48 protein-coding genes (1 of these 48 running past the window's edge) are annotated in these 57,671 nt (G+C 43.4%); 13 read left to right on the plus strand and 35 right to left on the minus strand.

Annotated elements, in window-relative coordinates:
* Positions 1-162: 162 nt before the first annotated feature.
* The 22 genes from HMPREF9446_RS18975 to HMPREF9446_RS10710 form a co-directional block, all read right to left on the minus strand.
* Positions 163-315, minus strand: coding sequence for a type II toxin-antitoxin system RelE/ParE family toxin (locus HMPREF9446_RS18975; protein ID WP_009125644.1), 153 nt, complete (start codon positions 313-315; stop codon positions 163-165).
* A gap of 17 nt (positions 316-332) precedes the next feature.
* Positions 333-536, minus strand: coding sequence for a hypothetical protein (locus HMPREF9446_RS10605; RefSeq protein WP_009125645.1), 204 nt, complete (start codon positions 534-536; stop codon positions 333-335).
* A gap of 51 nt (positions 537-587) precedes the next feature.
* On the minus strand, positions 588-1,670 hold the full coding sequence (gmd, locus tag HMPREF9446_RS10610) for a GDP-mannose 4,6-dehydratase (RefSeq protein WP_009125646.1): 1,083 nt from the start codon (positions 1,668-1,670) through the stop codon (positions 588-590).
* 4 nt (positions 1,671-1,674) lie between these two features.
* Positions 1,675-2,439, minus strand: coding sequence for a glycosyltransferase family 2 protein (locus tag HMPREF9446_RS10615; RefSeq protein ID WP_009125647.1), 765 nt, complete (start codon positions 2,437-2,439; stop codon positions 1,675-1,677).
* Position 2,440: 1 nt separating this feature from the next.
* Positions 2,441-3,403: an NAD-dependent epimerase/dehydratase family protein gene (locus HMPREF9446_RS10620; RefSeq protein WP_009125648.1), complete on the minus strand. Its 963-nt coding sequence runs from the start codon at positions 3,401-3,403 to the stop codon at positions 2,441-2,443.
* 4 nt (positions 3,404-3,407) lie between these two features.
* Positions 3,408-4,511 carry a glycosyltransferase gene (locus tag HMPREF9446_RS10625; protein WP_009125649.1) on the minus strand — a complete coding sequence of 368 codons (1,104 nt, stop codon included), beginning with the start codon at positions 4,509-4,511 and terminating at the stop codon, positions 3,408-3,410.
* Between the two features lie 4 nt (positions 4,512-4,515).
* Positions 4,516-5,913, minus strand: coding sequence for an O-antigen polymerase (locus tag HMPREF9446_RS10630; RefSeq protein ID WP_039969102.1), 1,398 nt, complete (start codon positions 5,911-5,913; stop codon positions 4,516-4,518).
* Positions 5,910-6,872, minus strand: a complete 963-nt coding sequence (locus HMPREF9446_RS10635; RefSeq protein WP_009125651.1) for a glycosyltransferase family 2 protein — start codon at positions 6,870-6,872, stop codon at positions 5,910-5,912. The genes HMPREF9446_RS10630 and HMPREF9446_RS10635 overlap by 4 nt, the downstream gene beginning before the upstream one ends.
* Before the next feature lie 42 nt (positions 6,873-6,914).
* Positions 6,915-7,883, minus strand: a complete 969-nt coding sequence (locus HMPREF9446_RS17910) for a glycosyltransferase family 2 protein (protein WP_009125652.1) — start codon at positions 7,881-7,883, stop codon at positions 6,915-6,917.
* Positions 7,870-9,150: a nucleotide sugar dehydrogenase gene (locus HMPREF9446_RS10645; RefSeq protein ID WP_009125653.1), complete on the minus strand. Its 1,281-nt coding sequence runs from the start codon at positions 9,148-9,150 to the stop codon at positions 7,870-7,872. Before HMPREF9446_RS10645 ends, HMPREF9446_RS17910 begins: the two co-directional genes overlap by 14 nt.
* 84 nt (positions 9,151-9,234) lie before the next feature.
* Positions 9,235-10,509, minus strand: coding sequence for a glycosyltransferase family protein (locus HMPREF9446_RS10650; RefSeq protein WP_009125654.1), 1,275 nt, complete (start codon positions 10,507-10,509; stop codon positions 9,235-9,237).
* Between the two features lie 7 nt (positions 10,510-10,516).
* A complete protein-coding gene (locus HMPREF9446_RS10655; RefSeq protein ID WP_009125655.1) occupies positions 10,517-11,065 on the minus strand; it encodes an acyltransferase in 549 nt (182 codons plus the stop codon).
* 21 nt (positions 11,066-11,086) lie between these two features.
* Complete coding sequence (locus HMPREF9446_RS10660; RefSeq protein ID WP_009125656.1) at positions 11,087-12,481, minus strand: lipopolysaccharide biosynthesis protein; 1,395 nt, start codon at positions 12,479-12,481, stop codon at positions 11,087-11,089.
* A 156-nt stretch (positions 12,482-12,637) separates the two neighbouring features.
* Positions 12,638-13,384 carry an IS66 family transposase gene (locus tag HMPREF9446_RS19135; protein WP_245532271.1) on the minus strand — a complete coding sequence of 249 codons (747 nt, stop codon included), beginning with the start codon at positions 13,382-13,384 and terminating at the stop codon, positions 12,638-12,640.
* Positions 13,385-14,063: 679 nt separating this feature from the next.
* Positions 14,064-14,693: a hypothetical protein gene (locus HMPREF9446_RS10675; protein ID WP_009125661.1), complete on the minus strand. Its 630-nt coding sequence runs from the start codon at positions 14,691-14,693 to the stop codon at positions 14,064-14,066.
* Positions 14,675-15,259 (minus strand): YdcF family protein, encoded by a 585-nt coding sequence (locus HMPREF9446_RS10680; protein WP_009125662.1) that lies wholly within the window; start codon positions 15,257-15,259, stop codon positions 14,675-14,677. The genes HMPREF9446_RS10675 and HMPREF9446_RS10680 overlap by 19 nt, the downstream gene beginning before the upstream one ends.
* Complete coding sequence (locus tag HMPREF9446_RS10685) at positions 15,259-16,320, minus strand: N-acetylneuraminate synthase family protein (RefSeq protein ID WP_009125663.1); 1,062 nt, start codon at positions 16,318-16,320, stop codon at positions 15,259-15,261. The genes HMPREF9446_RS10680 and HMPREF9446_RS10685 overlap by 1 nt, the downstream gene beginning before the upstream one ends.
* A 6-nt stretch (positions 16,321-16,326) precedes the next feature.
* Positions 16,327-17,505: a DegT/DnrJ/EryC1/StrS family aminotransferase gene (locus HMPREF9446_RS10690; protein ID WP_009125664.1), complete on the minus strand. Its 1,179-nt coding sequence runs from the start codon at positions 17,503-17,505 to the stop codon at positions 16,327-16,329.
* Between the two features lie 2 nt (positions 17,506-17,507).
* Positions 17,508-18,248, minus strand: coding sequence for a cytidylyltransferase domain-containing protein (locus HMPREF9446_RS10695; protein WP_009125665.1), 741 nt, complete (start codon positions 18,246-18,248; stop codon positions 17,508-17,510).
* Entirely contained in the window at positions 18,245-19,267 is a 1,023-nt protein-coding gene (gene pseB, locus HMPREF9446_RS10700) for a UDP-N-acetylglucosamine 4,6-dehydratase (inverting) (RefSeq protein ID WP_009125666.1), read from the minus strand. The genes HMPREF9446_RS10695 and pseB overlap by 4 nt, the downstream gene beginning before the upstream one ends.
* Before the next feature lie 14 nt (positions 19,268-19,281).
* Entirely contained in the window at positions 19,282-19,776 is a 495-nt protein-coding gene (locus HMPREF9446_RS10705) for a UpxZ family transcription anti-terminator antagonist (RefSeq protein WP_009125667.1), read from the minus strand.
* Between the two features lie 83 nt (positions 19,777-19,859).
* The gene (locus tag HMPREF9446_RS10710) at positions 19,860-20,396 is read right to left on the minus strand and encodes a UpxY family transcription antiterminator (RefSeq protein ID WP_009125668.1); all 537 of its coding nucleotides are present in this window, start codon (positions 20,394-20,396) and stop codon (positions 19,860-19,862) included.
* A gap of 721 nt (positions 20,397-21,117) precedes the next feature.
* Between HMPREF9446_RS10710 and HMPREF9446_RS10715 the strand changes: the two genes are divergently transcribed.
* From HMPREF9446_RS10715 to HMPREF9446_RS10730, 4 genes are all read left to right on the plus strand, one after another.
* The gene (locus tag HMPREF9446_RS10715; protein WP_009125669.1) at positions 21,118-21,372 is read left to right on the plus strand and encodes a hypothetical protein; all 255 of its coding nucleotides are present in this window, start codon (positions 21,118-21,120) and stop codon (positions 21,370-21,372) included.
* Positions 21,373-21,569: 197 nt separating this feature from the next.
* A complete protein-coding gene (locus HMPREF9446_RS10720; RefSeq protein WP_039969105.1) occupies positions 21,570-21,917 on the plus strand; it encodes an SH3 beta-barrel fold-containing protein in 348 nt (115 codons plus the stop codon).
* Between the two features lie 53 nt (positions 21,918-21,970).
* Positions 21,971-22,825 (plus strand): DUF4373 domain-containing protein, encoded by an 855-nt coding sequence (locus HMPREF9446_RS10725; RefSeq protein WP_039969149.1) that lies wholly within the window; start codon positions 21,971-21,973, stop codon positions 22,823-22,825.
* 188 nt (positions 22,826-23,013) lie between these two features.
* The gene (locus HMPREF9446_RS10730; RefSeq protein ID WP_039969153.1) at positions 23,014-24,183 is read left to right on the plus strand and encodes an AraC family transcriptional regulator; all 1,170 of its coding nucleotides are present in this window, start codon (positions 23,014-23,016) and stop codon (positions 24,181-24,183) included.
* 59 nt (positions 24,184-24,242) lie between these two features.
* Here the strand turns inward: HMPREF9446_RS10730 and HMPREF9446_RS10735 are convergent, their stop codons facing one another.
* The 12 genes from HMPREF9446_RS10735 to yaaA all read right to left on the minus strand — a co-directional run bounded on the left by HMPREF9446_RS10735 (position 24,243) and on the right by yaaA (position 44,104).
* A complete protein-coding gene (locus HMPREF9446_RS10735) occupies positions 24,243-25,688 on the minus strand; it encodes a PA14 domain-containing protein (RefSeq protein ID WP_009125673.1) in 1,446 nt (481 codons plus the stop codon).
* 12 nt (positions 25,689-25,700) lie between these two features.
* Positions 25,701-28,022, minus strand: coding sequence for a glycoside hydrolase family 20 protein (locus tag HMPREF9446_RS10740; protein WP_009125674.1), 2,322 nt, complete (start codon positions 28,020-28,022; stop codon positions 25,701-25,703).
* Complete coding sequence (locus HMPREF9446_RS10745; RefSeq protein WP_009125675.1) at positions 28,019-29,470, minus strand: glycoside hydrolase family 125 protein; 1,452 nt, start codon at positions 29,468-29,470, stop codon at positions 28,019-28,021. The genes HMPREF9446_RS10740 and HMPREF9446_RS10745 overlap by 4 nt, the downstream gene beginning before the upstream one ends.
* Before the next feature lie 14 nt (positions 29,471-29,484).
* Entirely contained in the window at positions 29,485-31,089 is a 1,605-nt protein-coding gene (locus tag HMPREF9446_RS10750) for an MGH1-like glycoside hydrolase domain-containing protein (protein WP_009125676.1), read from the minus strand.
* Positions 31,090-31,111: 22 nt separating this feature from the next.
* Positions 31,112-32,254, minus strand: a complete 1,143-nt coding sequence (locus tag HMPREF9446_RS10755) for an alkaline phosphatase (protein WP_039969154.1) — start codon at positions 32,252-32,254, stop codon at positions 31,112-31,114.
* 13 nt (positions 32,255-32,267) lie between these two features.
* Positions 32,268-33,131: an endonuclease/exonuclease/phosphatase family protein gene (locus HMPREF9446_RS10760; RefSeq protein ID WP_009125678.1), complete on the minus strand. Its 864-nt coding sequence runs from the start codon at positions 33,129-33,131 to the stop codon at positions 32,268-32,270.
* A gap of 19 nt (positions 33,132-33,150) precedes the next feature.
* Positions 33,151-36,087 (minus strand): GH92 family glycosyl hydrolase, encoded by a 2,937-nt coding sequence (locus HMPREF9446_RS10765; RefSeq protein ID WP_009125679.1) that lies wholly within the window; start codon positions 36,085-36,087, stop codon positions 33,151-33,153.
* A gap of 256 nt (positions 36,088-36,343) precedes the next feature.
* Entirely contained in the window at positions 36,344-37,993 is a 1,650-nt protein-coding gene (locus HMPREF9446_RS10770) for a RagB/SusD family nutrient uptake outer membrane protein (RefSeq protein WP_039969156.1), read from the minus strand.
* Between the two features lie 22 nt (positions 37,994-38,015).
* The gene (locus tag HMPREF9446_RS10775) at positions 38,016-41,165 is read right to left on the minus strand and encodes a SusC/RagA family TonB-linked outer membrane protein (RefSeq protein WP_009125681.1); all 3,150 of its coding nucleotides are present in this window, start codon (positions 41,163-41,165) and stop codon (positions 38,016-38,018) included.
* A gap of 172 nt (positions 41,166-41,337) precedes the next feature.
* On the minus strand, positions 41,338-42,162 hold the full coding sequence (locus HMPREF9446_RS10780) for an ROK family protein (RefSeq protein ID WP_039969159.1): 825 nt from the start codon (positions 42,160-42,162) through the stop codon (positions 41,338-41,340).
* Between the two features lie 83 nt (positions 42,163-42,245).
* On the minus strand, positions 42,246-43,247 hold the full coding sequence (locus HMPREF9446_RS10785; RefSeq protein WP_009125683.1) for a phosphatidylinositol-specific phospholipase C: 1,002 nt from the start codon (positions 43,245-43,247) through the stop codon (positions 42,246-42,248).
* A 95-nt stretch (positions 43,248-43,342) separates the two neighbouring features.
* Complete coding sequence (yaaA, locus tag HMPREF9446_RS10790) at positions 43,343-44,104, minus strand: peroxide stress protein YaaA (protein WP_039969107.1); 762 nt, start codon at positions 44,102-44,104, stop codon at positions 43,343-43,345.
* 177 nt (positions 44,105-44,281) lie between these two features.
* Between yaaA and recJ the strand changes: the two genes are divergently transcribed.
* The 8 genes from recJ (at position 44,282) to dnaG (ending at position 55,733) form a co-directional block, all read left to right on the plus strand.
* Positions 44,282-45,997 (plus strand): single-stranded-DNA-specific exonuclease RecJ, encoded by a 1,716-nt coding sequence (recJ, locus tag HMPREF9446_RS10795; protein ID WP_039969109.1) that lies wholly within the window; start codon positions 44,282-44,284, stop codon positions 45,995-45,997.
* A 74-nt stretch (positions 45,998-46,071) separates the two neighbouring features.
* A complete protein-coding gene (locus HMPREF9446_RS10800) occupies positions 46,072-48,081 on the plus strand; it encodes a RecQ family ATP-dependent DNA helicase (protein ID WP_009125686.1) in 2,010 nt (669 codons plus the stop codon).
* 107 nt (positions 48,082-48,188) lie between these two features.
* Positions 48,189-49,148 carry a tetratricopeptide repeat protein gene (locus tag HMPREF9446_RS10805; protein WP_009125687.1) on the plus strand — a complete coding sequence of 320 codons (960 nt, stop codon included), beginning with the start codon at positions 48,189-48,191 and terminating at the stop codon, positions 49,146-49,148.
* Positions 49,149-49,458: 310 nt separating this feature from the next.
* Positions 49,459-50,307: a prephenate dehydratase gene (locus HMPREF9446_RS10810; RefSeq protein ID WP_009125689.1), complete on the plus strand. Its 849-nt coding sequence runs from the start codon at positions 49,459-49,461 to the stop codon at positions 50,305-50,307.
* Complete coding sequence (locus HMPREF9446_RS10815) at positions 50,288-51,463, plus strand: pyridoxal phosphate-dependent aminotransferase (protein WP_009125690.1); 1,176 nt, start codon at positions 50,288-50,290, stop codon at positions 51,461-51,463. The genes HMPREF9446_RS10810 and HMPREF9446_RS10815 overlap by 20 nt, the downstream gene beginning before the upstream one ends.
* A gap of 211 nt (positions 51,464-51,674) precedes the next feature.
* On the plus strand, positions 51,675-52,742 hold the full coding sequence (locus HMPREF9446_RS10820; protein ID WP_009125691.1) for a bifunctional 3-deoxy-7-phosphoheptulonate synthase/chorismate mutase type II: 1,068 nt from the start codon (positions 51,675-51,677) through the stop codon (positions 52,740-52,742).
* A gap of 5 nt (positions 52,743-52,747) precedes the next feature.
* A complete protein-coding gene (locus HMPREF9446_RS10825; protein ID WP_009125692.1) occupies positions 52,748-53,521 on the plus strand; it encodes a prephenate dehydrogenase/arogenate dehydrogenase family protein in 774 nt (257 codons plus the stop codon).
* Between the two features lie 100 nt (positions 53,522-53,621).
* Positions 53,622-55,733: a DNA primase gene (gene dnaG / locus HMPREF9446_RS10830; RefSeq protein WP_039969110.1), complete on the plus strand. Its 2,112-nt coding sequence runs from the start codon at positions 53,622-53,624 to the stop codon at positions 55,731-55,733.
* 259 nt (positions 55,734-55,992) lie between these two features.
* On the opposite strand, the gene HMPREF9446_RS10835 is transcribed toward dnaG, so the two are convergent.
* Positions 55,993-56,607, minus strand: a complete 615-nt coding sequence (locus tag HMPREF9446_RS10835; protein WP_039969162.1) for an RNA polymerase sigma-70 factor — start codon at positions 56,605-56,607, stop codon at positions 55,993-55,995.
* Between the two features lie 145 nt (positions 56,608-56,752).
* Here HMPREF9446_RS10835 and HMPREF9446_RS10840 point away from each other — a divergent pair, with 145 nt between their 5' ends.
* On the plus strand, positions 56,753-57,671 hold the 5' portion of the coding sequence (locus HMPREF9446_RS10840) for a FecR family protein (protein WP_039969112.1). It continues 98 nt past the right edge of the window; 919 of the gene's 1,017 nt are visible here — the first part of the coding sequence; the start codon lies at positions 56,753-56,755; the stop codon falls past the right edge of the window.

Genomic DNA, 57,671 nt, shown 5'->3' on the forward strand with positions numbered 1-57,671 from the left:
AAGATGGGGCAAGAGCCATACAATGAGTGCTTACAGGCGAACGGCGAGTATCACATACAGAAATAATAATTATCGTATTCTCAATAATTCCGTAATGAATTATATTAGGAGTATTAACAATATAACGAATTTCTATTTTAGCAGTAGAGAGAGTATAATCCTTCATTCCAATCCGTGGGAAAAAGCCAACGAATCAATATGATTATTGATTTTATCATAAACCTTCAAAGCAACTGTACTATTAAAGCTATCTTCCACGTATTCCACTATAGAAGCTAATGTTTCCTTTGCAAGGCGGGACCAGATTACTTCCATCCCATGCGTTCCTTAATCTAAGAATCCATTTGCGAGTGGGGAGTACAACGTCCCATTTCATAGTCTTCAATAGCCAAGTCAACTAAAGACTGCATTGTATCCTGTGGAATATCCTTCAAATAGTCTTCCGCATTACGTTCTACAGCCCCATAGGCAACCATAGGTTCACTGACCGTTTGTGATTTCTCCACACTTTCTTTATACGGCTTAATTTTGCTCATCGATCTAATCTTTCTACAAAGATACTTGAAGATTCGGAGATGTCCTAATTATCACTCACTAATTTGTGTTTTTAGATATAGTTTCTTCACAAACCGCATATCATGAGTTACCATTATCTTCACTAATTCCGGGAAACTTGTCTTTGTGGGATTCCAGCCAAGCAAAGTCCTGGCTTTCGTCGGATCACCCAACAACTGTTCAACCTCGCAAGGACGGAAATACTTAGCATCAACTTCAACCAGTACTTTGCCAGTCTTCACATCAATACCCTTCTCACTTACACCTTCACCTTCCCAACGAAGTTCAATACCAACCTCCTTGAAAGACAAAGTAGCAAACTCACGAACCGTATGCATCTCACCTGTAGCTATCACAAAATCTTCCGGAACATCATGCTGAAGAATCAACCACATACATTCCACATAATCCCTGGCATACCCCCAGTCACGAAGCGAATCCAGATTACCCAAATACAATTTATCTTGAAAACCTTGGGCAATACGGGCAGCAGCCAAAGTAATCTTACGGGTTACGAATGTCTCCCCCCGTCGTTCACTTTCATGATTGAACAAAATACCATTCACGGCAAACATACCGTAGCTTTCACGGTAATTCTTGGTTATCCAAAAGCCATACTGCTTCGCTACACCGTATGGACTACGAGGATAAAAAGGTGTAGTTTCTTTTTGAGGAACCTCTTGCACCTTACCAAACAACTCCGAAGTAGAAGCCTGATAAATCCTTGTCTTCTTCTCCAAACCAAGAATTCGGACAGCTTCCAGCATACGGAGCGTACCTACAGCATCCGACTCCGCCGTATATTCCGGCACGTCAAAACTAACCTTTACATGACTCTGTGCAGCAAGGTTATAGATTTCGTCCGGCTGAACCAACTGAATGATTCGAATCAGCGAACTGCTGTCCGTCATATCTCCATAATGAAGATTGATCAGACGATCTTTCTTCATGTCACGCACCCATTCATCCAAATAAAGATGCTCGATACGTCCTGTATTGAATGAGGAAGAGCGGCGAAGAATGCCGTGGACCTCATAGCCTTTTTCAATTAAGAACTCGGCAAGGAAAGAACCGTCCTGGCCGGTGATACCGGTAATTAATGCTATCTTTTTCATAAAACTATTCTCTCGTAAATATCAGCTCAAATATCTTTATAAAATACTTCAAAAACAGCAACGGCATGCAAGTCCATATGCCATTTTCCCTACACGCCCTTACTATTTCCTTATTCAAAAGTATGTTGCTTTTAATGGAAGCCGTACTCGTGCCTCCAGTCCTCATCTTCATGAAATCCAAAGGCAAGTATTTCGACTTCAATTTATGGGTATATAAGAAGCGAATCAATAGCTCGTAATCGGCGGCTATCTTGTAATCCGTCTTGTAATATCCAAATTCCTCAAAATATCTCCGGTAAGTGAAAAAGGTGGGATGAGCAGGCATAAAGCCATAACGAAAAAGTTTTGGAAAAAAATTTTTAGAAGAATAATAACGAACCGTTTTATCCAAATTATCCGAATTTACGAAACGCACATCCCCATAAACTGTCTGTACTGCTTCGTCTTGAAAAACATTCACGACTTTTGCCATAACATCCGTACGATGATAGAAATCGTCTGAATTTATGATTCCAACTATATCCCCGGTAGCCATACGTATGCCTTTGTTCATAGCATCGTAAAGTCCTTTGTCCGGTTCACTTATCCAACGCATACGACCATAAAACTTTGGTTCATATTCTTTGATAATACTTACTGTATCATCCTTTGAAGCGCCATCAATAATTATATATTCAATGTTTGGATAAGATTGAGACAAAACGGACTGAATGGTATATCTGAGGCTTGCAGCACTATTAAAGGTGACAGTTATAAGAGAGATGTTCATATCAATGCTTTGTTAAAACAAGCCAATTCAAAGTTTCTTTTATACCTTTTTTTCGTGAATAAGGAGGATTAGGGGCTATTTTATATGTATCAGATAAGTCTATCACATTATCAGTTGTCATGTTCTTCAGCCTGAACGAAGTCATCGGAAAAGCAATACCTGCAAGTTTCAACAAATCTCCACCCCATGCGGCTAAACGTAAAAACCACCAAGGCATTCTTCTTACTTCATAACCTAATTCACCAGCTATTTCATTAGCCCAATCTTCAATATTGATAGGAGGATCATCTCCTATATAAAACACTTTTTGGCTTTCATCTCGTGTATCATTAAACAGAATTTGCTCTATTTGGTAAACAGCATTCCCTACATATCCATAAGTTTTAGTACACCCCTTGTTACCAATATGAAAATATCGATGCGCCATCATCATATCAAAAAAATTCCGATAAGGAACTCCAAACCAAGGTCCCCAAATGGATGTCGGACGTATAATAGCCCAATCACATTGAGGTTTATTATTCCAAACTATTTCTTCCGTTTTCACTTTACTTTCACCGTATAAAGTTGAAGGAGCATAATCAAATTGATTTTTAGGACAATATCCAGTATGACAAACCAACATAGAAGAAGTTATTATTACCTTTTTCAAATTTGATAGTAAGGGCAATATTTTCATCAAATTTTCTACACCAAGAATATTTGCTGAATAATCATTCAAAGATTTTCCGTCAAGATCTGTACGAGCAGCTAAATGAATGATATAATCTGGGGAAAATTCTATAATTTTAGAATTCAATTCAGAAAAAGCGTCTATGTCACAAGAGGTTGTTACAGACTCTAATTTGCTAAGTTTAGGCTTATGAAAATCCAAATTAAGTACATCATGCCCACCTTTAAGCAACGAAAGAATGACATTGGTACCAATAAACCCACTTCCTCCTGTTACTAATATTTTACACATAATTTTATTTATTATAAAATGATAATAATTTGTCTATCGTTACACCCCATGAATATTCTTTTTCAGCCAAAACAATGGCATTATGTCCCATCTCAATATGTGCCTTTTCACTTAGAGTGAAAAATTCATTTAAAGCTTCAATCAAAGGCTCAACACCTATTTCAATCCACCATCCTGCATTATAAGCTACAACATCTTTCCACGGTGCTCCAACAGTCGTTATAACAGGAAGACCATAAGACAAAGCTTCAAGAATCACAATTCCGAAATTTTCGCTATATGTAGGCAAAACGAACAAATCGCATGAGCGCAACAAATTATCCTTTTCTTCACCTTCAACAGAACCTTTAAAAACAAAAAAATCATTTAGTCCTAAATGCGATATTTCTTTCTTTACAATACTAAGATGATTATCATCATCAGGACCACAAATTATAATTTTCCATCCTTCCTTTCTTATTTTGTCCCATGCATATACTAAATTCAGTAAACCTTTTTTAGGGTGAATCCGAGACATGAACAGGATTGATTTTGAATAAATTTTATGTGACAAATCAATATGTGGCAAATCAATTCCCAATGGGATTACCACTATATCCTGTTTAAAGCCTAAGCGCTTAATATCCTCCTTTTCATCATCACATGTAACGTGAAAAGCACTTACTTTATACAAATCTCTTTTTTGATATAAATGCCATGCTAATTTCTTTTTATTTTTTTTATTATTCAATGCCCATGGAGTCAACATTCCATGAGGAGAATGTATAATTTTCACACCCTTTTTATGAGCAAGATTAATAGCTTTATGAACAAGGGGATCCCATAAAGCATGAACGTGAACAATATCAGGATTAAAAGATTGAATAGCTTCAGCCATAAGCATGTCCAAATTTTCAACATAACTCATTCTAAAGCACAGCTTATTGCGTGGAGCTATATAAAGTTTAACATAATCTGGAATTTTTATATTATCATCTTCATTTGTAGACTTCGTCGAAAACAAAGCGACTTGATTACCTTTTTCATGTTGTCTAATTAAAAAATCCACACAGGCAACATTAGCTCCGCCAAATTTAAAAAGGCTTTCTACAACATGTAATATTTTCATTGTATTAAAATATTATTTTCAAATACCAACCTCTATTAAAAACTATTTTTTTCTTCGATAAAAAACGCATGAACAGATCCAAGAATACTAACATTATAAACATATCTGTAAAAGCAAAAATGGACGCACGAGGTATATAAATACTGTTTGCAATGAGAGAATAATAAACAAACATTCTATATTTAGTATCACAGCTTTCCATTCGACTAACCAACACCCCAAACAGAAACATTCCAAATGCTACCCCTACGTAGGAAAAATTAATATACATATCCGCTATCATATTAGTGCCAAGACCATAAGGAGCATTTGCAAAATCGGTAAGGATATATCCAGAATTAACATCTTTCGTTTGTTTTCCTAATAATAAACTTGTTGCAAAAATTCCACCTCCAGGAATAAATCCGAAAATATAAGGAATATATGAAACGCCAAACAAGAGGCTATTCATTGACACATAATCTATGGATTCATATAATGTTCGAGCACAAACTATTAAATCAAGAAATAAAATCCATAACACTTTATCATTTTGAGCCAATATGTCAAGTCCATTTGCAACAACATCAAAAAACGACGAATTATTCAAATTAATTTTAGTTGTTCTTGTAAGCATTAGAATACACATCAAAGCAACACCCACAACTGAAGCCGGTAAAAGATATTTTACTTTTAAGCTACTATAATAAACGTTAATAATGTAAAGCACTGAAAAAAGTAGGTATATCACCTCACTTCTACTACCTATCGCAAGTTGCGCACAGACAAATAATAATAATGATACAAAGTTTAATTTATTAGTATAAATAGAAGATTTCAAATTTTTAATGCCTCCTTGTGCATTATAATAAGAGGCACTATAATGAAAAGACAATACCAAGAGAGAGAGTACCAGCACCATTAAACGTGGATAAAGGTGTACTAATCCACCAGTTACAAAAAGTATTACATACAAAAACACTAATATGGAACAAGTAAAAGACACTTTTTTTGTTAGCTGTACCAAATTATTTTTTAAAGTAGTTGCTTTATAATATTCAGTCTGTTTCGAGGGGAAGACTACATTTCCTAATAAGTAAAAAGATACTCCAACAGAAGCTAGTGAGATTGCGTAACTAATTACTTTTGGATTATATTGAAAACTAAAAGCAGGCAAAAAAGCGTCATTTGGATAGATAAAAGCTGCATGCAGATAATTGACACAAAAGAAAGAGAACAAGAATAGTGTATCAAAATTGAAAAAACCGTTTTTCTTTATCTTATATATCAAATACGGAATAACATATAGACAAAAAGCTGCAATGTTCCACCAACAATAACTATGAGAATAAACCTGAGGCGAATACCATAACAACAACAATGAGACAATGCAATAAGAAGAAAAAAATAACTTAGTAATCATTCTTTCCTAATTTTTCTCACTAATTTCAAAACAAAATAGACTGATCGGTAACAATGCCAATCAATAAACTGCAACAAGAATTTATGATGCAATTCCAAATCCGCATTCCAATACTTAAGATCCTTATAGAGTCCTGCTATATATTCGTAGCAAGATATGTCAGATGCATATAGAAGAGATACTTTATTATAAAGCTTTGAAAGCATCACAGTAGAAGCGAAATCTTCAGAATCAACAATTCGTAAAAAGTAATCAACCAAATTATCCTCCACTTTCTCTATACATTTCACAGCACCCAAATTCACATTAGAAGTATATGAGGTCGGAATATCTTTTACATAATTATAAAGCGGAAGAGGCACATATTCTACTTTACGAGAGCAATACGCCACTTTTGGTGTTATTAAATAGTCCTCACCTTGATTTAATCCTGTTACTGCAAAAATCCCGTTATCAACAACTACACATCTTTTTATTAATTTTCCAATAATATTGGGAATAGTTCTACGTTTAAGCAATAATTTTGCATACTCTTTAGGATTTGAAACATAATTCGTTCTAAGTATCTTATTATAATCAGAATAAACTATTTGATAATCAGAAAGAACTAAATCAGCATCAGAACAGACGGCCTTCTCGTAAAGCAATTGAATCGCATTTAATTCTAAATAATCATCACTATCCACATGAAGAATGTATTCACCTGACGAATTTTTAATAGCAGTATTGCGTGCTTCTGCTAACCCTTTATTCTGTACATGGGCAATAATTTTCACATTTTTCCTATTAGGATATTGAGATAATACGTACTCAAGAATTTCCACACTATCATCTGGCGTGCAATCATTTACAAAAACAAATTCAATATCTGCAAATGTCTGATTAAAGAGAGTATGGGCACATCTCTCAATATATTTTGAAACATTATATATTGGGACTAAAACACTAACCTTACACATAAAACATGAAATAACAAAAATAAGAACAGTAATCTATTCACACTATATTTTTTCAACTTTGATATATGTATTATTCTTTCTAATTTCGTCTCGGCTATTAGTTCTTGCAGATTTTATTTTACATCTAAACAGATACAAGAAATCATATATTCCATTTATCGGATGAAGAAGAAAGTATTTTAATACATATCTTAAATATAATATAAATGAGATTTTACGAAGTTGAATAATGTATCTCAATGCACATACATGTTCTTTCACATTATGCTCTTTATAAAATCTATTTATATTCATATCAACCATAATACGACACAGCAACACTCTTTTTGAATAAGTATATTCAAGTGAACCAGATTGCACTGTTATCACATACATTACAAAAGGGTCAGCAGCAACAGATTTTGCATAGTAACCTGTTTTTATTGAAAACAAGGCATCATTTGCCGCAATGACTTCATCGAAGAAAATCAGTTTATTTTCTACCAAAGAACGACGTATTATCTTGGAAACCGGAGAAGTGCGAATGTATCTATACAAACGAAAATTATTTTCAGATATAGCTGCATTCATACATTTTTTGTCGAATAAATGACGCATAGCTACCATTTCAGTCTCTGTATAAACACTTGTAGTTCCAAAAAACACTATATCATAAGCAGATTCTTTATATTTATCCAAATGAAAAATAAAACCTTCCGTAAAATAATCATCTGCATCTGCAAAGAGTAACCATTTACCTTTCGCATGTTTTAAACCCACATTACGGGCATATCCGGCACCTTTGCCTTCTTTTGTAAAAAATACTTCAGTATTGTTTTCCCCTATACCCGGAAAACAAGAGAAATCAACTTTAGACAAGTCACTGTTGTCATCTACGACAATAATTTGTACATCATCCCTATGAGGAATTGAATCCAAACAACGACGTAACAGATTAGGGCTATTTTTATGTGGGATAATTATAGAATAAGTATATATATCCATCCCTCCTAAAAGTTTACAGTCTTCCATCAACCATATCCCTATTCAAAATACTCTTCACATCATACACTACACCGTTCTCACCCTTCAAAAATGACCTCACATCAAAAGATACAAATTCCTTGTGGGCTACCGCCATCACTACGACATCATATTGACCTTTCAGTTCATCCATAGAACCATTAGTGAGAGTTAAGCCATATTCATATTGTACTTTTTCAGCATTTGCCCAAGGGTCATATATGGTAATATTGGGGGTATATTCTTTTAAGGTATGATAAATATCAATAACTTTTGTATTACGCACGTCAGGACAGTTCTCCTTAAAAGTGAAGCCAAGAAGCAAAATTCTGCTATCTTTCACCAATACACCTTTCTTGTTCATTAGTTTTATAACTTGACTACCTACATAGTCACCCATACCATCATTTAATCGACGAGCTGCAAACATCACGCGCGGAAGTACACCATAAACCTGGGCTTTTTGAATCAAATAATAAGGATCCACGCTGATACAGTGTCCACCCACAAGCCCGGGTTTCAACTTGATAAAATTCCATTTTGACGCAGCTGCTTCGATTACATCATTCGTATCAATACCCATTGCGTTGAAGATCTTCGCCAGTTCATTCATGAAAGCAATGTTTACATCACGTTGTGAGTTTTCAATGATTTTCGACGCCTCGGCCACCTTTATGGAAGGAGCTTTATGCGTACCGTTTACCAAAACAGAATTATAGATGCTATCCACAATATCAGCAGTCTCAAGATTAGAACCAGAAGTCACCTTCTTTATCTTTTCAACCGTATGCTCTTTATCTCCCGGATTGATACGTTCGGGAGAATATCCTGCAAAGAAATCTACATTGAATTTCAAACCCGATACACGTTCAACCACCGGTATACACTCCTCTTCTGTTACACCTGGATAAACCGTAGACTCATACACTACAATATCACCTTTTGAAATAACTTTTCCAACAATCTCACTTGCACCCCACAATGGTCTTAAATCAGGGCGGTTATTTGAATCTACAGGTGTAGGCACAGCAACTACATAGAAATTACACTCCTTTATTTCATTCAGATCTGTGGTACACACAAACCCATGATTATAAATAGCATCCCGAAGCAACTCATCAGAAACTTCCAGAGTAGCGTCATGACCTGACATTAAATCATTTACACGCACTTGATTCATATCAAAACCAACAGTCTGATACTTCGTAGAGAAAAGACGGGCTAAAGGAAGCCCTACATAACCGAGACCGATTACGCAAATTTTTATTGAATCCATTGTTTAGTGATTATTTTCTATATTGAATAATAGTTATTGATAACTATAAATATTGAAGCCCTCTATTTTGTAGATGATATATGCTTACATATAACTATAATATCCATCTTCATGATTCATAAAGATGCCGGTTATACATTCCATCTCGTTATCTTGCAACATACCTTTTATAAAACCGGAAATAACCGTACTCACTTTTCCTTCATAAGAAGTATCAAATGCAGCATTGTAATAGCGTATTTTCTCCGCATTTATTTTTCCACCAATTTGTATGCATTTCAATAAATCTTCTTTGGTAGAGCAAACGGGCATTAATTCATTCTTGATATACGAATACCAATCCATTACAGGATTCGTTGAGAAATTATAAAGTACAGACGGCGTTTTCATTAAATTTGCATCCAGATGGATGCCCGATTCATTGGCTACCAGTAGACGCAATTTTGCCACAAACTCGAATGAGTTTTCTTTAGTAGGATAAGATATAACATAGCCCGCTTTGGCCAAATCATTCCAAACCGGCATCTGCTCCATGGAGGGATGAGGGCGAATTATAATTCTCTCATTCAAATTGTCTGATAAATACGCACACAAGTTCTTCAGAATATCAATATTATCCAACTCGTTAACAGCAATACCTATCGCTTTTTCATCTCCTTTTTTCAAGTTGTTTATAATATCAAAACGTGGGTTTCCTGAAAGAAATACCTTACCCATTATATGACCGATCAACCTATATTTTTCAAAAGAGTCTAATCCGTCCAGAAAAGAATAAGAAAAAAGCAAGCTGGGAAAATTCCCATTAACTGAAGCATGCTGCGTATATAAAGTTTTTATGTGATAGGATGCGGCCAATTCTATCAGACAACGGTTCACCAAAATATGATCGTTTGCAAATACAATCACTTTCAGCCGGCTATTTTTTTTCAACAGTTGGTCAATGGTGATGTAAATGCCATAAGCCAAAATAAAATCATAGAAAAAATACCTTACCAATGGTCTGTCTTGTTGGTGCACTTTCTGATATTCCTTATGAAAATCAATCAAATGAAGCATAGAGTGAAAGTAGATTTTACTATAAGGAAGCTGCTTGCCAAAATCGTCAAGCATGGTATAACTATCATTTGAGAAGTTATCACATATAGGTCCTAATGCCTTTTTGTTGTTTAAAGTAGGCGCTACAAAAAGTAACTCTTTGAAATCTGGAAGTTTCCACCTAAAAGACACCATCTTATACAAGAAATGAATAAAAAAAGACACGTAGCAACTTGCCAAACTACGAGGTGAATGCACCAAATCACGGCAAGCAGAAAATTTGATAGCATTCAGCTTCATTATATCTACATGAGTGTATTTCATATTTCTATCAATGAAATTTACATTCGGATTTCAAACGATTATAATGTTCTATATCACGATATTTTATAACTTTGGCAGGATTGCCCCCCACAATAGCATAATCCGGAACATCTTTACAAACCACAGAACCCGCAGCCACAATAACTCCCTCGCCAATCGTTACATCACCAACAATGGTCACTCTATTTCCCAGCCAGACATTATCGCCAATAACAACTGTTTTATACACATAGCTTTCATCATAAGGTATCATATCCCCCTCATAATTATGGTTTTGAGTAATAATCATGCATTCAGTACCCGAATGAAAATTATTTCCAAATTTTACTGTACCTCTACCTACAACATCCATCCCATTAAAGTTACAGTTATCTCCAAAGTAGATTTTACCACCAAATACACATTTATAATTAATTTTCAGTCCTTTGCCGCATGAAACCGCACCCCTCCGGGCACTTGAAGTATATTTTCTACGACAGAATTCATGACACAAAGAAGACACTTTACAATAAATCTTTCTCAAGATATTCAACAGCATAAATTTGATATTTTCCATAAAAATAAGTGTTGGGCAAGACTATTTCTTCTGCTTTTTAATTATCCATAATACACTAACTGCAAATAATAAAGAAACTAAAAGTTTTACCGGTACAGGGCATTCCACTATTACATACGCAACTATAGTAAGAGTAACATGTAGTAATAAAATCACCTTAAAAGGGTATTCAACCTTGGATTTACTTCGAAAAAATCTTGTGAAAAATCCCGAATATCCCATATAAATAGCGGCGATGTAATAACCTACCATAACACCCCATATAGAATAAAACGGAATCAAAAGACAATATAATCCTAATGCTATCAGTCCGGAGATAAAAGTCACCTTCAACAAGGTAGTTGTATTCTCATAATAGAAAAAAATATTGGTTACTGCCACATACATAGGTCTATAATTCAAAGCCATCACAAACAAAATGATATACGGATAAGTAGCGGCCAATTCTGCATTCGAAATTAACAAAGAAAAAATCTCCTTACTCCACACTGCAAAAAGGAATGTACACACATAAGTCAATCCCAAATAAATATAAATCAGGGAACGGGCTTTCAATTCATTCCTTTCGCGAATCTCCGTGAGTGTCATAGGATTTATGGCTTGATTAATAGCAGCAATCCATGAATCAAGCAGCCCTCCTATTTGCAACACAATGTTGGCTTGTCCAAGAGTATTTATCGGACATGAATAAGCATTCATCACCACTTTACTCGAAGCGTTCATTAAAAAACTTGTATAATAATGAGGCACAGTAGGCAAAGAAACTTTCAGATATTTAAAGATGGTCCTCCGTTTGAAATTCATGATAGGAGTCAATTTCAATTGAATATTCACTGTGTACCAATAAGATGCATTCATAATAAAAGTACCGATAAACGATCCTACATACCACCCCAAATATCCCAATCGGAAATGAACGACCAATAAATAATTAGCAAAAACAGTGACAATGCCAGCTATCATAGTCCTTATAACTACCGGCAATGCTTTCATGTTCAAAACATAATAAGAATTACCTATAATGGCTGTGGCACCGAAAAAGACGTTCGAGAAGTTAGTTAATAAGATAATCCACCACTTATTGTCGGCAGCTTCTTCCGGAATAATAAAATAGAGGATAATTCCTTGCAACAAAGCAAACAAAACCATCCAATATTGTAAAAACCCATAGATTTCGCGCCACAATATTTTATATTGGAATTTGCTCCGAAAAAAAATCACCGATAAGACGGTCGTAAATCCCAATGTTGACAGAGCCGTCAATCCCTGTGTATAAGCATCTATCGTACCTGCTATTCCATAGTCTGTTGCTGTCAGATATTGTGTCATCACAGGCAATAAAAAAACAGATATTATCTTAGAAGCATAAGGAGCCAAACCGAAAAAGAGAGTATTTGTAAATAATTTTTTCAGCATCGAACAGAGAGCTTGCTAATATACATTGTTTTTGATTAAACTTTTTTGTCTCTTCTCACTCTCAGCCATTCTTCCAAACCTTCCAAGAAGTAAAAGAATAATGACTCGTAGGCACTCAGCCTTGCATCGTCCGTTAGCGTCTAATTTTAACATTTGTTATTGCTCTAGTCCGATTGTCAAGGGTAATAAATGTTCATAATCCCTACGTCCTTTAACAATTTCACTGAAAAATCTCTTGAAATAATCAAGCACAGACACAGCCTGCATCCTGCAAGTGGAGATGCTGGTATGATATACCGCTGAGACGCAGGCCATCTTGTCACTTCCAAAGAATAACGAGTTCTTACGCTCACCCGCCAATGGACGAATAAAACGTTCGGCAATGGAATTGTCGGTTGAGTAAGAGCCGTCGTTCAAGTAGGCGAACAACTGGGTCCAAAAAGTATTCATAAGATAAGCAATCAAACCGCAGAAATAGGTAGAGCCTTTCTCCAACCAGTTGGTCAGGCTCATACGGCTCAAATGCATCGACTCACCGGATAATCTGTACATTTCACGATAAAGCGGAGTGTCCAGAACATATTTGTTGAAAGCAAGATAAGCCGGAAAAGAACCGGAAGCGTGCGTTCCCGGAACAACGTCAATGATTGCAGGATGCCCACTGAAAGGGAAATAGCCTTCATGGATTTTCCCGTCCGATGTCTTATAGCGGATGACCTCGTAATCACGTTCGACAAGCCCGCTTATCTGCTCATAGGCATATTTACGGAAACGTTTGATGATTTTTGCACCTGCGGGCAGTTGCCGGATATCACTGTCATGACAAACCGTATTGTCGGCACTCATGGTACGGTAAGAAAGTCCCTGCCGATAAAGACGGGCTTCTTTTGATTTGGCTTCCACGTTCTCTTCCCGTGCATGAGCCTCACCTGGCTGCGGCAAGGAGGAATCGAGGGAGTGGGGAGTGCCATCGAAATCATCCTTGTCACGTGTATGGTCTTCTTCGACCGACCGCTTCTTTTTATGGATTCCTTTTTGGCTCTTACCAACATAAAGGTTCTTATTACGGACTTTAAGCCGCAGTTTAGTCCTGCAATATCCAACATAAGCCCTCCAGTTTCTCCACTAAGCTTTTCAAACCTTCGTAGCTCAAATTTTTCTGACTGATATGAACACCATTGCTCATGCGGATATCCACCAGGATTCGAAGTTCAGTATGACAAGAAAGCCGAGGAGCCGATTCGGACTTTTGTTCCGGGATTGGTGAAGGACTTTCCGGCATTTCTGATTCCGTTGAGAGAGCACCCAAAACCTGAACAAGAATTATCTTCTTCCGGGTATCCTTGTACCATTTGGGAAATAGGTTATAAGGAACTTGGTGAACATACAAAATTTCTCAATAGAAACACTCGCAGGGATACCTTCCAATTTATAGCGCAAAAATAGACGCTCAAAATCATTGTAACTATACATAAACCTGGCTTTTGATTTAACGAAAGCAAAGTTCTGGCTTTTATATCGGTTATCCTATACGTCATTTTTGGACGCTAACATTTCACGCCTAATTCAAGGATGCATACTATCAAATTTGCTTTATTGCTGCATAGCACTTCCTTAAAGCAAGATGCCGATGAATACTAAAACCATTTTTATTCACCCCGTCTACATCATGATATTTGCCTACATATATCCTGTCTCCATTATGGTCGGTATCATTACACCAAATAAAATCATGATGCCACAATATCTCTTTTTTTGCATAATAATAAGCAAAAAAGGTATAGACACATAAGATTGCAGTGGGGAAGTTTATATGTTCTTTCAGTAATTCTGTAGGCTGAACTGCACGAGAACTTTCTATTACATTTTTCCTTAACAGATACCAACGAAGTTGCAAGGAATCATGAATAAACTCTTCATTCATATACCAGTCCTGGTTATAAAAGCAAGGTTCAGAGATAGCTGAATTCATCCCGAAACATTCGCGAAAATTAGCTATAGAAAGTTTTGTTCCCTCCAATTCGGAAATACCCAATATCAGAATATAATCCTTTGAGTATTTTTTTAAATCGTCTAATGAATATTGTATCTCCGGCATTTGAATGGAAGAGAAGAGAAATCCCATTCTTTCAAAAAGAGGCTTCAATTCATCCGAACCGATAAAATTCGAGCCAAACAGTAATTTAGCCTGTTCTATTGTAGTTCTTTCCATTTTTGATAATCTATTGCTTCAGTATATGTAGCCAAATGTCCTAATTGAGAATATTTCTCAATGCGAATAAATTCCTGCTCCAAGCGTCCAAATCGGACACCCCATTCTGATTCTTTAAACCACCCCAAATTTCTTACAGGAGCATTGTAAAGGATTATACTACTCTTCTTATCCAACGTCTCACGCAAAAAAGTCAGATAGGCACGGTATTGATGTTCATGACTGGCGACCAATACCAACCGTTTCCAGCCGTTTTCCATTGCCATTTTCACTACTTCGACAGCCTGTTCCCTTGTATTCAATGACTTGTCTTCATGTACAATAGCGTCTGCAGGAACACCTTCCTTTAATATATAAGGCAGTACATCCGAAAAGGGGAAACTTCCGTATTCATAATCAGTAATATTGCCACTAAATACTATTTTGGCGGCAATACCTTGATCATAAAGTTCCACAGCCTTCTGATAACGATTCAAACCATCCCCTTCCAACAAAATGATTACATCGGAGGATTTCAAGATATCATTATCGACCACCGCTATAAATTTTTCACGCTCGGTCATCATCAGAAGTTATTCCAAAACAACGGCTGCCCTTTCGCTATATCTTCTTTACATTCTTTACCGATAATTACCGGCTTGAATTTAGGAGGTATGCCCAAAGCGGGACGAAGCACATCTATATCTTCAGCAGTCATTATATGCCCCTTTTTAATATCCTGTTTAGCATACAGACAACGGCGTTGTACATAGACCGTCTCTCCTTCTTCAGCAACCACCTCTTTACGGGTACTGCCCATAGCGCGTTCTACTTCACGAATGGAATCAACCATAAATTTAAAATTCTGAGGTTCCATCGAATGCGGATGATCGGGTCCCTTGTCATTCCTATTCAATGTAAAGTGCTTCTCAATGACACGTCCGCCGACAACTACGGATGCCAAAGCGACCACATGCCCGGGCGCATGATCGGAATAGCCCGTCAAGACATCAAAAGCGGACTGATAAGTCTTCAAGACATTAACATTGGCACTTTCTATTTTAGACGGATAATTGGTTATGCATTGCATCAGCACCAAATCCCTATTTCCCGCTGCCTCTATGGTACGGACAGCTTCATCTATTTCGGCCATGGTAGCGTCACCCGTAGCCAGCATCACCGGTTTTCCCTTACGGGCAATATAGTCCAGCATTTCAAGCCAAGTGAGATCACCCGAACCAATTTTAATAAAAGGAACATCCAAGTCAGCACATAAATCTACAGCTTCCTTGAAATAGGGAGAAGTGGAAAAATCAATACTCACAGCTTTACAATAATCCGCAATTTCCTTATGCCACGCAATAGGAAATTCAGCATCTTTAAACACATCGCTTACGGTACGCCCCCAAGAACCATGTACGCCTTTCAATTGCATGTGGGAGAATCCTCCCTCCGACACAATGCGTGAAGTAGAAAATGTTTGGAACTTCGCACAGTCTGCTCCCGCCTCCTTCGCGGCATCAATCAGTCGTTTGGCTTTTTCAATGTTGCCGTCAAAATTAGCTCCTATTTCTGCGATGAAATAAGTGGGATAGGTATCACCTATCATCTTATCGCCAATCCTTATTTCTCTATTAAAGAATCCCATAATGTATTATCTTGTAAATTGTTCGATCGTTTTATGAAGGACTTCCGCCTGTTTCCTGGCTTCATCCAAATTCCAATAGTTAGTCTTCAACTGCACCATACGCTTCTGTAAATATTCCGCATTCGGACAAAGGTTGGCATCATACTTCTGCCATACTCCGGGCATATGCTGTATTTGGTTCTGAAACAAAGGTTCGTTATACGAGAGTTTCCAAGCTGCATAATACCCGTCACCTCCGTTCGACTGGAACAGGTCACGAAAAGCGTACCAGTCCTTTTCGGGGCAATCTGTATCCAGCACCATACTGTATGACCAGTATGAATTAACATAGCCTTCCGGCTCTGCCTGCCTTTTCAATAGCTTCTGGTTTTTAATGGCTTCATCAAATATCTTTGCTACTTCTATACGATTGTTTATCAATTCATCGACACGTTCTAGCTGCCCCAAGGCACAGGCGGCCTGCAACTCTGACATACGGTAATTGAATCCTAATGAGATATGACGGCTATACTGAGGATCTTGAATATCATTTCTGGTAATCTTCCCTTGCTTGGCGCTTACACCGGCATAACCCAAACAATTAAAGCGACGAGCGTTATCTGCCCATTCTTCCTTGTTACAGAGGAGCATCCCCCCTTCACCAGCAGTCAAATGTTTGCTTGCCTGAAAACTAAAGCTGGAAAAATCACCAAATTCACCGACATATTTACCCTTATACTTTCCAAGATAACATTCCGCATTATCTTCAATAAGATATAAATTATGGCGCTTACAAATATCCAGGATCTTGTCATAATCCGGAGCCAGACCGAAAAGAGAAACTGTCATGATAGCCTTGGTCTTGGGGGTGATTACTTTCTCTATACTTTCGCCAGAAATCTCAAACGTATCCAAATCACTGTCAGCAAACACAGGTATTGATCCGTTATGCAACACTCCAAATGAAGTACTGCTCATGGTCAAAGCGGGTACAATCACTTCATCGCCGGGCTTGATACCCAAAGCTGCCACAGCCGTATGCAAGGTGGCTGTACCGTTACAATGCCCGATAGCATAAACCTGATTAAACTTCTTTGCAAAAGCAGCTTCCAATCTGTTGTTGAATACAGAATTCAAAGAAGTTGCAAAAGCGTTATCCAGAACCTGATTCACATAATCACGTTCCAATTGACTGATTCTTTCCATAATTATACTGATTTATACATTTCACTTCGAGCTACATCAGAGTTTATATTTTCTATTTCGGGATGTTCTTTAAGTAGCTGAAGAATATCATCCATGTGAAATATCTCTGAATCATTCTTATACAAGGATAAATATATACGGGTTACCATCTGAAAGTCTTTCTCCGTGTCAACTGTCCAACGCAAATAAGACAAATTCTTGTTGTTGGAGAGATTAAACATCTTAAATTGTTCTGGATTACGATAAATGTATTGGGTCACGTGCTCCCTTTCAAAGTCACTCGTAGAAAATCTTTCCTCCCTATCCAAAGTTTCTTTGGTAAACACTTCTATATCCAGTCCTTCAGGATAAGAAGGGGGACAATTGTTGCAAACGAAATCATATTTTTTTTCTTGCAGTTTATTTACAGCCTCATCAATAAGAAGAGGTTCTTTAAAAGGATCATCCGCAGTTATTCTAACAATCACATCCGCCTTTGAATAATTGGCAGCCTCATAGTAACGGTTCAGCACGTTACTTTCGCTCCCGCGAAAAACATCCACTCCATTTTCTTTAGCCCAATTGTACAGTTTATCATCCAACGGACTCTCTGTTGTTGCCAGAACGATATGATTTAGCGAACAGGCATGTTTCAAACGATTGACCACATGCCAAATAAAGGGTTTGCCACACAAATCAGCAAACACTTTATTAGGAAAACGAGTTGAACCGCAACGTGCCTGTATGATAGCTACAACCTTCATTTTACTTCAAAATTCGGATCTACGTATTTACGTATGTTCTCACGCATGGACTCGACGGTTTCCCATTCCGTATTGTTGTCTGAACTATAATGAAAACCTTCCGGAACAGGCACTGCATGATGGTGTTGGATATATTCTTCCTTATTATGTTTATCAGATACGGAAGGAAGAATCACATAATATCTACCCAAGTCAATAGTGTCGAGAGCATCGGTTACGGTAATCATCTCTTCATGCAATTTCTCTCCCGGACGAATACCAATTTCCACCTGCGGCAGATTGGGAGCAATGGCAGTAGCCACATCCTTAATGTGATAGGAAGGAATCTTCGGGATAAAAATCTCTCCGCCCAGATGATGGCCGATGGCGTACATAACGAGAGCAACACCGGCTTCAAGAGAAATATTGAAACGGGTCATGCGCATATCGGTAATGGGAAGTTCCTTTGCACCGTTGTCACGCTTATTGATGAAGAATGGTATCACGGAACCGCGGGAACCCATCACATTGCCATAACGTACCACAGAGAACTTGATATCTTTTGAACCACTGATATTATTGGCCGCAGTGAACAGCTTGTCAGAGGTCAGTTTGGTGGCACCGTAAAGGTTGATGGGTGCGCAGGCCTTGTCGGTGGAAAGGGCAACCACATGCTTGACCCCTGTAACCAACGCTGCCTTTATCACATTCTGCGCACCGTGCACATTCGTTTTGATGCATTCCTCCGGGTTGTACTCAGCGGTATCCACCTGCTTGATGGCGGCGGCATGGATAATCACGTCCACCCCCTCGCAGGCACGGGTCAGACGTTCGAGGTCGCGGACGTCACCGATAAAGTAACGCATCTGCGGATATGTCCTCTCCGGATACTTCTGCTTCAATTCGAACTGCTTCAGCTCATCGCGGGAGTAGATAATGATTTTCTTTACCTGCGGATAATCACGAAGGATGGTTTCCACAAACTTCTTGCCAAAGGAACCTGTTCCTCCGGTAATCAATACGGATTTGTTATTAAGCATTATAATGAAATTTTTTATTCGTCAACATATTCCCACGGATAGGGATTATCAACCACATTCTGAAACTCTTCGACAGCCTCCTGCTGTTGGGAAGTGAGTGAGACAAAATCCCAAGAAGCGATAATGGTACGGGCTTCGTCTGCTAAAGGCTCGTCGAACACTTCACCATAGCAAGCGGTAAGCAGACGGAGTTTCAGCAACGAGGCAGGAAGGATATCAAGAATATCCCAACAACGATCCAAAACATTCTGGACATGATCCTGCCTCTCACCGTGGTCAATGAATGATGCACTGTAACCCATCAGAAGAGCGAGGCAAACATTTGCCTGTTCTTCAACTGTATCCCCTTTGGCACCGGAATTGTACAAAGCAGTAGTCAGACAGTAAACTTCACCGTTACGACGGGACAGGTCATCACTATAGACAGGACTACCGTCCATACCCAAATACATCAAATCGTGCGCCGCACGCTGAAGAGTGATTGCTTCTTCGGAAAGAGAGGTGTTCATTTATGATTTATAATTTATGATTTCAGATTTAAAAAGAGAGCGGATGCTTCGCTACGCTCTGCATGACAAATTGTATATGTTAGCTATTGGATAACTTCTATAAGATCCGGATGGATGGTAGCCATGGCAACGGCAATGACACCCTGTATCGCAACGATTACACGACGGTCACGGGCACCTTTCACTTTCAGGAAAACACCCTCCTGCCCTTCGAAATCACCACCTGTAACACGCACTTTGGTGCCCTTCGACAAGTTAAGTTCTTCAGGCTGAAAGTACAGGAGATGATCGTTATAAGTACCGGCAACGGCAATGAAGCGCTGCATCTCGTTGTCGGGGATGATAATCTTCTCACCGCTACGGGTGTCGGTGATGTATTGCAAATAGGCAACCTGGGATTTGACACGCTTTAAATCGGAAGGACGAGCATGTACAAAAAGCAGGTTGTGGATAACAGGAACCAGAGCACGGACTTTCTTGCCTTTCTTGATACTGATCTTGTATTGCATGGGGACGAAACAGCCCAGATGCTCCTTTTCGAGCAGCCGCATGGCATCAGGCTCTCTACGGTAAGTGGCACGCATAGCATACCATATTTCGGTCTCTCTCTCCGTTTCCATGCTATAATATTTTCAGAAAAGGGTGTTCCTTCGGGGCTTTGAACGCCTTGCATACACTTGGTTTTCAATCATTTGCGAGCATTTTATGTAGAATACGGCAAGCTTTATGCCCCTCTTGCCAACTGATTCTCTGTAGTCGTTCATTACCGTACAGGTAAAAAGCTATAAACGAATGAATTAAAGGCAAAAAGCGTTCAATAGACGTTCGTTTTAAAAACGTCAAAATATTTCATTCCCATAAATATTAAAAAGCATCAAAAGGAAAATATATTTAAAATATTCTTTATTGGTCTTTATTCGCTTACACACAAATATTTAAGTGCAAAACAAAAAGACTTTTCGAAATATTTTTATTAAACATTTTGGTGGTTTCAAAAATCCCCTTTATCTTTGCGTCTATTAAACGAACGTTTAAAAAACGCTTTTCACCATTCGCATTTTCGCCTATATATCAACACATTGCACTAAATTTTCTTTATTTTCAAAGCAATAATATCTATAACTTATCCGGCACTTCTTTTGCAACAAACTAAGGATCATCTATTTTTGCAAATTTACAATTTATCATATTTTAAATTTACGCTTAAATTATGCAAATTATGGCTAACAAAAACATGCCGGAAGGCAAGGAATCAAACTCAAAAAAAACGGATGTGAACAAGAAGTAACATCCAGTAAAACAAACCGTAAGTCTAAAGCCGGAAGACCTGAAAGCGGTAAAATGAAAGGCATAGATTTCCGCCACAGACATGAAGTGATGGCAGACATCATCAGGTGGTGGGAAAATGGATATTGGGTGACAGAAGGTACTGCCAGTATCAAAACCTTGTCAGACTGGGCTGCGGAAAGATTCCTGTTCCTATCTGTTACAGGAAAGCCTCTATCCTACAACACAATAAAGCAAGAATTCGGGGAAGTTTGGCGAGACTTGCAACTACTTAAAAAAGAAAATAAAGGAAGTAAAGGGAGAGTATAAAAACAAGAAATATCCGTACAACAATTAAAGATGAACACCCTAATGACAATTGTGCATAACTTTGTCACGCTTTAGCAAAGATCAAGCCACACACCTGGAAAGATGCCGCTTCCTCCGAGAACCGGCATCTTTCTTTTTTTAGCATGACTGAAACACCTACTAAACAGAATCTATTTATCAATTTAAACAACTACAAAATGAAAAAGTTAACAAAACCCGTTTCACTTCACGAAGCTCTGAGAGAACTATGGAAAGTACAAATCATACTTAAAAAAGGGTACACCGAATCATGTGCCTCCTGGATGGCGCAGCGTATCGAAAGTCTCATTGACCACATGCAGTACGGCTATGCACTCGTTGCTTATTACAAACAAGACGGGACTTTCAAACTGGTAAAGGCAACCCTAATACCATACGAGGCCGGGTTCCGCAGGAAATATGAGATTGCAAGAGTAACAAGCACCCTCGTATTTTGGGATGTGGAACAGCAGGCCTGGAGAAGCTTCCAACTGGCAAACTTTTTGGAATGGAGACCCATCTGCTGAAAGTGAAAAATGGAAAATGGAAAGTGGAAAATAAAAAAACAATCACTGAAGAAATGGCGATGACATACGGGGGAATGCTATATTTCCCCCTCAAAGTGAATATCTTTGAGGAAATAGCAATAGAATTGGTAGAAGCCAAATTCGGCTTGAAAGGTACAACGGCGGTGATGAAACTCTTGTGCAAAATATATAAAGAGAACGGCTACTACCTGAAATGGGACGAAGAACAATGTACGCTCTTTGCCAACAAGGCCGGAAAGGACATCAGCGAAGAAGAAATGCAGGGGATAGTTAGGATTCTAACTGAGAAAGGATTCTTTGATCTCGCAACTTATCAAGATAAACAGATACTGACCTCCCTTGAAATACAAAAAGTATGGTTGGAAGCCACCAAAAGAAGAAAGAGAGACCCGGCTGCACTACCCTACATGTTGGTGAAAACGGAAGAAAAGAAGGAGGACAAAGGCGAAGACGCTCACAATGAAAACAGCAATTGCACGCAAAATGAAGGAAATTGCATACAGCCTGCTGACAATTTACCCGAAAATGCATGCAATTCCGGACAAAGCAAAGTAGAGCAGAGTAAAGCAAACGAAAGTAAAGCACTTCCCCCTTCAATTCCCCCGAAAGGGGAAGGCGGAGGGAAGGAGTTTTTTTCGTCTTTCGACATTCCGGGATATGCCTACAACAAAAAGACGCATAACTTGGAATGCCTGATGCTGGAGCTAAAGCAACTGCACATCACAGATGCAGACGAAGTGCAAAAGATCCTGCGCTTGTCCGATTATGGCAGGTTAGGGGGAACTTTCTGGAAAATTGTCCATGACACAAACTGGAACAAGGTAAACAGTAAAGGAGGATATATCATCTCTATACTCGCCAAAGAAAAGAAGAAAGACATAAGATGAACTCCATGTTTTTCAAAGAATTAACTTACTGTAATACAAATAATTAATTTTGTGTCAGCAAGAAATTAACTTCCGGCTGACACGAAATTAATAATTTGCAGACAGAAGAAAATCCCTCCATTTTCGTGTTTTTCCAAAAAAGAAAGTATATTTGCCTATCATACAATTCTTCATTTTACCAACTGCACATGATTCGATTAATATTACTGACCGACTTTACAGAATCTTTTTCGTACAACCTGCTGAAAGGAGTGTTGGCGTACTCAAAAAGTCATGAGCCATGGGTAGTATGCCGAATGCCACCCTCTTATAAAAAAACTTACGGCATAGAAGGAGTTCTGAAATGGGCAAAAACTTGGCAGGCAGACGCGATTATCGGTCAGTTCGACAATGATGACAATGTAGAACTATTCCGTCAGAATGGAATCATTGCAATTGCCCAAGACTACAAGTCGAGGTTCAGCAATATCCCCAACATCACGGGCGATTACCGCAATACCGGCAAGATGGCGGCAGAGTTTTTTCTGAGTAAAGGATTCCAGAACTTTGCATTCTATGGTTATCGCGACACCGTCTGGTCGCAGGAACGCTGCGAGGGCTTCTACGAATGCATAGCTGCGCATGGCTTCGGTAATAATTTCTCTTCTTACCAGGAACAGTCCCTTGATGATTTATGGTTTTATGAAGCCCCTCCCCTGCTTAATTGGCTAAAATCGTTGCCGCAGCCTACAGCACTTATGGCTTGCGACGACAATCAAGGCAACCGCATTACGGAGATTTGTAAGGTCAACAATATCAGAGTGCCCGACAAAATTGCCATACTGGGAGTAGATAACGATGAAATTATCTGTAACCTGTCCGACCCTCCTTTGTCCAGCATCAACCATAACATCGTAAGAGGCGGATTCGAGGCAGCCGCCCTCATAGAACATCTACTGAATAATGAAGAAGCCACTTATCAGGATGTGGTACTCCAACCTGTGAATATAATAAACCGGCTCTCTACGGATTTTTATTCTACGACAGACACGCGTATTCATAAAGTCCTGAAATATATCCATCAGAATTTATCCAACGACATCACGGTATCGGATATTGTCAAAGAAGTACCTTTGTCACGACGTTTGTTGGAAATACGCTTTAAAGAGGTCACCAAACAGTCCATCCACAAATACATCTTTAATCTCAGAATGGAACGTTTCGCCCAACTACTGCTGGCCAGTGACGACCCGATTGCAGATGTGGCAGAGCAAGTGGGAATAACTAATTTGAAGAACCTGTCCCGCCAGTTCAAAGCCTTGAAGCAAGTCTCTCCCAACGAATACCGGAAAGAGCATAAAATGAAGAACCGGCTGTAGTCCACAGACAAACCGGTTCTTTTAAAGGAGTTATCAGGAGATAAAGGGAGTTATCGCCTTTATTCCGGCAAGTACAACATACTGTCCGGCAAAGGAGTTTCAAGGATATTCCGTCCCGAATATCCCACTTCCAGTTCCTGCCCCATGTAATCTTCAAAATACAACACACGCAACTCATGAAGCCCCTTCTCAAGAGCAATCTTCCCTTCACTGCGGCGGGCGCTGTGTCCGCCGTCATTATCAACCACCAATTTACCGTCGATATAAAGCACCGAGCCGTCGTCCGAGAAAGTATAGAAACGATATACACCTTTCTCGGGAATCTGTATCAAAGTACGGAAGTCATATGCAAAATGATCTGTAACGGTGGCTTCTTCAATGGAAATGTTTTCCATTGTTCCTTTCTTCACCACTTGGCAAGAAGCAATGTCTTCCACACGCTTGCATTTCCCTTCATAATAAGTATAGGCCACGCCATGTTTGCCGGGAACCGCTTTCATTGCAGGCAGGTAATCCATCGTCTGCGCCTCCTCTGAGTTCAGCCCCGAAGGATAGTAGTACTCCGCTTCACGTCCTGCAGGTGTCGCGATCCAGGTATCAAACTTGGATTTGCCTTCAAACAGTTCGATAATGCGGGCTCCTCTTGTCAATGAACCGTAGGCATCCGTACCGGTCACCCGGCCGAAGCCAAGCGCAATTCCTTTATCTATTCCTATATAATCATTGTCATGGTCATGCCCGACGAAGACTCCCATCACATCCTTCATCTCGATGAACGAGGAGAACATACCGGAATTGATTCTTGAAGAAGCAACACCTTCCAAAGCATTGCCGAAGGTCTTGCCATCATCTGCCAGTTCGTTGTATTCAAGCAACGGAATATGGAAGAAAGCCAACGCTGGCACCGGGACTCCACCGTTCTCGGCAGTGAAACGGGCACTCTGCTTACGATACCATTCTATCTGGTCGAAGTGAATCCAATCGTAAGCCCCATAAAGCTTGTTCGGCTGATAGTCATTGGAATCCATGCAATAAAGCAACGCTTCTACCTTCCCTTTATTTGGGGAATCGTAAACAGGTATCACGCAGTTGCCGCAGCCCATAATTTCCTCCGGTCCTTTGGCCCCTACATAGTAAGGGGATTTCAGAAGAAAATCATAAATATCGTCTTTCGTCATGTATTCTGCATCATGGTTTCCCATAGTGACGACAAAAGGGACTTTGGCTTCGTTGAAGATGGCAACTACCGCTTTCCAACCTTCCATGGCAGGGTCTTCGGTCACCACATCACCGCTCAGTACGGCAATGTCGGGTTGCTCCGCTTTCAGCACCGCACGAATAGTTGCCGCTGTTTCGGCACATTTCGCAGATTGGGGCGTCCAATGCAAGTCAGTGAACTGAGCTACCACAAACCTTCCATCCTTGAAAAAGAATTGCTTCTGCGCAAAAGCCGTCACCGGAATGCAGCCCAGCAGCACCACTAAAAGAATAACTGTTTTCCTCATAATCCTTTAAAATTAATATATTTCTATTTCATCCATCGCCAACTCACTCTGCTGTCCTTCATGGTAATATCCTTTCGGACATAAGCCGCCACTCAGCAATTCTAAGCGCACAAATACAGCTTCCGTTTCGGCAAACGAAAGAGATGCCGGGAAACGAGTACCTTCCGTCAAAGTGAAATCGTATGTCAACTGTTTAGTACCCACCGGAACAAACGTCTTACCATCCGTTGAAACGGAAACACTTAGCTCTCTCGCCGGCCATATAGCGTTTACCGGTCTCCACAAAGAAGAGAAGGCAACCTCCCTGACTTTTTGCGGCTTCTTCAGTTCGACTACAATCTGCACGCTATCCTGATAAAAGCTAATCCAACGACGCATGTCACGGGCATAGCCGCATCGCCCGTCAGTCAGACCGAAGCCTTTATTCAGATGTTCCCATCCCGCTTCAGGATGGCAAGTATAGTCACATCCGGTCGCCTTGTTTACTGCAAAACTTTTGCGGGTCACTTTCCCCAGCGGCTTGCCGTCTTTGTAAACCGCCGAATAAATGGTGGCATCCTCGTTCAGCGGTATCGGATTCTTATAGAGGGAAGACGAAGCCGTGACCGTCGAGTCATTCACCGCATAATGAATCTCAGCATCCGGACAGAAAGTCTTCAATGTCACCTCGTATGTCTGCCGGGAGTCGTTCCACGCACCTGCCAGATTCACTTCATAGAAATTGCGACAAGCGTTTACCCCGCAATAGTCCAGCCGTTTGAACTCTTTATCCAGCCTACGGACAAATGAATCAAAGTCCTTGTGTTCCGGTTCTGTCCATTGCACCTCTGACATAGCCAGCAAACGGGGGAAAGCCATGTATTCAAAATATTCGGGAGTCTGTATGTACTCTCCCCAGATATTGGCCTGTACGCCTATGATATAAGCCTGTTCTTCCGGAGTCAGTTCGGCAGGAAGCGGGTTGTAATTGTACACCGTATCCAACGGGAGGAAACCGCCGATGGCCAACGGAGCAAATTCCGGGCTTTCCTGATAGTAGTCAAAATAACATTTCTTACCGGGTGTCATAATAACCTTATGCTTTTGACGGGCGGCTTCAATGCCTCCCTTCTCGCCACGCCACGACATGACCGTAGCATTGGGGGCAAGCCCTCCTTCCAATATCTCATCCCATCCGATGATGTCACGCCCCTTACTGTTCACAAATTGTTCTATCCGATGGATAAACCAACTCTGCAGAGCTTCCTCATCAGGCAAGCCTTTCCGCTTCATCAGACTCTGGCAGTGGGCGCACTTCTTCCAAGCTTTCTTGGGACACTCATCTCCACCAATGTGGATGTAACGGCTGGGAAAGAGTTCCATAACCTCTGTCAGCACATCTTCCAAGAATTCAAAAGTATGCTCTTTGGGACAATAGACTTCATCAAAAACATCAAAATAATCACGCACTACGTATGTCTTTCCCAGTCCGCAGGACAGTTCCGGATAGGAAGCCAGTGCCGCGGAGACATGTCCCGGCATCTCTATTTCGGGAATGACCGTGATAAAACGGTCGGAGGCATATTTCACAATCTCCTTTATCTCCTCTTGCGTATAGTAGCCTCTCTTTTCTTTTCCATCGTAACGCCGAGGGAAATAATAGTCAGAGTGCCCTATCTGAGTCCGCTTACGGTAAGAGCCTATTTCGGTCAGTTTCGGATATTTCTTGATTTCGATTCTCCACCCCTGGTCGTCCGTCAGATGAAAATGGAACTTATTCAGTTTATAGAATGCCATCAAATCCAGGAACTTCAGCACCTCTTCCTTTGGCAGGAAATTACGCCCTACATCCATCATCGCCCCACGATGAGGGAAACGAGGAGCATCTGTAATGCCGGCAGCAGGAATCCTAATCTCTTCTTCATATTTCCGGTTGCCATCATAAATGGCTGCCGGCATAAGCTGCAATAAAGACTGTACACCGTAGAACAGTCCGGCAGCAGTTTCATTAGAAGAGATATTTATCTTATCGGAAGAGACTTCCAATGTATAAGCCTCATCGGGCAAGGAGCTGTCTATAGACAAACAAATATCCGCCTGCCCGGTTTCCGGGATACTTTTCAGCGTGACAGAAGTGTTTTTCAGTGCATCTTCCAAATAATGGAAAACTTTCATCGCGGCTTCCCCGGAAGGAACAGCCACCGTTTTCTCTCCTTGCAAGATATACATTCCCTGCATTGGAGCTACTTCATTCGGCATGGGTATAATGCCATACTCTGTTGCCGCATCGTCAGAACCTCTCCCGCAAGAGAAAAGGACAAATGACACAGCAAGCAAGCAATACGTTATCTTCATAATGTTCGGGATAATAGGTCGGGATATTCCCTGATTGTCTTAAGTATAAGTTCGCCGAACAAAGTGTTTGTCCACGCAAACCAGGAACGGGTAAAGTCCGAAGCGTCCTCCGCGTGGAAAGATTCGTGCATGAAGCCCGTTCCTCCGTCCGTATCACGCAGTTGTTTCAGACAAGCACGTATTTCTCCGGAATCATCCGTTGTAAATGCCTTCATAATGATACTCATCGGCCAAATATAATTCAGTCCTACATGAGGGCCTCCTACTCCTTCGCCGGCTTTCCCTTTAAAGAAATAAGGGTTATTGTCGCTCCATACCATTTTACGGGTATTCTGATAAATCGCATCCTTAAAAGAGCAATAACCGAGATAAGGCGCAGCCAGCAAACTGGGCACATTGGCATCATCCATACAAAGTGCGTTGCCAAAGCCATCGACCTCAAAGGCATACACCCGCCCGCAAACCGGATGATTGAAAATGCCATACCTGCGAATAGCGGCATCCACTTCATTTGCCAGTGCTGTACATTCTCCGGAAAAGGCTGTATTTCCACATACCTTGTCCTCTATTTCCGCCAATTGGCGCAATGAAACAACCGCAAACATATTGGAGGGAATAAGGAAGCCATATTGTGTGGCATCATCTGAAGGACGGAACGAAGAGACAATCAAACCTACCGGCTTGACCGGTGCCCCCCATCCGCCGTTAATCTGCGAATCCGTAGGACGGTCACAGTCGCGCGTAAAGCTATAAGGTCCCAAGCTTTGTTTCCTCTGCTGTTCCTTAAAGGTCTTGACCACCAGCATCATCGCTTTGTGCCAATTTTCATCGAACACAGAAGTGTCTTCCGTGTGCAGCCAGTAATGGTAAGCCAAACGAATGGGATAGCACAAGGAGTCTATCTCCCATTTGCGTTCATGCAGTTCTTTGACCATATGTTGGGTATGGTCGGTTTCCCAATAGCTGCCTAACGGCCCATTGTTGAAAGCGTTGGCATACGGGTCTATCAAGATACATTCCGTCTGTCTGTTGACAAGCCCTGCCACCATCAGTTGCAAATCCTGATCTTTCTTCATCAACGGCAGATAGGGCCATACTTGCGCTGAAGAGTCACGCAGCCACATGGCATCTATATCACCTGTAATGACGAATGTATCGGGTCTGCCACCCTTCAACCCATATCTGACAGTAGTATCAAGCGTATTGGGGAAACAGTTCTCGAACATCCAACGCAACTTCTCGTCCTTTATTTTAGGCTTTGCTTCTTCAATGGCAGCATCCACCGCTTTCGAGACAAAGTTCCTTTTGCCCGTAACAGGACGCAAAGAAACATATCTTTGGTTCAAAGTACCGGATGAAGAAAATACGGAAGCGGGTCGAAAGGTCATAGCAGCCAAAGCAAGCCCTCCAGTCTTCAGGAATTGACGTCTTGACATATTGTTTTTCATGGTTGATGTCTTCTTTAATAGGTATGCTTACCGGATGTCACATGTATTTTTTTCTCTTTTCCACCATAGAATATACACAGTTCAAAGTCCATATTGGAATCTACCGTGATACGGGGTTCATCACTTGCCGAACGGCGTGCCTCGGCTTTCAGGCTGACAAGCCCTTCGGGACCGAAAGGATAACGTTCTATTCCGTTTGCCTCCGTCAGATTCATATCCCAGACAATCTGCTTTTGGGCATAATCTCCCCGAATACCGATAATAAACTCTATCAGCTCGGCAATAGGAGGAAGTCCTGCCCAGCCCACAAAATTGTCCCTTGCCATAAATCCCGGATCAGCACTTTCAGGAGCGTAATATTCCCAGAAAGTACCTGTCTTTTTATAGACTTCGAATACCTGGGCATAATGATTCAGGCAAATCTCCCGCGCCAGCTTGCCATAACCTTTCCGCAAAAGACCCTGCATCACCATGTAATTGGTTCCCGGCCATACACCGCCTTGCCAATAGCGGCCATTCTCCTTATACTTGGGATTATCGGCTGACAAAGAAGGGATACGGTGTTTCCGGTTAAATGTGGCAGGATTGTCCAGCTCCTTCACCATACGGTCCAGTTGTACAGAGTCCAAGACATCAGTAAACAAAGCCCAGTAGGCACCTATACCTTTGGCCTTGCAGAGTGTGCCGTCAGCGTACTGGTCATAAAGGAAACCGGTCTTCTCATCCCAAAGATTATCATGGATATATTTTCCCAACAGTTTGGCTTCGTCTTCAAACTCTTCGATTTCCTGCCAGCGTTCCAGATAAAAGCCCATCTCAAGCAGTAAATTGGCAGTAAACAGTTGCTGCAGGTTTGTATCCAACCAAATCATGTGTCCGTGACTGTAGATAGGACTGTATTCCGACGGCACACGGGGCATATTATCCATGCCGGTCCCCCATCCGCTCGACCAGTAGGTTCCGTTCCGCCAGGTGTGGTTCAACTTCAACCACTTATAGTAAGCGCAAAGTACCGGAAATATCTTGTGCAGACGTTCCGTATCTCCAAACTGATGGAAATAGACCATCTCACACCAAGGCATCAGATTCGGTCCGGTACTCACCGGGTCATAACGTTCGAAACAGTCAGCGCCATCCGCCTTTATCTCGCGGCAAATAAAACCGTCGGGATGCTGCTTGGCATAAAAGTTATTCAGCGTATTCTGGAAAGGAAAGAAACGGGTACCATAACGGGCAAACATCAGAATGAAAGAAGAATCCCACATAAAGATATTGCCATTATAGGCTGTATCCAAATAGCTTGAGACAAAACCCGAACCTGCCTGGGGAGCGCGAATATTACCGATAGCTATTTCCCATGCCTTCCAGTACATTTCAAGCTCCTTGTCATGTCCGTTCCAAATGGGATTGGGAAGAATCTGCCGGGCTTCCTTGAAGCTTTTCGGCACAATCGTCTCAGGTTTGGCCACGCGATACTCGTTTTCAGTAACCAACGGTTCCTTTACATACGTATTCTTATAAGGCAGATGATACTTTTCATCATTGCCGCAGCTTTGAGCTTTCAGCAAAGGAAGGGTGGAAAAAGAAAGCAAGCCTACCAATAAAATGTGTTTCAACATAGGAAATAGTTCTTTTTTTAATTTATAAATCGAGCAGTTTCTTTATCTTGTCAAAGATAGCAGTATTCTCAAAAATTCCGGTAAACTCCTCCGCACCGGGACCGAAAGCATACACCGGCACCATCACGCCGCTATGACCGCCCGTGGAGAACTTACATACGATTCTGCCCTCTGCCAAATCTCCGTCTATCAATGTAAGTCCGCCGGTTTCATGGTCTGCGGTCACTACTACCAATGTTTCTCCATCTTTGGCCGCCCATTCATAAATAGCACCGATGGTACGGTCAAAGTCGTGCGTTTCCTGCATCAACAAGTCAAGGTCATTGAAATGTCCATAATCATCCAACTGCGAACCTTCTATCATCATAAAGAAACCGTTCTTGTTCCGGTCGAGCAGTTCAATGCCTTTCAATGAAGCACGCGCCAAAAGGTCGCCGCGTTCAGCAGGAAGAGGAGTATCTACGGGATAGGGTACGGCAAAGACCTTACCACTCTTTATACCTGCCAGTTCATCCCAACTGCGAGGAGTCTGAAAACCTTTGTCACGCAGTTCTTTAAACAAATCGCGTCCGTCTTCACGGTTCTCGAAAAGCTTGGCACCGCCACCGAACACATAGTCGACGCTGCAATTTACATAATCCGCCACAATCTCCGCTTCGGCATCCCTATCCTTGTTATGGCAACAAAAATCCGCAGGAGTGGCATCCCACAAACGGCAAGTCACCGCTATACCGGTAGATTTACCTTTTGCGGCAGCCAGATCGACCAATGATTTCAACGGACGTCCTTGAGTATCCACGCCCACAGAATGATAGTTTGTCTTCCGTCCCGTAGCTATGGCTGTGCCACCCGCTCCCGAGTCAGTAATCAACTTGTCGGCACAATAGGTTTTGGACAAGCCTACTGCCTGGCAATTATCCAGAAACAGTTTACCTCGATTGGCTGTCCATGCGGAATATACATGCATAAGGCTCATGCCATCACCAATCATCAGTATGACATTCTTTATCTTCTTGCCTTGAGGCGGGGTAATCTTCGTTACCTCATAGGGTTGTTCCAAGACATAGGTCTGTTCTTTATCACGACGGCTTTGTGCCGACGACTCTACCGGCAGCAACAAGACTGCCAAGAGCATAACGATACATATTCTTGATATCTTATTCATAATAGCCATTTTATTATTCAACTGTCACCAAGATAGGGGCGTGGTCGGATAGAAAAGCATTCTCCTCTGTTTCAGCCAACACACCATATCTCAAAACTTTCAGTCTATTACGTACAAACACATAATCAATCAACGGACGTTTGTCATAGGGAATCTTCCCGAAATCATGGAAGCTCCATGCCGGACCATAGACAATGGGAGATGCCTGACGTGCATCCGTCAAATGTTCCGGATTGGAAGGGTCTGTCACATGCTTGATAACATCTGATTCCGGCTCGGAGTTAAAATCTCCCGTAACTATTACCGGCAAGCCGTCACTTAACGCATTTATTCTATCCAGTATGAGGCTTATCCCCTCACGGCGTGCCACAACACCTACATGGTCCAAGTGGGTGTTCAATGCGAAAAACTCTTTGCCACTCGCTTTGTCCTGCAGTTTAGCCCACGAGGCGATACGCTCGCAAGCCCCATCCCAACCTTTAGAACCGGCAACTTCAGGAGTCTCACTCAACCAGAAATAACCGGAATCCAACAGATTGAAGCGCTCTTTCTTATACCAGAGTGCGCTATATTCACCTTTCTCCTTCCCATCTTCACGACCTACGCCAATCACTCCATATTCCGGTAAACGCTGTTTAAGGTCCTCCAACTGATTATGAAGCACTTCTTGCGTGCCCAATATGTCCACATCATAAAAACGGATGGCATTTGCCGCACGATCCTTGCGATACTTCCAATTATCCAGACTGTCTTCCGGATTGTCATAGCGGATATTAAAACTCATTACATTGACGGGCTCCGGTGCGGATACCTGTTGTTTCACTTGCCCGCACGATGCTGCGAACAAAGGCAAAAATAATAAAAACAACTTTCTCATAGCATATATATTAAACTATTTATTTCACAAATAAAACCGATGCAGGAATAGGAGCCAACTTATCAGCGGAAGGCAGTTTCCAAGCCCAACTCAAATGTTCACCTTCGTAATCCTCAAAATAATAAAGCTTATAGGGATGGAAGCCTTTCTTCAAAGCAACCATTCCGGTAGCAGGAATCGCTGCGTGAGAACCATCATTATTGACCACCGGTTCGTCATTGATGTACAAGACACTGCCATCATCCGAACGGGTCTGGAAAGTATAGACTCCATCCTCGGGTACATTGATCAGCCCGGAAAAAATGTATCCGAAATGGTCCTCCTGCCCGGCATCCTTTATGGATGGCTCGGGCAGGATACCCGACTTCAACAATGGAGATTTTTCTATATCAGCCACTTTCTGACAGGCACCTTCAAAGTATTTATAGGACGTGCCGTTCTGGGCAGGGCTTACAGAAAGCGCGGCTTTCAGCTCGGCTTTTGTCGCCGATATAGACAACGTTTCGCTTGAACGGAAACCCTTCTTGAATCCTTTAGCCTTTATCAAAGTCGTCTTATCCAACTCGAAAGGTTTTTCATACAACACCGACTGTTCCGTGGGAGCACTTCCATCCAATGTATATCTGATTTCGGCATCCTTAGTGGTCGTAGCCAGCGCAACGGTCACCTTATCCATAAACAGATTCAAGTCTCTGTCCACATAAGGAATGGAAACTACTTTCTCTTTGGTATAAGAGTAAGGAAAAGCTTCCTCTGAAGCACCTCTCTCCATATCCGGCTTTTCTGATAAGGTAAAACGAAGTTCCCCACCTTCCATCAATTGTGCATAAGTGATGAAATTCGCATCTATCGGCTGCCCGTTCAATTCCACCTTCGTGATATAGATATTCTTCTTCGGATCATTGGCAAGGATGGTCAATGTTTTTCCATTGGCCAGACGGACAACCGCTCTCTCAAACAGAGGAGTAGTCAGCGCAAACTCATTGCTTCCGGGACATACGGAATAGATACCCAGACTGGATAGTATATACCAGGCGGACATCTGCCCGCAGTCTTCGTTGCCAATGATACCTTCGGGCGTAGGCTTGTACATTTCATGGAGCAAGCGGCGCGTCATCTCCTGCGTCTTCCAGGGTTGTCCCACATAATCGTACAAATAGGCAATGTGATGGCTTGGTTCATTTCCATGAACATACTGGCCGATCAGCCCGGTTATATCCACAAGGTCACCATGTATATTCGGTTCTACCGTAAAGATAGAATCAAGTGCAGCTATAAATTCTTCCCTGCCACCAAACAATTGCGTCATGCCGCTTACATCATGAGGAACAAAGAAACGATACTGCCAGGCAGTAGCTTCCGTATAGGCACGTCCCACCTCAATAGGATTGAAAGGCGTTTCCCAATTTCCATCCATCCGCTTAGGGCGGAAGAATTTCGTAGAACCATCAAATACATTGATATAATTCCGGGAACGCTGAATATACTCCTCATAAATATCATTCCTGCCCATTTCCTGAGCCATACGTGCTATGCACCAGTCATCGTAAGCAAATTCCAGCAGGCAAGAGATGGATTCTTTCTTTATGTTGGAAGGGATAAAACCGTTCTGAATATAATAATCGGCTCCTTTCTTGTTCTTTTCAGAAGAAACGACCATGGCTTCCAGGGCTTTATCCGAATCAAACCCTCTGATTCCCTTCATATAGGCATCCGCAATGACAGAGACCGCATGATAACCAATCATTGTTCCCGTCTCTCCGGCAGAAAGCGGCCAGATGGGAAGTTCACCCGAAGCTTCGTAAATATCCAGATAAGAATTCACCATATTATTGACCAAAGTTGTATCAATCAGAGTCATCAAAGGATTCCATGCACGGAAGGTGTCCCAAAGGGAGAAAGTAGAGTACTGCACTTTACCTTCCGGCAACTGCCCTGTCTTCATGTCATGACGGCGGTATTCACCGTTGACATCACTTGCCACATTGGGTACAACCATGGAATGATACATTGCAGTATAAAAGTTCTTCAAATTGTCCGTATCACCGCCTTCTACTGTAATGACAGAGAGCGCTTGTTCCCAAGCGGAACGGGCGGCACTACGCACGGCATCAAAATCGAAACCCGTCACCTCGGCTTCCAGATTCTCACGCGCATTCTTTTCACTGACAATGGATAATCCGACTTTGGTTATAACCGGCTCTCCATCACTATTATCGAAAGACAAGTAAGCTTGCAAGTCAGTGCCCGCCAACTTGACTTCCGCAGAAACCGGCTTTTTATCCCGTATAAAGTCAACTGTCTTGAAAGGTTTCGAGAATTGGGCTACAAAATAGACATACTGATTGTCTGTCCATCCTCTGGTTCTGCGCATGCCTGCTATTTCATTGGCGGCAGTCCGCTCCAGTGTAGCTTCATAGATATATTCACTATCGAGCAAATGGGCCAAATCTACGACAAGAGCAGCCTCCTTACCGGAAGGGAATGTATAACGGTGTACGCCGGCATGTGTTGTTGCCGTCAGTTCGGCTTTTATTCCTTCATCTTTCAGCAGTACCGAATAATATCCTGCTGACGCCTTCTCGTCTTTATGGGAAAAGGCTGCGGGTTGGCAGATACTTCCTTCCGCAGTCAAGTCCGGCCGCTGAGTGGTTGGACGAAATAGTATATCTCCCAAATCGATGCACCCGGTTCCGCTCAGATGCGTATGCGAAAAGCCATTCAAGGTTGTGTCATCATAATGATACCCCGAACAGGCATCCCAATTTCCGGCACGTGTGTCAGGGCTTAGCTGCACGGTTCCCAAAGGGACAGTTGCCCCCGGATAGGTATGCCCGTGAAAGCCGGTACCTATAAAAGGATCTATGTAATCTACAGGTGACTGATTAACGGATGTGCAAGCACCGCATAACACAGATACACAAGCTATATACCCCAAAAAATGTTTCAGTTTCATCAATACAGATATTTCAAATTATTCTTTAATTCAAGTAGCCTTTTTAAGAACGTAAAAAACACTGACAAATTTCATAACAGCTTACGAAACGGACAGTAAAAATACAGATTATCATTCAAATCTTTTTCAATTCAAATTCATGCAGAATTGAATAAAGAGATTCTGCAAGAGCCGATATGCCATACATACCAACTCTTGCAGATCAGACCAATGGCAATGAGGTCTGTTTTATATTTCCAAGTTCCAATAAAGGAAATTAATTATAACCCGGATTCTGTTTCAACTGACCGTTAGAGTTCACGACCTGTTGGTATGGATAAGGGAACACCATACGGTAATCCTCATAAGTTGCTTTAGACACTTCGTTAAACATGGCATAAGTGCCAATCCGATAATTCGATTCCGGGTTAGAACGTTCTTCGTAAATACGCACACGCGGAGTTGCATTCAACTCCTTCTTAGCCAACGCCTTGATTTCGGCGTTGGAAGAACGATGCCAACGTTTCAAATCAAACAAGTGGTCGGTAAATTCGAAAGCCAATTCACAACGGCGTTCATGATACAACTGTGTCATAGTGGCCGGTGCCGGAGAATCCAAATCCCGTCCGCAAGCACGTTTGTGAATACGGTTCAAGTCAGTCCATGCCTTATCAGCCTGATTGGTCATCAGATAAGCTTCCGCACGGAACAACAGCATTTCCGCAAAACGGATGACCGGGAAATTAATACGTACCGTCGGCCAGTCGCCGTTACTATTAATGTAACCGGTAGTGGGATCCTTATGCTTGAACGGATCCATATATTTGTTAATCATGAATCCTGCTTCAATATCAGAAGAAGAATAGAAACGGCGAGTCTCTCCGAAGAATTGGAATTCCTGATTGTACTCCAAAATGGAACGAACCAAGCGGGCATTGCCTTCACCATCTTTGCGCATCTCCTCATAGATGTCATAGGAAGGCTTGTTCTGTCCCCAGCCATTATACTTACCCCATCCCTTGTTCTCCAGAATAACACCGGGAAATTCGGAGCCGCCACCGTTGGAGCCTCCATTACCGGGAATGGCCCAAATATATTCTTCATTATAGAAATCGGCAAAATCCGAAGAGAACACTTCGTCCAAAGAGCCTGCCAGATTACGGTGGTAAGTAGATTCCAAATCGTTGACCATAGTAATCACGTCTTTCCATTTTTCAGGTTCCCAAGTAGCCCAATAAGCATAAACTTTGGCTTTGAAAGCCACAGCAGCGGCATCGTGCGCACGCCCGACGTTCTCCGCATCATAGTCTTCCAGACGGGGCAGACGTTCTATAGCCCAATCCATGTCTTCAATAATCATCCGATAGTTGTCCTGCACGGATTTCTGCTGTGGTGGAATAGAGTAATCATAGTCACCTTCAAAATCTTCATAGCGAACAAAAGGTACTCCTTGTTCGGGCAATCCATAACGATAGGCTATCAAAAAGTGTGCCCATCCACGAGTAAAATAAGCCTCACCCAAGCTTCGTGTCTCTACGGGCGTAAGGGTTGTTTTCTTTTCCTTATTCAACAAACTTTTTATGACCCAATTGGAACGAGCCATCACCTTATAGAGCGTTTCAAAAATACCATTCAACGGAGTGGAACTGGAAGCGTCATTTGTAAAAAGAGCCAAATCCATATAACTACGGGTACGTCCCCATACCACATCGCAAGCAGCTCCCTGCTCCCAAAAAAGCTCACGCCCATAAAGAGCCTCCTGATGGAATCGTTCGTACAATCCGTCAACTGCATCAATGGCTTGTTGGTCGTTTAAGAAATAAGCATTGATAGTGGCGTTCCCTTCTGGCTGCACATCCAGGAAATCACTGCAAGAGCTTGTCAACAGTGCAGCCGACACAGCTAAAAATAATATATTTTTTTTCATAATCATTTCTATCTTCATGTTATTAATAAGTCAGTTTCACACCTACCGACAACACACGCGACACCGGGTATTTCAGAGCATCCCATCCGCCACATTCGGGATCTACGCCCGAGTATCCGGTAAATGTAGCCAGATTCTCACCGCTGAAGTAAACAGAAAGGCGGCTGTTGCGTTCGTTCAAATGAGCCCACTTGCGGAATACGTCGCTCAAATCATAAGATACAGTAAAGTTCTTGAACCGTAAGTAAGATGAGTTCTCCAAGAAATAGTCTGATGGACGGGTAAAATTTTTATTGTTATCCAACTTGGAAAGACGAGGAATACTCGATCCCGTATTTGTAGGACTCCAAGCATTCAAGATTTCAGCCGAACGATTGAAACTTCCTTCCACATCACTCAATATCATAGACTTACCTACATAAAGCGCTTGTGCACCGCCTACACCTTGGAACATGGCACTGACAGAAAGTTTTTTCCATGTCAAACCCAGCGTAAAGGCAAAGGTTGTCTTAGGCATGGCATTACCCATATACTGACGGTCATCATCGCTGATTTTTCCATCACCGTTGTAATCCACGAATTTCAAGTCACCGGCTTGGGCTTCCGGCTGAATGCGCTCTCCTTTAGCATTTTTATAGTTGGCAGCCTCCTCGTCGCTTTGGAAAATGCCGTCAGTCTTAATCAAGTAGAAAGAGTTCACCGGTTTTCCTTCGGCAGACTGAATCATGTAAGGCAGATTGCGGAAAGTCTTTTCACTGGTCCATACTCCCGAACTACCGTCAGCATTTTTCACGCCGATGTCCGAAACCCAGTTCTTCAAATAAGAGAAATTACCTGATACAAAATATGAAAGATTTTTATTGATTTTATCACTCCAGTTAGCAGATAATTCAAAACCACGGTTACGTACCTCGCCCAGATTTACAAACTGGCGTTTCACACCGATAGTCTGCGGCCAGTCCATGGTACGCCCCTGAATAAGATTGAATGTGCGCTTATCAAAATAATCCATCGACAATGACAGACGGTTATTGAACATCTCTAAATCCAACCCCAAGTCTGTCTGCTCCGAAGTTTCCCAAGTCAAATCAACATTCAAGGCATCCGTCGGAATAAAAACGATGTTGCCCCATACGGAATTTGAAGCAGGGCCATACTGGGCTTGTTCGTTCCAGCTGGTCTTGTCAAGCACCGGTGACTTATAAGCCATAGGCACAGAAGCGAGGTTACCGATACGTCCCCAAGAGGCACGCACCTTCAGCAGACTGATGAAATCGCTTTTCTTAAAGAACGATTCATTTGAGATTTTCCATCCTAAAGTGAAAGCAGGGAAGTCGCCATAGTTATTCTCCTTGGGCAAACGACCGGCATAGTCACGACGGAAAGAAGCCGTAAAGAAATAACGGTCAGCATACGAATAAGCCAAACGGCTAATCAAAGACACATTGGCATCAGGACCGGTCAGGTAGTCGGTAGCCTTCAACGATTTGGCATAAGCCAGATACTGTAGATAGGCGGATTCGTCAGCAAGGTCAGTACCCGTCACCTCCAAACCGCGCGTCTCACTATGATCGGCAGTGGTGGCCAATAATACACCTATTGTATGGTCGCCGAAAGTATTGTCGTAAGTCAGCGTATTTTCTGTCTTCCAAGCGTCGGCACGATAAGTGGTTTCCTGCAGGTTGTTGCTGAGAACCGGTTTACCCACTTCATCACGAATAGGATTGAACTTCTTAAAGTGATTTGTACGCAAGTTATAAGTAAAGCGGCTGACAAACTTCAAGCCCGGAACCACGTTGTCGATATTCAAGCTGGTAGTACTCCACACATCACTCGTCTTGTCATAAACGTTTTCTGCTTCGAGCAAACGAACCGGGTTCACCGCATCACCATGGGCATCCGCAAAGTTACTTCCATACTTCTTGATGTATTCAGGATCTTCTGTTGTAGTACCACCATAGCTTCCATCCAACGGATTGTAAACAGTAGCGCTGGCAGGCATGTAGATTGCCGATATAATAGGGCCTGTAAAAGCGTCGTTGTCCGTGTTCTTGGAACGGCTGCTCGTATTCTGCCAAGTAAAGTCTTCACTGATGCTCACCCACTTGTTCAGTTTAAATTTACTATTGTAACGTAATGACAAGTTCTTTTTGAAAGTATTAATCAGCACACCTTCATCATTGTCATAAGCAAAAGACAGACGGTGTGTAAAATTCTCCGTACCTACATTTAAAGCCACATTGTGACGCTGATAGAAAGCCGTGCGGAAAATCTCGTCCATCCAATTGGTCCGGGTAGTTCCTATCCAAGGATTCTTGTTTACATCCCAGCCATCAGGCAATGTAAGCCCCGCATTCGCATAAGACATCTTGCGCATTTCCAATTGCTGTTCAGCGTTCAGCGGCTCTATCAGATTGGTAGCCTGACGAATACCAAAAGTACCGTCGTATGTCAGTGACGGCGCACCTTCTTTAGCTTTTTTGGTAGTGACCAGCACCACACCACCCGCACCAGACTGCGCTCCATAAATAGCGGCCGAAGCGGCATCCTTCAACACCACAATGCTCTCAATATCATTCATGGAAGCGATGGGGGCACCCGGTACTCCGTCCACAACCCAAAGCACATTATCACCATCTTGTGAGCCTTGACCACGAATGACAATAGAAGGAGAGGAAGTGGGGTCACCGCCGTCAGCCTGAATGGTAACACCCGGCAACTGTCCTTGCAACATCCCCTCTGTAGAAGTTACCGGACGCGCAGCCAGTTCCTCAGCATTGCTCACTACGCCTACCGAAGCGGACAGGTCTTGTTTACGCGCACTGGCTCCATAACCCAAGACCACCACCTCATCCAAGAGTTCAGTATCTTCCTTCAAAATTACAGCCAGTTCTTTTCCTGTCACCGGTATTTCTTGAGAAGTATAGCCCACAAAGCTAATCACTAATATATTACCCTTGGCAGCCGACAACAGAAACTTACCGTCAATGTCTGTAATCACTCCATTGGTCGTCCCTTTTACTAATACATTGGCACCAATTATAGGTTCGCCAGCCTGATCCTTTACTGTTCCTTTCACAGAAATCTGCTGTGCATAAGCACCTGTGAAAAAAAACAGTCCCAACAATAGAGTCAGAATCGTTCGATAGATTCTAAGATTTACCTGTCTCATGCATTCAAAATTTAAAGTTTATAATATAGAAAATTATAATTCCGCCACAAAGGTCAGAAAGCGGAATTACATAGTTATTACAAAGGGAATAAGTCTCTGATACTCTTTTATAATGTAAAATAATACAACAATAAACAGTTTAATATTTTCTAATCAGATAATATCAGAATTTTTACTCAAGAAGAGCAGAAGCACCTAGCAGGCTGGAATCATTTTGATGCGAAGCTATCACCCTCACATTATCCAACATGACTCTATAAGGAAAACTTTGCATTGTATATTCCATGGCATCTTTAAAGAAAGGGTAAGCAGCTACTATACCTCCCCCCAGAACAATAGCCTGAGGAGCATAGGCAAAAAGAATCACCTTCACAAGATTACCCAGATGCATCCCAAACTCTTTCCAAATATCCAATGCAGCCTGTTCTCCTTGCCGAGCATTTTCAGCTGCCGCCGCACCGGTAGTATCATGGCGTTTAAAAAAGAAACTACTGCAATAACGCTCAAAATCAGCGTCTAAATAAGGGAATGAACCTATTTCACCGGCTCCCATGAATTGCCCGCCATACAAACGGCGACCAATGATGACACCAGCCCCAATACCCGTCCCGATAGTAACGCCTACCATGTTGTCATAAGGCTTTCCTTCACCGTACAAACTCTCTCCCAAAGCAAAACAGTTGGAATCATTATTAATGGCAACCGCAACGTTGAATTCATTCTCCAAAATTTCCTTTAAGCGTATTTCTTTCCAAGAAGAAATGTTTGCCACATTATATACAATTCCTTTCTCTGAATCAACAATGGAAGGGACACCGATACCGATACCATCTACCTGCTCATTCATCATACTGCGGACGAGTTGAAAAAGCTGGTCCAGCACAATGGGGGCATCTTGCTGAGCCAAACAGGGTACTGACACTTTACTCAAGCACCGTCCTTCTTCCACTTGTGCTACTCGGATATTGGTTCCTCCTAAATCAATTGACAGTTTCATAGTATATAACATTAAGGTTTTCAACATGTGCAAAACTAGATAAATACTTTTTCACAGATATTCCCAATTGCGCATATAAATCTTCATTTTGCGCAAACGTTGCTATCAATCAAATATTCCACTAAATCTTTTCCGCTTAGTTCTCCGACAAAATCAATGAACACAATACCGCAATTCCGTTTATTCTCTTTCATCAGATAATCAGCAATAGGCTTGTTTACCTTATCAGCAAATACTTTAGGAGTCACTAAGGGAAAGCCTGTCGCACTTACAAAAGTAATCCCCCACCGATATGAGAAAAACGGCTCGGCAGATATCTTGTCAATATTGCGAATACAAACATCTATCTTCTTTCCGGCCTCCTCGTCCGACCCATATTGGTATTCATCTTCAAGTAAGGCCATTCCTCCCTTACCACCTTTGTCGCGAAGGGTGAGCAAACAAGTTTCATTATCCTCCCAACCTATACATGCAGCTCCCGGATAGTTATCCATTGCATAGTCTCTGTGCAGAAAAAGAATCTTCCCCCGGCAGTCCCCCAATGTCAGTTCCGGACGAAAATCCACCACAAAATAACACTGATGTGCAGGGACACTCAAAGAAGCAGACAGTAGAGAAGCATAATCCAGTGGCTCGCCTCCCTCCCTTTTCAGTGAAACGATCAGGATTTCGGAAGGATGCGCCTGCAGAAAGTCAATGAAAGCAGACAATACATCATCTTCCCAATATATACTTTGAAAAGCACGACTATGAAAAACCCCCAATTTACCGTTTTTCTTCTTTAAGCGAATATCAAAAGCACGAATACCTTGCTGCAACTGGGCGGAAATATCCGTAGATTGCGTTTTCAGCATTTGCCCTCCTCTAACAGCGCCACTGTCATGCGTACCGGGAATAGATATCTTACATACTGGAAGTGAATCATGGAGAGACTTCATCCACTCCGGTCGTAACGCAGATTCACCATCCCCACACATTTTTGCACTGACATCCTGAAGACCGGTATTCCCGGCATGGACCGGAAAGTTCCACACAGACATGACTAAAACCAAAAGACAAACAATCTGCATCCTGTTCTGTTTCATAACATACGACTCCTAAGTTTGACGTATGCAAATGTAGAAAGCTTGTTTTCTTTTATTATCCTCAATCACGCATTTAATTCTTCATTTTGCGCAAACTACAACACAAACTGCAAATGATCATCCGCACTACGGCTCTCATCCAAAGCAAAGCCCTCCCAGGTAAAAGCCCTTAAATCTTCGGGGCATTCTATGCGGTTCTTGACGATGAAACGCACCATCTCTCCTCTGCACATCTTAGCATAAACAACAACCGTTTTGAGCTGTCCACCTTTATATACATGAAATTCCGGAGTAATGACACGTACTTCCTCCTCTACTCTTTTCCAGTCAAACAAATCTTTCATTTCCCCGCTTGCCAGGTTGACAAGCACGCCCCCTTGGCGCTTGATCTCGGCGATAAAGCAATCCGTCAGCAGGGGCTTCCAATAGTCAAACATAGAGGCGCCACCTTTCTCGGGCAAACGTACATCACCTTCAAGGCGATAAGGCTTGATTCCATCCAAAGGACGAAGCAACCCGTAAAGAAAAGAAGTGATACGCAGATGTTCCTGAGCGTAGTTAAAGTCATCAGCGGAAAAGTCCTTGGGAAGAATACGTTTATAGACAGCTCCTGTATAGGCACAAATGGCCGGCATCGGATGATTGTCCTCCGAACAGAAATCATGATAGCGCAAACGGTTCTCGGCTGCAAGCTTCGCATTCACGCGGAGAAGCTTTTCCAACTCAGCCGAAGAATATCGTGACATATCCAGCGCATTCCGCACCGCTTCGGTTTCAAACTGCGGAACGGTCATTCCGGGCACAACCACAGAACAGCGTGACGCCATTGTCTTTGCACAAGAGATAAAAGTAAGCATAAACGTCTTTTTTTTAGCTGCTGCAAAAATAAAGGAATTTCAGTAGAGAAAACGACACATAAAGAAGATTTTCTATAGAATTCACTTCCATTTCAAGAGTTTTTCATACCTTTACAGCTTGTTGGGGTTTTAGCCTCCGACACCTTGAGACAGAAGAAAGAAAAAATAATATATAAAATGACTCACAAATGGAATTATCAACCCATTACATCCGAACAGGCAGAAATAAGCCAACAACTGGCCCTAGATTTGGGAATTAGCCCGATACTTGGGAGACTGCTGGTGGAGCGGGGAATACATACGGCAGCAGATGCCCGGAAGTTTTTCCGCCCGCAACTACCGGATTTATACGACCCTTTCCTCATGAAGGATATGGATGTGGCCGTAGAGCGCCTGAACAAGGCAATGGGAAAGAAAGAGCGCATTCTGATTTATGGAGATTATGATGTGGACGGAACCACGGCTGTGGCTCTCGTTTACAAGTTCATTCAACAGTTCTATTCGAACATTGATTACTACATTCCCGACCGCTACAACGAGGGGTACGGAGTTTCGACCAAAGGTGTGGATTATGCCGCGGAAACCGGTGTAGGACTGATTATCGTGTTGGATTGCGGCATCAAGGCTGTAGATGAAATCACATACGCCAAAGAGAAAGGCATTGACTTCATCATCTGCGACCACCATGTTCCCGATGACACATTGCCTCCTGCGGCAGCTATCCTGAATGCCAAACGGGAAGACAACACTTACCCGTACGAGCACCTTTCCGGCTGTGGCGTAGGATTCAAATTCATGCAGGCATTCGCCATCAGCAACGGAATCGAGTTTCACCATCTGATCCCCTTGCTGGACTTGGTCGCCGTAAGCATCGCTTCGGATATAGTACCCATCATGGGGGAAAACCGCATTCTTGCCTATCATGGGCTGAAACAGCTGAACAGCAACCCCAGTGTAGGTCTGAAAGCAATTATCGATGTATGCGGGCTGACAGAAAAGGAAATCACCGTAAGCGACATCGTTTTCAAGATAGGACCGCGCATCAACGCCTCCGGACGCATCCAGAACGGTAAAGAGGCCGTGGATTTGCTGACGGAAAAGGATTTCTCGCTCGCTTTGGAAAAAGCAAGCCAAATCAACCAATACAACGAGACGCGCAAGGACCTGGACAAAAGCATGACGGAAGAAGCGAACCAGATTGTCGCCGACCTGGAGGGACTTGCCGAACGACGTTCCATCGTCCTGTACAACGAAGACTGGCACAAAGGTGTCATCGGCATCGTAGCCTCCCGCCTGACGGAAATATACTATCGTCCTGCGGTGGTATTGACACGTACGGACGATATGGCGACCGGTTCCGCCCGCTCTGTTTCCGGCTTTGATGTCTACAAGGCCATAGAACATTGCCGCGACCTGCTGGAAAACTTCGGAGGGCATACATATGCCGCCGGACTCTCCATGAAAGTGGAGAACGTGCCCGCTTTCACGGAGCGTTTCGAGAACTTCGTCTCCGAGCATATACTTCCCGAACAAACCAGCGCGTTAATCGACATCAACGCTGAAATCGACTTCAGGGACATTACTCCGAAGTTCTGCAGTGACCTGAAGAAATTCAACCCGTTCGGCCCGGACAATGTAAAACCGATATTCTGTACACATAATGTTTACGACTACGGTACCAGCAAAGTTGTGGGACGCGACCAGGAACATATCAAACTGGAACTGGTAGATAACAAGTCGAACAACGTCATGAACGGTATTGCCTTCGGCCAGAGTTCCCACGTACGCTTCATCAAGACCAAGCGTTCATTCGATATCTGCTATACCATTGAGGAAAACACCCACAAACGGGGGGAAGTACAGTTACAGATTGAAGATATTAAGCCAAACTAAAAGAAGCCTCCCCCGTCCCCTCTCCGGAAGAGAGGGGAGAAGAGGTAGCCGGGCTATCCCAGAAGGCAAGATTTATGGAGAAGCAAATTCATAATGAGAATTCCACTCCGCCTCAAAAGGGCGCAGAAGACCTTACAATAATTCCTGACCCCATTTCCTCCCCTCCCCTCTCTTCCGGAGAGGGGCCGGGGGTGAGGCTTTTGAAACAATACTGGGGATATGACAACTTCCGGGGTATCCAGGAAGATATCATCAATAGCATAGGCGAAGACAAAGACACCTTGGGACTCATGCCTACCGGTGGAGGCAAGTCCATCACATTCCAGGTGCCGGCACTCGCCAAAGAAGGCCTATGCCTCGTCGTCACCCCCCTGATCGCATTGATGAAAGACCAAGTGCAGAATCTCAAGAAGCGGGGAATCAAGGCACTGGCAATCTATTCCGGCATGAGCCGGCAGGAAATCCTCACAACCCTGGAAAACTGCATCTTCGGCAACTACAAATTCCTCTACATCTCCCCCGAACGGCTTGATACGGAAATCTTCCGCACCAAATTGCAGAAGATGAAAATCAGCATGATCACCGTTGACGAAAGCCATTGCATCTCGCAGTGGGGGTATGACTTCCGCCCCGCCTATCTCAAGATAGCCGAGATACGGGATATACTGCCAGACGTACCCGTACTTGCCCTGACAGCCACCGCCACGCCGGAAGTGGTGAAAGACATACAAGCGCGCCTCCGCTTCCGGAAAGAGAATGTATTCCGGATGAGCTTCGAGCGCAGGAACCTCGCCTATATCGTCCGCAATACGGACAACAAGACGGGAGAGCTGCTGCACATTCTGCGCCGGATGCCCGGCAGCGCCATCATATACGTACGCAATCGCCGCCGCACCAAGGAAATAGCCGAGTTGCTGCACAACGAACATATCACCGCCGACTTCTATCACGCCGGGCTGGACGACGCGACCAAGGATATCCGCCAACAACGCTGGCAGACAGGTGAAAGCCGTGTCATAGTGGCAACCAACGCATTCGGTATGGGAATCGACAAACCGGATGTACGCATCGTCATCCACCTGGACTTACCGGATTCCATAGAGGCCTACTTTCAGGAAGCCGGACGTGCCGGGCGTGACGGAGAAAAGGCTTACGCGGTTATCCTCTATTCCAGGTCAGACAAGACGACACTCCACAAACGCATCCCCGATACTTTTCCGGAGAAAGACTACATCAGGCAAGTCTATGAGCACCTGCAATACTATTACCAGATGGCAATGGGAGACGGCCAGGGCTGCATACGCGAATTCAACATCGAAGACTTCTGCCGGAAATTCAAGTACTTCCCCGTCCCGGTAGATAGCGCCTTGAAGATATTGACCCAAGCCGGTTATCTGGAATACACCGACGAGCAGGACAATGCCTCCAGGCTAAAATTCTCCATACAAAGGGACGAGCTCTACAGACTGAGGGGAATGGGCGAGGAGACGGACAGGCTAATCCAAATCATACTCCGTTCTTACACCGGCTTGTTCACCGACCATGCCTTCATCAGTGAAGAATTACTCGCCGCACGTGCCGGACTGACCCGCAAGCAAATATACGAACAGCTTGTCCGCCTTGCCAAGCTGAGGATAGTAAGCTATATCCCACGCAAAAAGACACCTTATATTATATATACACGCGAACGGATAGAAACGCGCCACCTGCAAATTCCCCCCGGTGTATATGAAGAACGCAAAAAGCGTTACGAGAAACGCATCGAAGCCATGCTGGACTATGTGACCAATGATACCGTATGCCGCAGCCGTATGCTGTTGCGCTATTTCGGAGAATCCAACGGGCATGACTGCGGACAGTGTGACACCTGCATCAGCCTTAGGAACAGGCAGAGCGCCGACAAACGGCCTGCCAAAGAACTCTTTGGAGAGATACTCCAAATCTTGTCCGAACAAGAGATGACACCTGCCGCCCTGGCGGAAAAGATGCCCGGCGGGAAAGAAGCCCTCACCGAAGCATTGCATCTATTGCTGGAGGAAGGTAAAATAATTGCTGCCAACGGAATGCTGCAAATCAAAAAATAATTCATTACTTTTGCCGTTGGAAAAGAATGCCTTGCCGCTGAAGAGAAATACCTTATCAGCCGTTGTCCGCCTTTTCTTTTTAATTCTTAATCTTTAATTTGTCATATATGGGATTCTTTAAATCTTTTTTCTCCGGCAAATCAGAAAACCCGGCAGATGAAAAACAAAAAAACACTCAGAAAAACTTTGAAATATTCAAGTATGACGGTATGCGCGCCCAACGCATGGGACGTACAGACTACGCCATCAAATGCTTTACGGAGGCCCTTGCCCTGCAAGAAGACTTCGAGACCATGGGCTATCTGTCACAGGTATATATACAGACCGGCAGCCTTGACGAAGGCCGCAAACTCCTGGAGCGCATGATTGAACTGGAACCGGAACATGCTTCCACCTACCTCACGCTCGCCAACCTATGCTATATGCAGGAAGATTACCCTGCCATGGCCAAGGCTGCCAAGAAAGTCATCGAGATGGAAGAGGGCAATGCCATGGCACACTACCTGCTTGGCAAAGCAGACAACGGACAGGGAGACGGTATCATGTGCATCGCCCACCTCACCAAAGCCATCGTGCTGAAGGATGACTTTGTCGAAGCCCGGTTGCTCCGCGCAGAAGCCTTGGCAAAGATGCAGCAATACAAAGAAGCCATGGAAGACATCCATGCCATTCTGGCACAAGATCCGGAAGACGAAAACGCCCTCCTGCTCCGCGGCAAGATAAAGGAAGCGACCGGCGCCGGTGAAGAAGCCGAAAACGACTACCGGAACGTTACGGAACTAAACCCATTCAACGAACAGGCCTTCCTCTACTTGGGCCAGCTTTACATTACACAAAAAAAATTGGCCGAAGCCATTGCGCTCTTTGACGAAGCCATCGAATTGAACCCGAACTTTGCGGAAGCCTACCACGAACGCGGCCACGCCAAACTGCTGAACGGAGACAAGGAAGGCTCCATAGAAGACATGAAAAAAGGGCTGGAGTTAAATCCGAAGGATGTACAAAGCTTCAACGGACAATACGGCAACCAGCCGGGAGGAACTACCGGAAATATATTAGGACTGTAAACAGGAAATAAGTAAATATGTTACTCTCCTCAAAAAAAAGATAGTTTTTTGTTTGTATATAAAAGAAAAGCATTACTTTTGTCGCATAATTCAAAAACAGAGAATACAAGTATGAACTCATTTACTTATGCATATTACTTCTTTTTTTACTTTTACTTTAGCCAGAAAGTAGAGCGGGAGTTTGTATGTATCAAGTGACAGTGATGCTTAAGAACTGAATAGAGAACCAAGTAAATATACTGATCCCGCTCCATCGCATGGAAGCGGGATTTTTTTTGTAGAATACATTTAAGAAAACAAATATCCGATAATGAAAAAGGTAGCCATTCAAGGAACATTAGGCTCGTATCACGACATCGCCGCCCACAAGTACTTTGCAGGAGAGGAAATAGAATTAATCTGTTGCGCCGACTTTGAAGACGTGTTTGCTGCCGTAAAGAAAGACAGCCAGACGATAGGAATGTTGGCCATAGAAAACACCATCGCAGGCAGTTTGCTGCACAACAATGAGTTGCTGCGCCAAAGCGGGACACAAATCGTAGGAGAATACAAACTACGCATATCCCACAGCTTCGTCTGCCTGCCCGAAGAAGATTGGGACGACATTACGGAAGTCAATTCACACCCTATCGCCCTGATGCAATGCCGTGAGTTCCTTGCCCGCCACCCCAAGATCAAAGTGGTGGAAGGTGAAGATACAGCCCGCAGCGCCGAAATCATCAAAACAGAAAACCTGAAAGGGCATGCCGCCATCTGCTCCAAGGCAGCCGCCGAACGTTACGGCATGAAAGTCCTGCAGGAAGGGATTGAAACCAACAAACACAACTTCACCCGTTTCCTGGTTGTGGCCGACCCCTGGCAAGTGGATGAACTGAACCGCCACCGCCACAAAGAAGTCAACAAGGCAAGCATGGTATTCACTCTTCCGCATACCGAAGGGAGCCTTTCGCAGGTACTGTCCATCCTGTCCTTCTACAGCATAAACTTGACAAAGATACAATCCCTGCCCATCATCGGACGCGAATGGGAATATCAATTTTATGTGGATGTTGTTTTTGACAATGTACTGAGATATAAACAAGCTATTGCAGCCATCGCCCCGCTGACTAAAGAACTTAAAATATTAGGAGAATACGAAGATGGAAAATCAAGCATCTAAAATCCGGCCTGCCGACCGCCTGGCAAGCGTAAGTGAATACTACTTCTCGAAGAAGCTGAAAGAAGTGGCGCAAATGAACGCCGAAGGAAAAGACGTAATCAGCCTGGGTATCGGAAGCCCGGATATGCCACCTTCGGAAAGCACCGTCGAAACTCTTTGTGAGGCAGCGCACAACCCCGGCGGCCACGGTTATATGCCCTATATCGGAATTCCTGAACTACGTTGCAGCTTTGCCGGCTGGTACCGGAAATGGTACGGTGTAGAGCTGAACCCGAACACGGAAATACAGCCGCTCATCGGTTCCAAGGAAGGTATCCTGCACGTAACCCTGGCGTTCGTCAATCCCGGAGAGCAGGTGCTGGTTCCCAATCCCGGATATCCCACCTACACTTCACTGAGCAAGATACTCGGCGCCGAAGTGGTGAATTACAACCTGAAAGAGGAAAACGGCTGGATGCCCGACTTCGATGAACTGGAGAAGATGGACATGAGCCGCGTAAAGTTGATGTGGACCAACTACCCCAACATGCCTACCGGAGCCAACGCCACTCCGGAACTCTACCGGAAGCTGGTTGACTTTGCCCGCCGGAAAGACATCGTCATCGTCAACGACAATCCGTACAGCTTCATTCTGAACGAGCACCCCGTCAGCATCCTCAGCGTGCCCGGAGCCAAGGATCGTTGCATTGAATTCAATTCCATGAGCAAGAGCCATAATATGCCGGGATGGCGTATCGGCATGCTCGCCTCGAATGCCGACTTCGTGCAATGGATACTGAAGGTGAAGAGCAACATCGACAGCGGCATGTTCCGTGCCATGCAACTGGCCGCCGCCAAAGCCCTGGAAGCAGAAAAAGACTGGTATGAAGGCAACAACAAGAATTACCGCAACCGCCGCCGACTGGCAGGTGAAATCATGCACGCACTGGGATGCACCTACGATGAAAACCAGGTAGGCATGTTCCTTTGGGGCAAGATACCCGACACTTGCACCGACGTTGAAGAACTGACGGAACGGGTGCTGCATGAGGCAAGGGTGTTCATTACTCCGGGATTTATCTTCGGAAGCAACGGGAAAAGATACATCCGTATCTCCTTGTGCTGCAAGGAAGACAAATTGGCGGAAGCCTTGGAACGTATCAGAAGAATAATATAAATATTTACAAAAGAGGATTTTCCCAATGAAACGGGAATCTCTGTTTACTAAATCCTCTCCGGAGATTTACTGAAACATCGGTAGAGATTTACTAAATCTTCCTCCCTGTTTTAGTAAATCTTAAAAACCGCTTCCCGAAGGACTTTCCGAGAGGAAGAAAAGTTATAAGAAAAATATATATACGTATAAGATAATTAAACAAATAAAGAATATGGAACTCGAATTAGAACCCATCAAGCTGGAAGGTATTGAAGACAAACGTCCCCTGGTCATCGCCGGTCCTTGCAGTGCTGAAACCGAAGAACAAGTGATGAGCACCGCCAAACAATTGGCCGACAAAGGCCTCAAGATATATCGTGCAGGCATTTGGAAACCACGCACCAAACCGGGCGGATTCGAAGGCATCGGCGTGGACGGTCTGGCTTGGCTGAAAGAGGTGAAAAAAGAAACCGGCATGTATGTTTCTACGGAAGTAGCCACCGCCAAGCACGTGTATGAATGCTTAAAAGCCGGAGTCGACATTCTATGGATAGGCGCACGCACCACTGCAAACCCCTTTGCCGTACAGGAAATAGCCGACGCACTTAAAGGGGTCGATATCCCTGTGTTCGTAAAGAACCCGGTAAATCCGGACCTTGAATTATGGATTGGAGCCTTGGAACGCATCAACAACGCGGGTCTGAAGCGCCTGGGCGCCATCCACCGCGGATTCAGCAGCTACGACAAGAAGCTCTACCGCAACCTGCCTCAATGGCATATCCCCATCGAGCTGCGCCGACGCATTCCGAACCTGCCCATCCTCTGCGACCCGAGCCACATCGGCGGAAAGCGTGAACTGGTCGCTCCCCTCTGCCAACAGGCCATGGACTTAGGTTTCAACGGCTTGATCATAGAGAGCCACTGCAATCCGGACTGTGCCTGGAGCGACGCCGCCCAGCAAGTCACTCCGGATGTATTGGACTATATCCTCAACCTGCTCGTCATCCGCAAGGAAACGCAAAGCACGGAGAACCTCAGCGAATTGCGCAAACAGATTGACGAATGCGACAACAACCTTATCCAGGAACTGGCCAAGCGGATGCGTGTGGCACGTGAAATCGGCACATACAAGAAGGAGCATGACATGACCATCCTGCAAACCGGACGCTATAACGAGATTCTTGAAAAGCGCGGTTCGCAAGGTGCTCTTTGCGGCATGGACTCAGATTTCATCAAGAAAGTGTTCGAAGCGATACACGAAGAGAGCGTGAGGCAGCAAATGGAAATCATAAATAAGTGAAATATATGAGAATACTAATACTTGGAGCCGGCAAAATGGGTTCCTTCTTTACAGACATGCTGAGTTTTCAGCACGAGACGGCCGTGTTCGACGTCAACCCGCACCAATTGCGTTTTGTCTATAACACCTACCGTTTCACCACCCTGGAGGAAATCAAGGAATTCGAGCCGGAGCTGGTCATCAATGCCGCCACGGTGAAATACACACTGGACGCTTTCCGGCACGTGTTGCCGGTGCTTCCCAAAGACTGCATCATCAGCGACATCGCTTCGGTAAAAACAGGACTGAAGAAATTCTATGAGGAAAGTGGTTTCCGCTATGTATCGACTCATCCCATGTTCGGGCCTACTTTTGCCAGCCTGAGCAATCTGGGCAGCGAGAATGCCATCATCATCAGCGAAGGCGACCATCTGGGAAAAATATTCTTCAAGGATCTGTACCAGACCCTGAAACTGAACATCTTTGAATATACCTTCGACGAGCACGACGAAACAGTGGCATACTCCCTGTCCATCCCGTTTGTTTCCACCTTCGTGTTCGCCGCAGTGATGAAGCACCAGGAGGCGCCGGGTACGACTTTCAAGAAGCACATGGCCATTGCCAAGGGATTGCTGAGTGAAGATGATTATCTGCTGCAAGAGATACTTTTCAACCCGCGTACCCCGTCACAAGTAACCAACATTCGTACCGAGTTGAAGAATCTGCTTGAAATCATCGAAAAGAAAGACGCGGAAGGGATGAAGAAGTATCTGACCAAAATACGGGAAAAAATCAAATAGAGAATCTGTCCCCTCAGATTCACTCTAAACCTCGTTCGTAGCCGAAGCACTTGATTATTCAAGAAATATCATGTACTTTTGCGCAAACATAAAAACAGCAATGATAGACCAAGCCACCATAGACCGCATACTCGACGCCGCACAAATCACCGATGTAGTATCGGACTTCGTCACCCTGCGCAAGCGCGGCGTCAACTATGTGGGCTTGTGTCCTTTCCATGACGATAAAACCCCTTCCTTTTATGTATCGCCCTCCAAAGGGTTGTGCAAGTGTTTTGCGTGCGGAAAAGGTGGAAATGCCGTGCACTTCATCATGGAGCATGAGCAGATGTCCTATCCCGAAGCACTGAAATACCTTGCCAAGAAATACGGCATAGAAATCAAAGAAAGGGAACTCTCCAACGAGGAAAAAATAGCGCAAAGCGAACGGGAAAGCCTGTTCATCGTCAACAGCTTTGCACGCGACTATTTCCGGAATATCCTCCGCAACCATGTAGATGGACGCAGCATCGGCATGGCATACTTCCGCAACCGTGGTTTCCGGGATGACATCATCGAGAAGTTCCAGCTGGGTTATTGCACGGAAAGCCATGACGCCCTCGCACAGGAAGCTTTGCAAAAGGGCTATAAGAAGGATTTCCTTCTAAAAACCGGACTCTGTTATGAGACGGACGACCATCGCCTGCGCGACCGTTTCTGGGGACGCGTCATCTTCCCGGTACATACTTTGTCCGGAAAAGTAGTAGCTTTCGGAGGGCGTGTACTTGCCGGTGCCACCAAAGGGGTGAAAGTAAAGTATGTCAACTCTCCCGAATCGGAAATCTATCATAAGAGCAACGAACTATACGGCATTTACTTTGCCAAGCAAGCCATTGTGAAGCAAGACCGTTGCTTCCTGGTGGAAGGCTATACGGATGTTATCTCCATGCATCAATCGGGCATCGAGAATGTAGTCGCTTCTTCGGGCACGGCGCTGACTCCCGGACAGATACGCATGATCCACCGTTTCACCAACAACATGACCGTACTTTACGACGGTGATGCCGCCGGTATCAAAGCGTCCATCCGAGGGATAGACATGCTGCTGGAAGAGGGCATGAACATCAAAGTCTGCCTGCTCCCCGACGGTGACGACCCGGACTCCTTCGCACGCAAGCACAACGCTACTGAATTTCAGGAATTCATACAGAAAAATGAAACAGACTTTATCCGTTTCAAAGCCAACCTGCTGCTGGAGGATGCAGGCAAGGATCCGATAAAACGTGCAGAACTGATAAGTAACCTGGTGCAAAGCATTTCGATTATTCCGGAAGCCATTGTACGTGATGTGTATATCAAGGAATGCGCCCAACTGCTGCGTGTAGAAGATAAACTACTGGTGTCCGAAGTTGCCAAACGCCGGGAAATGCAGGCCGAAAAACAGGCAGAGCGTGCCGAACGGGAACGCCGTTCCGCCAATGCCGCACGGGCGAATGCGGAAGCAGGCATCACTGACGGCGGCAATGCCCCTGCACAGGTTCCTGCCGGTGATTCGCAACCGTCCGGCACTTATCCCCCCGAAGCCTTTCCCCCTTCCGGTTTTCCACCCGAAGAAGCGGTTCCTTTCCCGCCGTCGGACGATTACGTGTCTTTCATTCCGCAAGATGGCAAGGAAGGGCAGGAATTTTATAAATACGAGCGGCTGATTCTGCAAATGCTAGTCCGCTATGGAGAGAGGGTGATGTGCAAAGTCCCCAATGGCGAAGGGCAGGAAATACCCGTCACCGTTACCGAATACATCATAAATGATTTGAAGGAAGACGAACTTGCCTTCCACAATCCGCTTCACCGGCAAATCCTGTCGGAGGCTGCCGAACGCATACATAACGAAGGCTTTATAGCCGAACGTTATTTCGTGGCACACCCCGACCCCGTCATCAGCAAACTGAGCGTGGAACTGATCAGCAACCGCTATCAGTTGAGGAAATCACAGATAGAACAAATGGTGACGGATGAAGAACGCCTTTATGAGCTAATCCCCCGGTTGATGATAAACTTCAAATATGCCATTGTCAGCGAGGAGTTGAAGCATATCATGTTTGCCCTGCAAGACCCCGCTGTGATCAACGACGAAACGCAATGCAACAGCATCATGAAACGCTATAATGAGCTGCGTGAGATTAAAAGCATCATGGCAAAGCGCTTGGGCGACAGAGTGGTAATAAGCTACTAAGCTAAGCTAAATCAAGAAAAGACATACTCCATTACATCACCTCCTTTACATGAAGGCATAAAGGCATTTACACTATGAGGTAAAGACCGTTACACTATGAAGAAACGACCGTTACATACTCAAGTAAAGCCATTTACATCAGTATGTAACCGATATGTAAACAGAACACACTGATAATCAGAGTTATTTCAAATCCCGCCTAAATTCGGAACAGGAGAGGGAAAACTGAACTGAAACTATAAATGCTACAAATGAGATTTCAATGCAAGATGGAAATATTCCCGGCATTACCCAATTCGCCCAACAGCAGTACTGTAACCACAGGCAAGTAATCTTTCAGATTCTCCCTTAACAAATACAACGACTGCTGAATGCGATAGGCCACCGTCTTGGGCGAAACGTTCAATGCTTCGGCTATCTCTTTATAAGTCATCTGCTTGAAGCGGTGCATGACAAACGCTATCCGATACGACTCCGGCAATGCACTGATAGCCTTTTCTATCCTCTTGGTGAGTTCTTCCATCTGATAGTAATGGATGTCTTCCAGCATTTCTTCCTGCTTTCTGGAGAAAAAGTAGGTTTCGGCACGGCTGATGATTTCTTTCTTGGTTATCAAGTTCAGAGACCGATGGTAAGTCATTTTAAAAAGATACTGGTTCAAAGAAGATTCAATGATGATTTCCTCCCGTTTCTCCCACATCCAAAGCATCACTTCCTGTACGATTTCTTCAGCATCCTCCAACTCGACAAACCGATGGGCGTATGCACACAACATGGGATAGTATTTCTTAAACAGGCGTTCGTACGCTTGCAACTCCCCCTCCCGAAGGGCTTTGAGCAGTACTTTATCTTCTTGGTTCTTACCTATTTCCATTTCTTTCTCTTGCATGTTCTTCATCGGCAAAGATAATTCTTTTATCACTTATTTTAATAAAACACAATCTTTTTCTAAAAAAAACTATAATTTGTTTAGTAACCCTTTCTCGAAAATTGTCTCAATAATAGATGAACCGAAAGATATGACCGATACATATATAAATATAGAAGAGTTATTACCCACCTATTGTGAAGGGCTGGCAACTGCCGAAGAAGCCCGCCGGGTGGAAGAATGGATGGAGCTGGACGAAGCCAACCGTAAAATGGTAAAGCAGATACAAATGCTGAACATGGCGGCCGACACACTGCATGTGATGCAATGTGTAGATAGCGACAAGGCATTTCAAAAGGTGAAAACCAAGATTGTAAAGAAGAGAATCTTCTGGTGGCAATGGTCGCAACGAGTGGCTGCCATATTGTTCCTCCCGCTTCTGGTTACTACTTTGCTTATCGGCCTCGGTAACGAAAAACAGCCCGGAATAGCTCAAATACTTGAGGTAAAAACCAATCCGGGCATGACTACCTCACTGGTTTTGCCCGACAGTACGGTGGTTTATCTGAATTCGGAATCCGTATTGCGCTATCCTTCGGTTTTCGGCAAGGACAGCCGGGAAGTGGAACTGGCGGGAGAAGCCTATTTTGATGTAACGTCTGATAAAGAGAAACGTTTTGTAGTGAACACGCCCCACCAGTCACAGATAGAAGTCTATGGAACCAGCTTCAATGTAGAAGCCTATGGCACCGACAACCATATTTCCACAACCTTGGTGGAAGGAAAAGTAGGGTTCCTGTTCAAGGAGAAAAACGGCGGCTCGCAAAAGATAGTCCTGAGTCCCATGCACAAATTGGTCTATAAGCCCCTGTCCGGCGAAACACAGATATACCAGACGAACTGTGAATCGGAAACCGCCTGGAAAGAAGGAACCATCATCTTCAACAACACACCGATGAACGAAGTGCTCAATATTCTGAGCAAGCGGTTTAACGTGGAGTTCGTAGTCAGGAACAAGCATTTGGAGGAATACTCTTTCACAAGTTCGTTCACCACGCAACGTCTGGAAC

Source organism: Bacteroides fluxus YIT 12057 (genome assembly GCF_000195635.1).
In the GTDB taxonomy this organism is placed as follows: domain Bacteria; phylum Bacteroidota; class Bacteroidia; order Bacteroidales; family Bacteroidaceae; genus Bacteroides; species Bacteroides fluxus.

Coding starts and splice junctions, on each gene's coding strand:
- HMPREF9446_RS18975 (WP_009125644.1), bottom strand. CDS start 315: ATGGAAGTAATCTGGTCCCGCCTTGCAAAGGAAACATTAGCTTCTATA.
- HMPREF9446_RS10605 (WP_009125645.1), bottom strand. CDS start 536: ATGAGCAAAATTAAGCCGTATAAAGAAAGTGTGGAGAAATCACAAACG.
- gmd (WP_009125646.1), bottom strand. CDS start 1,670: ATGAAAAAGATAGCATTAATTACCGGTATCACCGGCCAGGACGGTTCT.
- HMPREF9446_RS10615 (WP_009125647.1), bottom strand. CDS start 2,439: ATGAACATCTCTCTTATAACTGTCACCTTTAATAGTGCTGCAAGCCTC.
- HMPREF9446_RS10620 (WP_009125648.1), bottom strand. CDS start 3,403: ATGTGTAAAATATTAGTAACAGGAGGAAGTGGGTTTATTGGTACCAAT.
- HMPREF9446_RS10625 (WP_009125649.1), bottom strand. CDS start 4,511: ATGAAAATATTACATGTTGTAGAAAGCCTTTTTAAATTTGGCGGAGCT.
- HMPREF9446_RS10630 (WP_039969102.1), bottom strand. CDS start 5,913: ATGATTACTAAGTTATTTTTTTCTTCTTATTGCATTGTCTCATTGTTG.
- HMPREF9446_RS10635 (WP_009125651.1), bottom strand. CDS start 6,872: ATGTGTAAGGTTAGTGTTTTAGTCCCAATATATAATGTTTCAAAATAT.
- HMPREF9446_RS17910 (WP_009125652.1), bottom strand. CDS start 7,883: ATGGAAGACTGTAAACTTTTAGGAGGGATGGATATATATACTTATTCT.
- HMPREF9446_RS10645 (WP_009125653.1), bottom strand. CDS start 9,150: ATGGATTCAATAAAAATTTGCGTAATCGGTCTCGGTTATGTAGGGCTT.
- HMPREF9446_RS10650 (WP_009125654.1), bottom strand. CDS start 10,509: ATGAAATACACTCATGTAGATATAATGAAGCTGAATGCTATCAAATTT.
- HMPREF9446_RS10655 (WP_009125655.1), bottom strand. CDS start 11,065: ATGGAAAATATCAAATTTATGCTGTTGAATATCTTGAGAAAGATTTAT.
- HMPREF9446_RS10660 (WP_009125656.1), bottom strand. CDS start 12,481: ATGCTGAAAAAATTATTTACAAATACTCTCTTTTTCGGTTTGGCTCCT.
- HMPREF9446_RS10675 (WP_009125661.1), bottom strand. CDS start 14,693: ATGGAAAGAACTACAATAGAACAGGCTAAATTACTGTTTGGCTCGAAT.
- HMPREF9446_RS10680 (WP_009125662.1), bottom strand. CDS start 15,259: ATGATGACCGAGCGTGAAAAATTTATAGCGGTGGTCGATAATGATATC.
- HMPREF9446_RS10685 (WP_009125663.1), bottom strand. CDS start 16,320: ATGGGATTCTTTAATAGAGAAATAAGGATTGGCGATAAGATGATAGGT.
- HMPREF9446_RS10690 (WP_009125664.1), bottom strand. CDS start 17,505: ATGGAAAGAATCAGTCAATTGGAACGTGATTATGTGAATCAGGTTCTG.
- HMPREF9446_RS10695 (WP_009125665.1), bottom strand. CDS start 18,248: ATGAAGGTTGTAGCTATCATACAGGCACGTTGCGGTTCAACTCGTTTT.
- pseB (WP_009125666.1), bottom strand. CDS start 19,267: ATGCTTAATAACAAATCCGTATTGATTACCGGAGGAACAGGTTCCTTT.
- HMPREF9446_RS10705 (WP_009125667.1), bottom strand. CDS start 19,776: ATGAACACCTCTCTTTCCGAAGAAGCAATCACTCTTCAGCGTGCGGCG.
- HMPREF9446_RS10710 (WP_009125668.1), bottom strand. CDS start 20,396: ATGGAAACGGAGAGAGAGACCGAAATATGGTATGCTATGCGTGCCACT.
- HMPREF9446_RS10715 (WP_009125669.1), top strand. CDS start 21,118: ATGAAAGGCATAGATTTCCGCCACAGACATGAAGTGATGGCAGACATC.
- HMPREF9446_RS10720 (WP_039969105.1), top strand. CDS start 21,570: ATGAAAAAGTTAACAAAACCCGTTTCACTTCACGAAGCTCTGAGAGAA.
- HMPREF9446_RS10725 (WP_039969149.1), top strand. CDS start 21,971: ATGGCGATGACATACGGGGGAATGCTATATTTCCCCCTCAAAGTGAAT.
- HMPREF9446_RS10730 (WP_039969153.1), top strand. CDS start 23,014: ATGATTCGATTAATATTACTGACCGACTTTACAGAATCTTTTTCGTAC.
- HMPREF9446_RS10735 (WP_009125673.1), bottom strand. CDS start 25,688: ATGAGGAAAACAGTTATTCTTTTAGTGGTGCTGCTGGGCTGCATTCCG.
- HMPREF9446_RS10740 (WP_009125674.1), bottom strand. CDS start 28,022: ATGAAGATAACGTATTGCTTGCTTGCTGTGTCATTTGTCCTTTTCTCT.
- HMPREF9446_RS10745 (WP_009125675.1), bottom strand. CDS start 29,470: ATGAAAAACAATATGTCAAGACGTCAATTCCTGAAGACTGGAGGGCTT.
- HMPREF9446_RS10750 (WP_009125676.1), bottom strand. CDS start 31,089: ATGTTGAAACACATTTTATTGGTAGGCTTGCTTTCTTTTTCCACCCTT.
- HMPREF9446_RS10755 (WP_039969154.1), bottom strand. CDS start 32,254: ATGAATAAGATATCAAGAATATGTATCGTTATGCTCTTGGCAGTCTTG.
- HMPREF9446_RS10760 (WP_009125678.1), bottom strand. CDS start 33,131: ATGAGAAAGTTGTTTTTATTATTTTTGCCTTTGTTCGCAGCATCGTGC.
- HMPREF9446_RS10765 (WP_009125679.1), bottom strand. CDS start 36,087: ATGAAACTGAAACATTTTTTGGGGTATATAGCTTGTGTATCTGTGTTA.
- HMPREF9446_RS10770 (WP_039969156.1), bottom strand. CDS start 37,993: ATGAAAAAAAATATATTATTTTTAGCTGTGTCGGCTGCACTGTTGACA.
- HMPREF9446_RS10775 (WP_009125681.1), bottom strand. CDS start 41,165: ATGAGACAGGTAAATCTTAGAATCTATCGAACGATTCTGACTCTATTG.
- HMPREF9446_RS10780 (WP_039969159.1), bottom strand. CDS start 42,162: ATGAAACTGTCAATTGATTTAGGAGGAACCAATATCCGAGTAGCACAA.
- HMPREF9446_RS10785 (WP_009125683.1), bottom strand. CDS start 43,247: ATGAAACAGAACAGGATGCAGATTGTTTGTCTTTTGGTTTTAGTCATG.
- yaaA (WP_039969107.1), bottom strand. CDS start 44,104: ATGCTTACTTTTATCTCTTGTGCAAAGACAATGGCGTCACGCTGTTCT.
- recJ (WP_039969109.1), top strand. CDS start 44,282: ATGACTCACAAATGGAATTATCAACCCATTACATCCGAACAGGCAGAA.
- HMPREF9446_RS10800 (WP_009125686.1), top strand. CDS start 46,072: ATGGAGAAGCAAATTCATAATGAGAATTCCACTCCGCCTCAAAAGGGC.
- HMPREF9446_RS10805 (WP_009125687.1), top strand. CDS start 48,189: ATGGGATTCTTTAAATCTTTTTTCTCCGGCAAATCAGAAAACCCGGCA.
- HMPREF9446_RS10810 (WP_009125689.1), top strand. CDS start 49,459: ATGAAAAAGGTAGCCATTCAAGGAACATTAGGCTCGTATCACGACATC.
- HMPREF9446_RS10815 (WP_009125690.1), top strand. CDS start 50,288: ATGGAAAATCAAGCATCTAAAATCCGGCCTGCCGACCGCCTGGCAAGC.
- HMPREF9446_RS10820 (WP_009125691.1), top strand. CDS start 51,675: ATGGAACTCGAATTAGAACCCATCAAGCTGGAAGGTATTGAAGACAAA.
- HMPREF9446_RS10825 (WP_009125692.1), top strand. CDS start 52,748: ATGAGAATACTAATACTTGGAGCCGGCAAAATGGGTTCCTTCTTTACA.
- dnaG (WP_039969110.1), top strand. CDS start 53,622: ATGATAGACCAAGCCACCATAGACCGCATACTCGACGCCGCACAAATC.
- HMPREF9446_RS10835 (WP_039969162.1), bottom strand. CDS start 56,607: ATGGAAATAGGTAAGAACCAAGAAGATAAAGTACTGCTCAAAGCCCTT.